Raw genomic sequence first — 48,859 nt, 5'->3', positions numbered from 1 at the left:
GCAGTACCTCCTCGACGCCATCCCCGACGAGCTCATCGAGGCCGCCCGGGTGGACGGCTGCTCGATGATCCGCACGTTCTGGACCGTCGCCGTGCCCGCCGCGCGGCCGGCCATGGCCATCCTGGGGCTGTTCACCTTCATGCAGGTCTGGACCGACTTCATGTGGCCGCTGGTCTCGCTGTCCAGCCCCAGCAAGCAGACCCTGCAGACCGCCCTGCAGGAGCTCCAGATCGCCGGCCAGGGTCAGACGGTCGACTTCTCTCTCATGCAGGCCGGGACCACACTGGCCACGATCCCCCTGCTCATCCTGTTCGTCCTCACCGGTCGCCAGCTCGTGGCCGGCATCATGCAAGGAGCCGTCAAGGGATGACCTCCCCTTCCGCAACCGTCCCAGCACTCGGCGTCGACCCCACTGCGTCGCTCGAGTTCCCCGCCGACTTCCTCTGGGGCGCCGCCACCGCGGCCTACCAGATCGAGGGCGCTGCCGGCGAGGACGGCCGTACCGCCTCGATCTGGGACACCTTCTCCCGGGTGCCGGGCGCCGTCCTCGACGGCGACACCGGTGACGTCGCGTGCGACCACTACCACCGGATGCCCGCCGACGTCGCGCTGATGAAGAGCCTCAACCTGCGTGCCTACCGGTTCTCCGCCGCCTGGCCGCGGGTCCGTCCGGACGCCGGCCCGGTCAACGCCGCCGGCGTCGACTTCTACTCGCGACTGGTCGACGAGCTCCTCGGTGCCGACGTCACCCCCTGGGTCACGCTCTACCACTGGGACCTGCCGCAGACCCTCGAGGACGCGGGCGGCTGGACCAACCGCGACACCGCCTACCGGTTCGCGGAGTACGCCCTCTCGCTCCACGACGCCCTCGGTGACCGGGTGCCCTACTGGACCACCCTCAACGAGCCGTGGTGCTCGGCCTTCCTCGGCTACACCGGCGGCCAGCACGCGCCGGGCCGGCAGGAGGGCGTCGCGGGCATCGTCGCCGCCCACCACCTCATGCTCGGCCACGGGCTCGTCGTCGACGAGCTGCGCAAGCGTGGCCAGGACGGGCTCGGGATCACGCTCAACCTCACCGTGGCCGACCCCTTCGACCCGGCCGAGCCCCGCGACGTCGACGCGGCCCGCCGCATCGACTCCTTCTGGAACGGCGTCTTCCTCGACCCGATCTTCAAGGGCCGCTACCGCGACGAGCTCTACGCCGACACCGAGGGCACGCTCTTCGCCGGCCGCCCCTGGCACGACGCGGTCAAGGACGGCGACCTCGACCTGATCGGCGCCCCGGTCGACGTGCTCGGCGTGAACTACTACCACGGCGACGGCGCATCCGGCGTCCCGCGCGAGGACCTGCTGGGCAGCCGGATCGTGCACGCCTCGCGGTCGACGTCGACGCCGTTCCCGGGCTGCGAGGACGTCAGCTTCCCGCGGCGCGGCTACCCGGTGACCGGGATGGACTGGGAGGTGCAGCCCGACGGCCTCACCCGCCTCCTCGTCCGCCTCAAGGAGGAGTACGCCGTCCCGCCGGTCTACATCACGGAGAACGGTGCGGCCTACGACGACGTCGTGGGCCCCGACGGGACCGTCGACGACCAGGACCGGCTGACCTTCGTCGACCTGCACCTGCGCGCCGTCCACGCCGCGATGGAGCAGGGCGTCGACGTCCGCGGCTACTTCGCGTGGTCGCTGCTCGACAACTACGAGTGGGCCTACGGCTACCGCCAGCGGTTCGGGATCGTCCACGTCGACTACGACACCCAGGTCCGCACCCCCAAGGCCAGCGCCCGCTGGTATGCCGACGTCGCCGCGACCGGCCGCCTCCAGCCGCGCGACGTCTGAGGTCGTGTCGGGCCGCGCCCCGTTGTCAGCGCGGTCCGGCACGAGGTCCCCGGCACTCCGCTACTCGAGCGGCGGAGTGCTGGGGATCAGCTCTTCCGGGCCGGCTGCAGGGTCTTGCGGTGCGCGCCGCGCACCTCGGCGAGGGAGCTCATGAACGAGTCCGCCCATGCCGCGACGTCGTGCTGGCGGATGGTCTTGCGCATCGCTCGCATCCGACGACCCAGCTCGCGATCCTCGGCCCGGTAGGCGTCGAGCAGGGCCTGCTTCATGCCGTTGAGGTCGTAGGGGTTGACCAGCCAGGCCTGCCGCAGCTCGTCGGCCGCGCCCGCGAACTCGGAGAGGACGAGCGCGCCGTCGTCGTTGGCGCGGCAGGCGACGTACTCCTTGGCGACGAGGTTCATGCCGTCGCGGTAGGGCGTCACGACCATCACGTCGGCCGTCCGGTAGAGCGCCGCCATCTCCTCGCGCGGGTAGGAGGAGTGCAGGTAGTGGATCGCGGGTTGGCCGAGCTTGCCGTGGTCGCCGTTGATCCGACCGACCAGGCGCTCGATCTCGTCGCGCAGCACCTTGTAGGTCTCGACCTGCTCGCGGCTGGGCACGGCCACCTGCACGAACACCGCGTCGTCGACGTCGAAGTGGCCGTCGGCGATCACCTCGGCGAAGGCACGCAACCGGGCGTAGATGCCCTTGGTGTAGTCGAGCCTGTCCACGCCGAGGAACACCTTGCGCGGGTTGCCGAGCGCCTCGCGGATCTCCTCGGACCGCTTCACGACCGACTCGGTGCGGGACAGCTCGTCGAGCCCGCGGGCGTCGATCGAGATCGGGAAGGCCGTCGCCCGGACGGTGCGACCGTCGGGCAGGTAGACGAGGTCGCGGTGGGTCTTGTGGCCGACCCGCTGGCGGACCAGACGGATGAAGTTCTGTGCGGCCCCGGCCAGCTGGAAGCCGACCAGGTCGGCACCCAGCAGTCCTTCGAGGATCTGGCGGCGCCACGGCAGCTGCTGGAAGAGCTCGCCCGGCGGGAACGGGATGTGCAGGTAGAAGCCGATGGTGAGGTCGGGCCGCAGCTCGCGCAGCATCGCCGGGACGAGCTGCAGCTGGTAGTCGTGCACCCAGACCGTGCCGCCCTCGGCCGCGACCTCGGCGGCCTTCTCGGCGAAGCGCCGGTTGACCCGCTGGTAGGTGTCCCACCACTCGCGGTGGAACTCCGGCCGGGCCGCGAGGTCGTGGTAGAGCGGCCACAGGGTGGCGTTGGAGAAGCCCTCGTAGTGCTCCTCGATCTCCTGCTCCGACATCGACAGCGGGACCAGGTGGAGCCCGTTGTCGGTGAACGGCTCCATCGCCTCGTCGGTGCCGCCGGGCCAGCCGATCCAGACGCCGTCGTTGTCGTTGAGGACCGGCTCGATCGCCGTGACGAGACCGCCCGGCGACGTCCGCCAGCCCTGGGAGCCGTCCGGGTTCGTGACCCGATCGACCGGGAGGCGATTGGCGACCACCACGAGATCGGCGTGGAGATCGGCCTTCATGCTCTTGACCATAGCGGGGCCCCGATACCCTCCGGCCGCCCGGTTCACGCCCGGTTCACGCCCGGTCAGCCGAAGGTCACACCCACCTGGCGGCGTACGTCGTCCATCTGGCGCAGCAGGGTAAGCGTCTGCTCGTGCGGGACGAGCGGCGACTCGCGCAGGCCGGCGCGCAGGCACCGGCCGACCTCGGCGATCTCGTTGCCGTAGCCGCGGCCGATGAGGGGGCCGTCGGGCTCGATCTCGACCGGCTCGACGCCCGCGTTCTCCGCCGTCCAGTCGGCGATCGGCTGCTGCGGCGTGAAGACGGCCCGGGTCGGGTGGTGGAAGTCGTCGAGGTCGATGCGGCCGCGGTCGGTGGCGATGGCGGCGGCGCGCGAGGACCAGGACGTGATCGACGCGGTCATCGTGGCGAGGACACCGCCGGGATAGCGGCCGACGACGGCGACGTCGCGGTCGAAGGTGCCGCCCGGTGCACTCTGGGTGTCGCCGACGGCGTGCAGCGCCTCGGCCGGGCCGAAGAGGAGGTGGGCGACGGTGAGGGGGTAGACGCCCATGTCGAGCAGGGCCGAGGCGCCCAACGCGGGGTCGACCATCCGGTCACCCGGCTCGGCGTCGACCAGGAAGCCGAGCTCGGCGTGGAAGTGCCGCGGGGTGCCGAACTCGCCCGCGGCGAGCCGGCGGCGGAGGGCCCCGATCGTCGGGTGGCAGGCCGACCACATCGCCTCCATGAGGAAGCGGTCGTGCTCGCTGGCCAGCCGGACCATCTCCTCGGCCTCGTCGGTCGACAGGGTCAGCGGCTTCTCGCACAGCACGTGCTTGCCGGCCGCGAAGGCCAGGCGGGCGTTCTGGAGGTGGAACGCGTGCGGCGTCGCGATGTAGACGACGTCGACCTCGGGGTCGGCGACCAGGTCCTCGTAGGACCCGTGCGCCCGGCCGCCGAACTCGGCGGCGAACGCCTCGGCCGACTCAGCACGGCGTGAGCCGACGGCGACCAGCTCGGCGCCCGGCGTGACGGCGAGGTCCCGGGCGAAGACGTGCGCGATCTTGCCGGTGGCGAGGATGCCCCAGCGGACGGTGGTCTCGGTGGTCTCGGTGGTCACGTGGTCAACCTAGCCACGCGCTTCGATGACCGCCGCGCAGGCTCCTCGGTCGGTCGGGGACAGGGCACGCCGCGCGAGAGAACTACATCCCTGTGATTCCTCGTCTAGAGTGTGGCTGACGGACGAGCAAGCAACGCTCAGGCGGAGACGGGGGAACCGATGGCTGCGGAGAACGCCGCCTCGCGGAGCGAGGTCCAGCACGCTGCGCTCAGCGAGCGCGACCGCGAGATCCTGGACTTCGAGCGCCAGTGGTGGAAGTACGCGGGGGCCAAGGAGACGGCCGTCCGCGAGAAGTTCGACATGTCCGCGACCCGCTACTACCAGGTCCTCAACGCCCTCATCGACCGTCCCGAGGCGCTGGAGGCGGACCCGCTGCTGGTCCGCCGGCTGCGCCGGCTCCGTGCCGAGCGGCAGCGCCAGCGCTCCGCCCGTCGGCTCGGGTTCGAGGTCTGAGCCGTGGTGCGCAGGGACCAGCGCGGCGTCGTCCTGCCCTCGCCGGTGATGATGCTCAGCATCGTCGCGGTGGTCATGGCCGGCGTGGCGTTCTTCGCCACCCGCGGTGACGAGCCGGCCGAGCGCGAGATCGCCAACGTCGCGCAGCCGTCCGCGGCCGCGACGCCTGCTGCCACCGCACCGGCGCCTGCGCCGACCAGGACGCCCAAGCCGATCGTGCGCAAGAAGGTGATGGTCGAGGTCTTCAACAACACCGCGACCAAGGGCCTCGCTGCGGAGGTCGGCGACCAGGTCGCGCACGTCGGTTGGCAGGTGGTCGGCGCCGACAACTGGTACGGCAGCGTGCCGTCCACCACCGTCTACTACCCGGCGAAGCTCAAGCGCGAAGGCAAGCAGCTCGCCCTCGACCTCGGGATCAAGCGGACCGCCAAGGCGATCGATCCGATGAAGCTCGACCGGCTCACGATCATCCTCACCGGCCCGCTGCACTGAGCACCCACGTCGAGGTGCTGGGGACCGGCGAGAGTTATCGACGGGCGGCCGAGGTCTCGTAGGCTCGGCGGCTGTCGGCCCGAACCCCGGCCGTCGGACGCCGACTGGAGGAAGCACCCGTGAACCGCCGCCGCGACATCCAGGGGCTGCGCGCGATCGCGGTCGGCCTGGTCGTCGCCGCGCACGCGGGCGTCCCGGGGCTGCAGGGCGGGTTCGTCGGCGTCGACGTCTTCTTCGTCATCTCCGGCTTCCTCATCACCGGTCTGCTCCTCAGCGAGGGCCGGCGCACCGACGACGTCTCGCTGCGCCACTTCTACGCGCGCCGGGCGCGGCGGATCCTGCCCGCCGCCACGCTGGTGCTGGTCGCCACGCTGGCCGTCGTCAGCGTCACCGGGTCCCTGGCGCGCACGCAGCAGAGCCGGACCGACGCGCTCTGGTCGGCGGCCTTCCTCTCCAACGTGCACTTCGCCCGCTCGGGCGCCGACTACTTCAGCACCGACCTGCCCTCCGCCTTCCAGCACTACTGGTCGCTCGCCGTGGAGGAGCAGTTCTACCTGCTCTGGCCCCTCCTCGTTGCCCTGCTCGTACGCCGACGGGCCGGCCGCGGCCTGGTCCTGGGCGTGACGGCCACGCTGGTGCTCGCCTCGATCGCCTGGTCGCTGCACGTGACCGCCGCCGATCCGACGAGTGCCTACTTCTCCACGCCCGCGCGGGGTTACGAGCTCGGCGGCGGCGCGCTCCTCGCCGTCCTCGCCCCACGGATCCCTCGCACGGCACAGTGGCTGCTCGGCCTCTCGGGCGCGACCCTGCTCGGGTGGGCGGCCGTGACGATGGACGCCGGGACGCCCTTCCCCGGGTGGGCCGCGGCGATCCCCGTGGTCGCCACGATGGCGCTGCTCGCCGGCCGGCACGGCCCGGTCGCGTCGGTGCTGTCGTGGGCGCCGCTGCGCTGGCTCGGGGACATCTCGTTCTCCGTCTACCTGTGGCACTGGCCGTTCCTCGTGCTCGGCCCCGAGCTGCTGCCCGACGACTGGGGCCGGGCCGACCGGGTCAGCCTGCTGCTCGTGCTCACCCTCGTCGCGTCGACCGCCAGCTACCTCCTCGTCGAGCGTCCGTTCCAGCGCGGGTTCCCGGTCGTCCACGGACTGCGCGGCCTGACCCTCTGGCCGGCCACGGTGGCCCTGGTCGTCGGCTCCGCCCTCGCCGCGACCTCACACTCCGAGGCCCTGGTCGCGCACGACCGGCACGCCTCCGAGCGCTGGTTCGCCGCGCACCCGGAGGCGAAGGTCGAGCCGGCGCCCGCCGACATCCCCCGGGCGGTGGCCGAGGCCGTAGCACTCGCCCGCAGCGGCGCCCCGCTGCCGACGGTCGACCTCAAGGACCACGCCCGGGACGTCTGGCGCACCGACTTCCCCTGCTACGCGGACTTCGACGACACGACCACCAGGCTGTGCACGTTCGGCGACGAGACCGCCGACCGGCTCGTGGTCGTCCTCGGCGACTCGCACGCGGGGATGTGGCTGCCCGCGCTCGACCGGATCGGCGAGGAGGAGCACTTCCGCGTCCTCCCGCTGGTGAAGTCGTCGTGCATGCCGTTCGACGTCCCGCAGAGCCTCGGCTACCGCGACTACAAGGAGTGCACCGCCTTCCATGCCTGGGCGCACACCCAGATCGCGGACCTGCAGCCGGACGCGATCGTCGTCGCCTACCGCGGGCTCGACCAGACCCGCGCACGGGCCGGCCTGACCCGGGGACGCACCTGGCAGCAGGGCGTCGCGACGACGATCGGCCAGCTGACCGCCGTCACGCCGCAGGTCGTCGTCATCGGCGACATCCCGCAGCGCGCGCTGCCCGCGCCCGAGTGCCTCAGCACCCCCGGCGCCGACCAGGCGACATGCCTCTCGCCGGTCTCGGGCCAGGGGGTGGTCGCCAACCGCTTCACCATCGCCGGCATCGCCGGGACGACCGCGCACTACATCGACCCACGCGCGCTGGTCTGCGCCGACGGCGTCTGCCCGCTCATCGTCGGCGAGGACGTCGTGTTCTACGACGACGACCACATCACCGCGTCCTGGTCGCGCGCCGTCGCGCCCGGGCTCCAGACGCTGATCGGGCCGCTGCTCGCGCCGGCCCCGGTCACCCCGGCGTCCACCCTGCCGCCCACCCCGGCGTCCACCCGCGCGCCCTGACCGCGGGCTGGGCCGACATGGTTGGCTGGTGCCATGGACTTCGCCTCGCCCGACGCGGAGCAGAGGTACGACGCCCTGGTGGCCGTGGCCTCGGGTCTGATCGTGGCCTGTGACTTCGACGGCACCCTCTCGCCGATCGTCGACGACCCGACCCAGGCCCACATCCACCCCGACGCCGGCGAGGTCCTCTCCGCGCTCGCGCCCAAGGTGCTCGCGATCGCGATCGTCACCGGCCGCCCGGCCCGGCAGGTCGTCGAGCTCGGCGGGCTCGAGGCGCTCGGTGACGCCATCGCCGCGTCCGGCCGGGAGCTCCACGTGTTCGGCCAGTACGGCAACGAGCGGTGGAGCTCGTCCGACCGCACCGTCGCCGGCCCTCCGCCGCCGGAGGGCCTGGCCACCTTCGTGGCCGAGCTCCCCCGGACGCTGCGGGCGGCCGACGCGGCCGACGCCTGGGTGGAGGAGAAGGGCCTCGCGGTCGCCGTGCACACCCGGCGGCTGCCGGAGCCCGAGGCCGCCTTCGCGCGGCTGCTGCCCCTCCTGCGCGAGCAGGCCGAGGCGCACGACCTCATCGTGGAGCCCGGCCGCAACGTCGTGGAAGTGCGCGCCGCCGGCATGGACAAGGGCCTCGTCGTGGACCGGCTGATCACCGAGCTCGGCCCGAAGGCGTTCCTCTTCGCCGGTGACGACCTCGGCGACGTCGACGCGTTCGAGACCGTCGGCGCCCACGCGAAGGACGGGCTGGCCACGCTCCTCGTCTGCTCGGCCTCGGAGGAGCAGCCCGCGCTGACGGCACTCGCCGACGTCGTCGTCCCCGGCCCGGACGGGGTCCTGGAGCTGCTGCGCCGGCTGGCGTCCGACATCGCCTGAGCCGAACACCGGCTGTCCGGATGCCGGGATTTCTGCCCAGCATGCGGACAACGATGCTCGGCCGTCCCGCCCGCGGCCTAGAGTGACGACTGCTCATCGAGAGGGACAGAGGGAACGGCCCTGTGAAGTCCCGGCAACCGACCGCGAGCCTCCTCCCACCCCCGTGGGTAGGTCGCGGAAACGAGTGAGTGAGGCCCCGTCGAGCGCTTGCGCGAAGACGGGCGCCGAGCGAGCGAGTTCGTGCCGAAGGCACGTGCAGGTGCTAATTCCGGCCCGGCGCGAGAGACGCGCCCGGGGAAGATGAGGAGGAGGACTCATGAGCGCTGTTGTGACCGAGCAGGAGACCGTCCGCGAGGGAGCATTCGGCAACGCCGTCGCACTCTCGTGTCGTGAGTGCGGCGGGAGGGTCGAGCTCGGGCCGTCGTACGCGTGTCCGGACTGCTTCGGGCCGCTCGAGGTGGCCTACGACTTCCCCGCGATCACCCGCGAGGACATCGCGGCCGGCCCCGCCAACATCTGGCGCTACAAGGCGCTGCTCCCCGTCCCGGCCGACATCGAGGAGAGCCCCAACACCGAGCCGGGCTTCACCCGGCTGCTCGAGGCCAAGAACCTCGCCGCCGAGCTCGGCCTCGCCCGGCTGTGGGTCAAGGACGACAGCACGAACCCGACGAACTCCTTCAAGGACCGTGTCGTCGCCTGTGCGCTGAGCGCGGCGCGCGAGCTCCACGCGAAGGTCTTCGCCTGCCCCTCGACGGGCAACCTCGCCAACGCGGTGGCCGCGGCCGGCGCCCGCGCGGGCATCCGCACCGTCGTCCTCATCCCGAGCAACCTCGAGCAGCCCAAGCAGGTGAACTCGGCGATCTTCACCGACAGCCTGGTCGCCGTCGAGGGCAACTACGACGACGTCAACAAGCTGGCCCAGGAGATCGCCGCCGAGGAGGAGGGCTGGGCGTTCGTCAACGTCAACGTCCGCCCGTTCTACGCCGAGGGCTCCAAGACGCTCGGCTACGAGATCGCCGAGCAGCTCGGCTGGCGGCTGCCCGACCAGATCGTCATCCCCGTCGCGTCCGGCTCGCAGCTGACCAAGGTCCACAAGGCGTTCCAGGAGCTCGTCAAGCTCGGCCTCGTCGAGGAGAAGCCCTACCGGATCTTCGGCGCCCAGGCCGAGGGCTGCGGCCCGGTCGCGACCGCCTACAAGGCCGGCGTCGACGCGATCCGGCCGGTGAAGCCGGACACCATCGCCAAGTCGCTCGCGATCGGCAACCCCGCCGACGGCATCTACGTCCTCGACATCACCCGGTCGACCGGCGGCGCCGTCGAGCAGGTCACCGACGACGAGATCCGTGCGGGCATCGTCCTGCTGGCCCGGACCGAGGGCGTCTTCACCGAGACGGCCGGTGGCACCACCACCGCCGTGCTCAAGAAGCTCGTCGAGACCGGCCAGCTGGACACCTCGCTCGAGACCGTCATCATCAACACCGGGCACGGCCTCAAGACCCTCGACGCGGTCTCGGGACAGGTCGGTCCGCGTGCGACCATCGCGGCGTCGTACGACGCCTTCGAGGCCGCCGGGCTCGCCTGAGTCGACGGGCTTCCCCGGAGCGGGTGCGGCGTCGCCGCGCACGCGCGCGCGACCTCTATTGTGTGCGGCATGTCGCAGTCCCGCCGTCCGACGCTCGAGGATGTCGCCGCCCGGGCCGGAGTGGGCCGCGGCACGGCGTCTCGGGTGATCAACGGCGCGACCCGTGTCTCCACCCGCGCCCGGGAGGCCGTCGAGGCGGCGATCGAGGAGCTCGGCTACGTCCCCAACCAGGCGGCGCGGTCACTGGTCACCCGGCGGACCGACGCGGTCGCGCTCGTCATCGCCGAGTCGGAGGAGCGGGTCTTCGGCGAGCCGTTCTTCGCCGGCGTCGTGCGGGGCATCGGCGGGGCGCTGGGGGAGGCCGAGAAGCAACTCGTCCTCCTCATCGCGCCGGCCGAGCGGGCCGGCCACATCGACGAGTACCTCACCCTGCAGCACGTCGACGGCGTGCTGCTCCTCTCGCTGCACGACGACGACAAGCTGCCGACCCGGATCCGCGCGCGCGGCATCCCGGTCGTCCTCGGCGGCGGTCCGATGCCCGGCGAGGGCGTCGGGTTCGTCGACAACGACAACGCCGAGGGCGCCCGACTCGCCGTCGCGCACCTGCTCGAGCGCGGCCGGAGGAAGGTGGCGACCATCGCCGGCCCGGCCGACATGACCGCCGGCCACCACCGGCTCGCCGGCTACCTCACCGCGCTCGAGGAGGCCGGCGTCGAGCCGCTGGCCATCGAGCACGGCGACTTCAGCCGGGCCAGCGGGGAGACCGCGATGCGGGCCCTGCTCGAGCGGCACCCGGACCTCGACGGCGTCTTCGCCGCCAACGACCCGATGGCGGCCGGGGCCCTGAGCGTGCTGCGCGAGGCGGGCCGGTCCGTGCCCGACGACGTGGCCGTCGTCGGGTTCGACGACTCGACGCTCGCCGTCTCGCTGGGCCTGACGAGCGTGCACCAGTCGGCCGACGCGATGGGACGGGCGATGGTCGACGTCCTGCTGGAGGCCCTGGCCGCGCCCGACGAGGAGCCGGCGACGCGCATGCTCCCCACCCACCTGGTCGTGCGGGCCAGCTCCTAGGGTTGCCGATCGTGCTCACCCTCACCTTCCGCGACGCGACCGTCGACGACGTGGCCGACGTCGTCGCCCTCGTCGAGTCGGCCTACCGCGGCGACTCCAGCCGGGCGGGCTGGACCACCGAGGCCGACATCCTCGAGGGCCAGCGCACCGACCCGGACGGCGTACGCGAGGTCGTCGAACGCCCCGGAGGCCGGATGCTGCTCGCCGATCAGGACGGGGTGCTCGTCGCCTGCTGCCAGCTCGAGCACCGCGGTGACGCGGGTTACTTCGGGATGTTCGCGGTCCGGCCGGGTCGGCAGGGCGGCGGGCTCGGCAAGGTGGTCATGGCCGAGGCCGAGCGGATCGCCCGCGAGGAGTGGGGCGCGACGACGATGGAGATGACGGTCATCTCCGTCCGCGAGGATCTGATCGCCTACTACGAGCGGCGCGGCTACCGGCGCACCGGCGAGATGTCGCCGTTCCCCTACGGCGACGAGCGGTTCGGACTGCCGCAGCGCGACGACCTGGCCTTCGAGAAGCTGGTCAAGGACCTGCGTTGAGCTCCGTCAGGCGTCGCTCGAGGTGGGCCCGCTCGGCGGCGTTGCCGCACAGCGCGATCGCCGCGGCGAAGGACTCGCGCGCCTCGTCGACGCGTCCGGCCCGGGCCAGCAGCTCGGCACGGGTGGCCGGCAGCCGGTGCCCCGCCGAGGCCACCGACGCCAGCGCGGCGAGCCCGGCCTCCGGACCGAGCGCCTCGGCGACCGCCACCGCACGGTTGAGCCGGACGACCGGGGTGTCGAGCACGGACAGCAGCTCGTCGTACCGCTCGACGATGCGGTGCCATGCGGTGTCGGCCGCCGAGGGCGCGATGGCGTGCTCGGCCGCGATGAGCGCCTGCAGGAGGTGGGGTGCGGGGGGTGCCAGGGTGAGCGGTTCGAGCAGGCCCAGCGCCTCCGCGATCTCGTCGCGGCGCCAGCGGGTGCGGTCCTGGTCGGGGAGGAGCACCAGCCCGCCGGCCGCGACCCGCGCGTCGCGGCGGGAGTGCTGCAGCAGCATGAGCGCGAGCAACGCGTCGACCTCGATGACGGGCTGCGGCAGGAGCGAGCGCAGCACCCGCACCAGCCGGATCGCCTCGCCAGCGAGCCCCGTCCGTACGACGTCCGGGCCGCTGCCGGGGGCGTAGCCGGCCGTGAACGCCAGGTAGGCGACGTCGGCGACGGCGGAGACCCGCGCGGCGAGCGCTGACGGGTCGGCCGGGACCTCGAAGCGAGCTCCGGTGAGCCGCTTGCGCGCCCGGGTCAGCCGGGCGGCCATGGTCGACGTCGTCTGGAGGAAGAGTCGCGCGATGTCCTCGGTGGAGACGCCGAGCACCAGCCGGAGGGTGAGCGCGGCGGAGGCCTCGGCCGAGAGCGACGGGTGCGCGCAGAGCAGCACCAGCCGCAGCCGCTCGTCGGTCACGAGCTCGCCGGATCCGGCCATCACGCGGGTCGCCTCCTCGGTCAGGGACGCCTCGACCTCGAGCAGCGGCATCCGCCGGGCCAGGACGGACTCGGAGCGGAGCCGGTCGACGATCCGGCGACGGGCCGCGGTCAGCAACCAGGCGGCTCCGTTGGCCGGCGCACCGTCGCGCGGCCAGGTGCGGGCCGCCGCCTCGAAGGCGTCGGCGAGGCCGTCCTCGGCGAGGTCGAGGCGGCGGTACTGCGCGACGAGCAGGGCCAGCAGCCGGCCCCACTCGTCGCGCAGCAGGTCCTCGAGCGCGGTCAGCGGATCGGCACCCCGCGGGTAGGCCGCACCTCGACCGTGAGCATGTCGGGGAGGAGGCGGGCCAGCTCCGTCGCCGTCTCGATGCTGTCCACGTCGATGACGTAGTAGCCGGCGAGCTGCTCGACGGTCTCGGCGAACGGGCCCTCGGTGACGGCGCGCTCGGGCCCGGTCACGGTCCGGGCCGTGACGGGCGGGTGCAGCGCGTCTCCGGCGACGATCTGGCCGCGCTCCGCGACCGCCTTGGCGAACGAGGGGAACGCCGCCATCACGTCCTCGGTCTGCTCCGGGGTCATCGCCGCCCAGCGGTCGAAGTAGTCCGGGGCGCTGAGCAGCAGCAGGAACTCCATGTCACTCTCCCCCGTGGTCGACGGCGGCACGGACCTCGATGGGCACGTCGCTGTTCGCGAGCAGGCCGCAGACCTCGAGCAGGTCGTCGAGGTCGTCGCTCTCGACGACGTAGAACCCGGTCAGCTGCTCGACGGTCTCGGCGAACGGCCCGTCGGAGACGAGCACCTTGCCGGCCGCGTCACGGCGGACCTGCTTGGCGGACCGGGTGTGCGTCAGCTCCTCGCCGCCGGTGATCTTGTGCCCGCGCTCGGCGAGCATCGCGGCGAAGCGGCCGTGGGTCTCGTACGTCTCCGCACGCTGCGCAGGCGTGGCGCGCTCCCAGGTGCTCTCGTCACCGGGGAGCAGGACGACATAGGTGGTCATCGCGGTTTCCTCTCGTGCTTGGTGAGTCTGTCACCGAGATGACGGGCGAGGGGAGGAGGAATCGACAGCCGGCTCCGCAGATCCTCGGTCGTCCATCGCGCGCCAGGCCGGCGACAGCGCCGGGGCGAGGGTGGCGACGAGGTAGCAGGTCCCGAAGACCAGCAGGCCGGCGACCAGGCCGACGCCGCCGACGGTGAGCCCAGCGAGCAGCCCGCCCAGCGGCATGAGGGACCACGAGGCCGCCAGCGAGATGGCGCTCGCCCGGCCCATCATGTCCTCCGGAATCCGCTCGAACTGGACGGCGCCCAGCACGGGGTTGATGAACCCTGCGCCGAACCCGGCGACGACGTGGACCGCCGCCACCGCCCAGAGCGGGAGCCCGAACGCCAGGGCGGCCCAGCGTGGCGCGCCGGCGACGAGGTAGCCGATCACGTAGGTCCGGAAGCGGGGCAGCCGGTCGCCTCGCCAGACCGCGATCAGTGAGCCGACCAGGGCGGCGCCGCCCATGCAGGCGCCGAGCAGCCCGATCGCGCCCGGTCCGTTGCCCGAGTCGTGCGCCCACACGGGCAGCATCACCGCGGTGTAGCCCTGGTCCAGCAGGTTGGTCACCGCCACCATCACGAGGATGCCGAGCAGGATCGGGTCGGCGCGCAGCACGTCCCAGCCGCCGCGGACCTCCCGGAGGTACGCCGACGGGCCACCGGTCCGCGAGGAGGGCGACTCGGTGCTCGTCCCTCTGTCGACGACCCGTCCGGTCGACGCCGCGAGGACGAGAGCGCACAGCACGAACGACGCGGAGTTCAGCAGCAGGGCGTCGGCGGGGCCGAGGGCCGCGACCACGCCGCCGGCCACCGCGGCACCCACCAGCGCCCCGAGCCGGTCGATGGTGCCGACGAGGCCGGTGACCCGCTCGGTGGGCAGCCCGACATGACGCACCAGGGACGGCACCATCGCGTGGTGGGCGACGTCCGAGGGGCCGCGCAGCAGCCCCGTCAGTGCGACCAGGCCGACGAGCAGCCCGAAGCCGAGCCGGCCCGTGGCGTACATCAGCGGGACGAGGCCGACGGCGACGCCGGAGGCGACATCGAAGGTGACCGCGACGCGGCGCGGGCCGGCTCGGTCGATCCAGGGTCCGCCGAGGACCTGCGCGACGACCAGCGGCGCCATCTCCGCGAACGCGACGACACCGGTCCGTGACGCCGACCCCGTGGTGGTCAGCACCAGCCACGGAACGGCGATCTGGGAGACGCGGGTGCCGGTGAGGGAGACGGCGTCAGCGGTGAGGAACCCGACCAGCGCCCCGGTGCCCGGCCTCATGGCGTCGGTGGCTCCGGCAGTACGGGCTCGACGTGCCCGGGAACGGGGAACGCCTGGATCTGGAAGGCGAACGGTGCCGAGTCGTCGCCGGGCTCGTCGTCGTACGACGCCAGCAGGTCCTTGATCCTCGCCACGATCTCCCCCGCCCGGCCGGCGGGAACGGTGTAGACCCAGTCGCTGGCGGTGCTGGCGTTGCGCCAGGCAGCGGGAAGCAGCGGCCGCTCGTCCATCGCGGCCCGGATGTTCTCGGTGTAGACCGCCGCGGCCACCTGCCAGTAGGCGTCGGTGACGTCCTTCTCCTCCTGGGTGCGGGCGTCCTCGGCGCGGGTGTGCGTCTCCTGGTGCGCCGCCTGCCACCAGCGCTCCCGCGCGTTGCCGCGGTCGACCTCGACCACGAAGCCGTGCTCGGCGAGCTGGCGCAGGTGGTAGGAGGTGGCGCCGCTGTTGAGCCCGAAGCGCGTCGCCAGCGTCGTCGCGGTCGCGGGGCCCTCGATGCGGAGGTGGCTGAGGATGCGCAGCCGGGTCGGGTGGGACAGCGCGCGCAGGCCCGCGAGTCCGGGGACCACCACTGACGGGTTGTTGTCGGTCATAGGTCGAGGCTACGACCGCAAAGAAACGTTTGCAAACGCTTCTTTGCGATGAGTTGGCCGGGCGGGGCGATGGGGTCCGGCACCGCTAGGTTCTGACTCGTGCCACGGATCCTGCTCGCGACCTTCCAGCTCATGCCCGACGGCGAGCCCGGTGGCTCGACCCTCCTGGCGGCGCTCGCCGACCGGGGCGTCGATGCCGCGTGGGCGCGCTGGGACGACCCGGCCGTCGACTGGTCGGCGGCCGACCTGGTCGCCGTGCGGTCGACCTGGGATTACTACCGGCGAGCGTCCGAGTTCCTCGCCTGGACGCGCACCGTGGGCGACAGGCTGCTCAACGGCCCCGACGTGATCGCCTGGAACGCCGACAAGGCCTACCTGCGGGACCTCTCGGTCGCGGGCGTCCCGACGGTCCCGACGGAGCTGCTCGACGACGCGTCCCTCGTAGCCGGTCTCGGCCGCGCGCTCGAGCACTGGGGCACCGTCGTGGTCAAGCCGCGCACCGGCGCGGGCGGTGTCGGGGTCTGCGTCGTCGCCTCGCCGGCCGACGAGCGGCTCGAAGGCCTGGTCGCCGCACCCTGGATCGTCCAGCCCCTGGTCGAGTCGGTCCGGACGACCGGGGAAACGAGCGTCTTCGTCTTCGGCGGATCGGCCGTCTCGCAGGTGCTGAAGGTGCCTGGCGGAGGCGACGACGGCGACATCCGGGTCAACGAGCTCTACGGCGGCAGCTCGCGGGCCGTCGTACTCACTCCGGAGCACACCGCGCTCGCCGAGTCGGCCGTCGCGGCCGCGGCCGCGCGGCACGGGCGCCGGATCGACTACGCGCGCGTCGACGTGCTCGAGCACGACGGCGGGCTGGTCGTCTCCGAGCTCGAGCTGATCGAGCCGGGCCTCTACCTCGACGTCGACCCGGGCAACGCCGAGCGCTTCGCGGACCTCGTCGTCGATCGGCTGTCGTAGCCCTCGTCTCCTTGCACTCGCCAGGGTCGAGTGCTAAACATGGCATTGGCACTCTCGCCATGAGAGTGCCACCTCCGGACCGGTGACGTTGGGTCGCTCCGAGGGTGGCGTGAAGGGATCGCCACCGCAGGAGCGATCGTGCCGTCGCGGGCAACCCATCGGGCCGGGACAACGAACTTCCCAAGTGAAGGATCGCCAGGCAATGCCGAAGCTGATTGCTTTCAACGAGGAGGCCCGTCGGGGTCTCGAGCGGGGTATGAACACCCTCGCCGACGCCGTCAAGGTCACTCTCGGCCCGAAGGGCCGCAACGTCGTGCTGGAGAAGAAGTGGGGCGCCCCCACGATCACCAACGACGGTGTCTCCATCGCCAAGGAGATCGAGCTCGAGGACCCCTACGAGAAGATCGGCGCGGAGCTCGTCAAGGAGGTCGCCAAGAAGACCGACGACGTCGCCGGTGATGGCACCACCACCGCCACCGTGCTCGCCCAGGCGCTCGTCCGCGAGGGTCTGCGCAACGTCGCCGCGGGTGCCAACCCGATGGGTCTCAAGCGCGGCATCGAGGCCGCCGTCTCCGCCGTGTCGGAGCAGCTGCTCGCCCTCGCCAAGGACATCGAGACCAAGGAGGAGATCGCCTCCACCGCCTCGATCTCCGCCGCTGACACCACCGTCGGCGACATCATCGCCGAGGCGATGGACAAGGTCGGCAAGGAGGGCGTGATCACGGTCGAGGAGTCGAACACGTTCGGCCTCGACCTCGAGCTCACCGAGGGCATGCGGTTCGACAAGGGCTACATCTCGGCCTACTTCGTCACCGACCCCGAGCGCATGGAGACGGTCTTCGAGGACGCCTACGTCCTCATCGCCAACCAGAAGATCTCCAACGTCAAGGACCTGCTGCCGCTGCTGGAGAAGGTCATCCAGTCCGGCAAGCCGCTGGTCATCATCGCCGAGGACGTCGACGGCGAGGCCCTGTCCACGCTGGTCGTCAACAAGATCCGCGGCACCTTCAAGTCGGTCGCCGTCAAGGCCCCCGGCTTCGGTGACCGTCGCAAGGCCATGCTGCAGGACATCGCGATCCTGACCGGCGGCCAGGTCATCTCCGAGGAGGTCGGCCTCAAGCTGGAGAACACCGGCCTCGAGCTGCTCGGCCAGGCCCGCAAGGTCGTCATCACCAAGGACGAGACCACCATCGTCGACGGTGCCGGCGAGGCCTCCCAGATCGAGGGCCGGGTCAACCAGATCCGGGCCGAGATCGAGAAGTCGGACTCCGACTACGACCGCGAGAAGCTCCAGGAGCGCCTCGCAAAGCTGGCCGGCGGCGTGGCCGTCATCAAGGTCGGCGCGGCCACCGAGGTCGAGCTCAAGGAGCGCAAGCACCGCATCGAGGACGCCGTCCGCAACGCGAAGGCGGCCGTCGAGGAGGGCATCGTCCCCGGCGGTGGCGTGGCGCTCGTCCAGGCCGGCGCGAAGGCGTTCGACAAGCTCGAGCTCGAGGGTGACGAGGCCACCGGCGCCAACATCGTCAAGGTCGCCATCTCGGCCCCGCTCAAGCAGATCGCGATCAACGCCGGCCTCGAGGGCGGCGTCGTGGCGGAGAAGGTCGCCGGCCTCGAGCCGGGCTGGGGCCTCAACGCCGCCACGGGCGAGTACGTCGACCTGCTGGCCGAGGGCATCATCGACCCGGCCAAGGTCACCCGCTCGGCGCTGCAGAACGCCGCGTCGATCGCCGCGCTGTTCCTCACCACCGAGGCCGTCGTGGCCGACAAGCCGGAGAAGGCCGCCCCCGCGGGCGACCCGACCGGTGGCATGGGCGGCATGGACTTCTGAGCCGCCTTTGTCCGGCGTCTCGAGACCGAGTCGCTCGCAAGCCGCATCAACCCGAAGCGCACCAGAACAGGGCCCCCGCCGAACGGCGGGGGCCCTGCTCGCGTTCTCGGTCAGCTCTCCTGCGCGACCTTGACCATCAGGCCGGAGACGCCGGCGTCGAGCGACCCGCTCGTCGTGATGTGCAGGACGGCGCCCTCGGGCAGTGTCGACGGGGCGATGCGCACGGTGAACGCATCGTGCGTCATCGACGTGGTGATGTCGGCGCGCTGCGGAGGGGTACCGCCGTCCGGCCCGCCGGGGCCACCGGGCTTCTCCGCCTCCACCTGGCTCGAGCTGCCGGACTCGGTCGACTGCGCGGGTCCGGGCGAGCCGTCCTGCGGGGTGACGGCACCGTCCGGCGGAGGCGGCGGCGTCTTCCCGGAGTAGTCGACGTCGGCGTCGATGCCCTCGGCACGCAGGGCCCGCTCGAGCCCCGCAGCGTCATCGAGCCGGTGGATGGTGACGACCACGTCGCCGTTGCCGGCCTCGTCCACGGCGTACGCCGCCGACGGACCGCCGAGGGTGAGCGCCACCGTGACCGCGGCTGCTGCGCCGACCGGCAACGCGCCCCACGCCCAGCGGCGCCGGCCATGCGCCGGGGCGGGAGCGCGGGACGCGACATGGGCACGGAGCTCGGTGAGCAGGGACTGCTCGAAGGTGTCGAGTGTCATGAGGGGACCTCCTGGATCGGGAGCAGATGTGACTGGACCCGGGCGCGGCTGCGGTGCAGCCGGACCCGCGCGGTGCCCGGCTTCACCCCCACCACGGCGGCGGCCTCGGTCACCGACAGCCCGTCGACGGCGACCAGCTCCATCAGGGCGCGGTCGCGGCGGGGCAGGGACGCCAGGGCGTCGTAGAGCCGGCGGGTCTCGCGCTCGGCGTCGATGCGCTCCTCCAGCCGGGTGAGCGAGTCGGCGTCGAGGTGGCGGCGGCCAGAGAGGCGCCGGGTCGTCTCCCGGTCACGCGCCTGGCGCCGGAACTCCGCCGCGACGACGTTGCGGGCGATCCCGGTGAGCCAGCCGGCGGGGGAGCCCCGCTCGGGCCGGAAGCCGCGGGCGCTGTCGATCGCCGCCAGGAAGACCTCGGCGATCAGGTCCGCCGCCAGGTGCGGGTCGGCGACCCGGCGCGCGACGAAGCCGCGCACCATGCCGAGGTGCGCCCGGTAGAACTCCTCGAACGCGTCCGGGTCCTCCGCGATCCGGCCGACCTCCGGGAGGGATGGTGTGGTCATGCCTCCTCTTGGGAACGAGCATGGTGGACGTTACAGACACCGCGGGTCGAGAGGAGGCTGGAGACGTGGAGACCAGCAGGTCCGAGCGCTTCGACGCGCTCGCCCGCGAGTGCCTGGAGCCGCTGCGGCGCTACCTCGCGCGGCGCACCGACCCCGAGACCGCCGCCGACGTCCTGGGCGACACGCTGCTCGTGGCCTGGCGGCGCTTCGACGACGTACCGGCCGACGCGCTGCCATGGCTCTACGGTGTGGCGCGCAACTGCCTGGCCAACGCCGAGCGGGGCGTACGCCGGCGGGCGCGGCTGGCCGCCCGCCTCACGGTCGAGCCGGCGGCCGCCGAGGCGCCCGAGATGCTCGAGCTGCACGAGGCGCTCGAAGGGCTCGGCGACACCGAGCGCGAGCTGGTCAGGCTCTGGGCGTGGGAGCAGCTGACGCCCGCCGAGATCGCGACCGTCACCGGGCTCACTCCCAACGCCGTCAGCATCCGGCTCACCCGCGCACGCCAGCGGCTCCGGGAACAGCTCGCCCGAAAGACCGGCGACCCTGCCGGACATGAACTGGCGTGACCTGCTTCCTCGATCGATGGATGATGCGATGAGCCCCTCTGACGACGACCTCCGCGCCCGGCTCCGGGCGGCCGACCCGGCGGCGGGGCTGTCGCCGGCCGACCCCGTCGAGGTCGACCGGCTGCTGCAGCGCGTCGTCGACGCCGACCTGCGCGAGACCGGGACCCGGCGGCGCAGCCCGCTGACCTGGCTCGTCGCGGCCGCAGCCGTGGTCGTCCTCGCAGCCGGCGCCGCGCTGTGGCTGACGCAGACCGGCGACGGCGACAACGACGGCGGACTGCTGGCGGACCCGGCGCAGAGCAGCTCGCCCGCCGAGACCGGGACGAGCGAGCTCACCGTCGGCGCCGCGGGCGCCGGCCGCTGCATCATGCCCACCCCCGAGCTGCTCGCCGGTCAGCCGATCGCGTTCTCCGGGACGGTCGAGGGCGTGACCGACGGCGTCGTGACGATCCGGACCAAGACGGTCTTCAAGGGCGAGGTCGCCGACGAGGTCGCCGTGAAGGGCGCCGTCGCCCCGGACACGGGTGGCGCGCCCGAGGGCGACCCCGAGTTCGTCCCGGGTCAGGACTACCTCGTGGCCGCGGCCGACGGCAAGGTCCTCGGCTGCGGGATGAGCGGGCCGGTGTCGGGCCAGCTCCAGCAGCTCTACCAGCAGGCCTTCCCGCAGTGACCGCCCACGGCCTGCTCCTCGCCGCCGGCGCGGGCAGCCGGATGGGGACGCCGAAGGCCCTGGTCTCCGATGACGACGGCCCGTGGCTGCCCCGCGGCGTACGCACCCTGCTCGACGGCGGCTGCGACAGCGTCACCGTGGTGCTCGGCGCTGCCGTCGACCCCGCCCTCGCGCTCCTCCGCACACCTGACCTTCCTTCCGCCGACACGCCGGTCGGCGGTCCGCAAGGTCAGGTGCGCAGGGTCGACGTGGTGGTCGCCGAGGACTGGGCCGCGGGGATGAGCGCCTCGCTGCGCGCCGGACTCGGCTCGCTCGACGCGGTCCCAGGCATCGACCTGGCCGTCGTCCACCTCGTCGACCTGCCTGACGTCGGCCCGCAGGTCGTCCGCCGGCTGCTGGCCGCGGCCGGAACCGGCGGCCGGCGCGCGCTCGCCCGGGCGGCGTACGACGGCGTGCCCGGCCATCCCGTGCTGCTCGGGCGCGACCACTGGGCGCGGATCGTCGGGACCGCGACGGGCGACCAGGGGGCGCGGGACTACCTCCGGTCGCACGACACGGTCGGCGTCGAGTCCGGTGACCTGGCGACCGGCCGCGACGTCGACACCCGCGCGTGACGGCTCGCGCGTGATCGTGAGCCGGACCGGGCACCGGTCGCCATGACCGAGAGCGAGCCGACGCAGAACGAGCAGCAGGCCGAAGACGAGGCCGACGACCAGGACGCGGGCCCCGCGTCGCAGCCCTCCGGCGCCGCCGCCGGGGACACCGGCGCCGAGAGCGAGGACCCGGACGCCGGACCGGCCTCCGTTCCGGACTGACGCTCCCTCGCCGGGACCAACACCCGCGTGGGTAGCCTGGGTCACATGGAGACCCTCTCCGCACAGGAGCTGACCGCCCGACTCGGCACGACCGGCTACCTGTGCGACGAGGCGCTGGCCACGGTCACTTACCTGGCCCTCCGCATGGAGCGCCCGCTCCTGCTCGAGGGCGAGCCGGGGACCGGCAAGACGGCGCTGGCCGAGGCGATCGCCGAGGCGCTCGAGCTGCCGCTGATCCGGCTGCAGTGCTACGAGGGGATCGACGCGACCCAGGCGCTCTACGACTGGGACTTCCCTCGGCAGATCCTGCACCTGCGCGCGCTCGAGGCGGCCGGGGCCGGGCCGCAGGACCGGCAGAGCGTCGAGGAGGCGGAGAAGAGCCTCTACGACCAGCGCTTCCTGCTCGCCCGACCCGTCCTCGCGGCGCTTCAGCAGAGCCCGGCGGTCCTCCTCGTCGACGAGGTCGACCGGGCCGACGACGAGTTCGAGGCGTTCCTGCTGGAGGTCCTCTCGACCTACCAGGTCTCGATCCCGGAGCTCGGCACCGTGGCGGCGGCCACGCCGCCGGTCGTCGTCCTCACCTCCAACCGGACCCGCGAGCTGCACGACGCCCTGAAGCGTCGCTGCCTCTACCACTGGATCGACCACCCCGGCCTGGCCCGCGAGGTCGAGATCGTCCGCAGCCGCGCGCCCGAGGTGGCCGAGGCACTGGCGCGGCAGGTGGTCACGATCGTGCAGGCCGTGCGTACCGACGCCGGCCTGCTCAAGCCGCCCGGCGTCGCCGAGACGCTCGACTGGGCGCGCGCGCTCTCCTACCTCGGCAGCGACCAGGTCGACCTCGCGACCGCCAGCGCCACGCTCGGCGCGCTGGTGAAGTACCGCGAGGACGCCGACCGGGTGCGGGCCGCGCTCGACCGGCTGCTGTCATGAGCGACCTGCGGACCGACGGCGACCGGATCCTGCTCGGCTTCACCCACGCCCTGCGCGGAGCGGGGGTCAACGTCACCTCGGACCGCTCCCAGACCTACCTGCAGGCCGTCTCGCTCGTCGGGCTCGACGACCGCCGGTCGACCTTCACCGCCGGCCGCGCCACGCTGTGCGCGGGCCCGGACGACCTGGCCCGCTACGACCAGGTCTTCGAGGCCTACTTCGGCTCCCGCGACGGCCTCCCGATGCCACGGCCGGCCCCGGTCAGCGTGCCGTCGTACGGCGACCTCCCGCTCTCCGACGCGGCCGGTGCGGCGGAGGAGACCGACGACGTGACCCGAGCGATGGCCAGCGACGTCGAGGTGCTCCGACACCGCGACGTCGCCCGGCTCAGCGCCGGTGAGAAGCAGCGGCTCACGGCGCTGCTCGCCACCCTCGCGCCGCGCGCGCCACTGCGCCGCACCGCCCGCAACCGGGCCTGGCACCGCGGCCGGGTCGACGCCCAGCGGACGCTGCGGACCAGCCTGCGCCGGATGGGCGAGCCCGCCGAGATCGCCTGGCGCCGACGCGCCACCCGGCCGCGCCGCGTCGTGCTCCTCGTCGACGTCTCCGGGTCGATGAGCGGGTACGCCGACACGCTGCTGCGCCTGGCCCACCGCATCAGCCACGCGCTGCCCGGCACCGTCGAGACCTTCACCGTCGGCACCCGGCTGACCCACCTCACCCGGGCGCTACAGCTGCGCGACGGGGAGCGTGCCCTGGTCGCGGCCGGCGACACCGTCCCGGACTGGTCGGGCGGGACGCGCCTCGGCGAGACGCTCAAGGTTTTCCTCGAGCGCTGGGGCCGGCGCGGGATGGCGCGCGGCGCGGTGGTCGTCGTCTTCAGCGACGGGTGGGAACGAGGGGACGTGTCGCTGCTCGCCGAGCAGTCCCGGCAGCTCGGCAGGGTCGCGCACCGGCTCATCTGGGTGAACCCGCACCGCGGCAAGGACGGCTACGAGCCGCTGCAGGCCGGGGTGCAGGCGGTGCTGCCCTACGTGGACGACTTCGTCGCGGGTCATTCCCTCGCGACCTACGCGACCCTGATGGAGGTGATCGCCGATGCGTGACGTCCTCGACGAGCTGATGCGGTGGTGGGAGTCCGGTGAGAGCGTCGGCGTCGGCACCGTGGTGGCCACCTTCCGGAGCGCGCCGCGACCGCCGGGCGCCTCGATGGTCGTCGGCCCCGACGACACCGCCGTCGGCTCGGTGTCCGGCGGCTGCGTGGAGGGCGCCGTCTACGACCTCGCGCAAGAGGTCGTCGGCTCCGGGGAGCCCGTGCTGCAGCGCTACGGCGTCTCCGACGACGACGCCTTCGCGGTCGGGCTGACCTGCGGCGGCATCCTCGACGTCTACGTCGAGAAGGTCGACCGCGACACCTTCCCCGAGCTGGGCGAGATCGCGGCCGACGTACGCGCCCGACGGCCGATCGCCCTCGCCACCGTCATCGAGCACCCCGATCCCGCAGTGCTCGGCCGGCGCCTCGTCATCCGGCCCGACCAGCCGGCCGACGCGTCACTCGGCTCGGCACGCATGGACGACGCCGTCCACGACGACGCGCTCGGGCTGCTGGCCCAGGGCCACAACGCCACCCTGACCTACGGGCCGGACGGCGAGCGGCGCGGTGAGGGGATGCGGGTCTTCGTGTGGGCGTTCGCGCCCAAGCCGCGGATGCTCGTCTTCGGCGCGATCGACTTCGCGGCGGCCGTCGCCCGGGTCGGCGCGTTCCTCGGCTACCACGTGACGGTCTGCGACGCCCGGCCCGTCTTCGCCACGCACAGCCGCTTCCCGGAGGCCGACGAGGTGATCGTCGACTGGCCGCACCGTTACCTCGCGGCGGAGGTGGAGGCCGGCCGGATCGACGCCCGGACCGTCGTCACCGTGCTCACCCACGACCCGAAGTTCGACGTCCCCCTGCTCGAGGTGGCGCTGCGGCTCCGGGAGGTCGCCTACATCGGAGCGATGGGGTCGCGCCGCACGCACGAGGACCGCGAGCAGCGGCTCAAGGAGGCCGGACTCGGCCCCGAGGAGATCGCCCGCCTGTCCAGCCCGATCGGCCTCGACCTCGGTGCGCGTACGCCGGAGGAGACCGCGATCTCGATCGCGGCCGAGATCATCGCCGGCCGGTGGGGTGGGTCGGGCAACCGCCTGGCCGAGACGGGCGGTCGGATCCACGGCGAGCACGCCCTGCCGTGAACCGCGGCATCGTCGGCGACGTGCTCTTGCCATGAGGCTGCTGCGGGCCACGGTCGCAGGGTTGCTCGCCCTGCCCCTGCTGGCCTGCACGAGTGGCTCGGACGAGCCGTCCGCCGGTCGAGCCCCGAGCGCCAGCCCGTCCACCGGCGAGGGGAACCGGACCGAATCGCCCGACGCGTCCGCGCCCAACGGCTCGACCGACTCGACCGGCCAGTCCGACGAGGCGCTTCCGGCCGTCACGAGTCCGGTCTCGCTCCCGGCCCTGATGCGGAAGCGGTTCACCGGCGGCCGCGTCACGACCCTCCGGGAGACGGGCAGCACCGACGCCTACCGCCGGTGGGAGATCAGCTATCCCAGCGGCGACGCGACGATCACCGGCGTGTTGCTCCGACCGCGAGGGAAGGGACCGTTCCCCGGCCTCGTGTTCGCACACGGTCACATCGACCCCTCGATCTACGTCACCGGGCAGGGGCTGCGTCGTGAGCAGGACAGGATGGCACGCGACGGCTACGTCGTGCTCCACACCGACTACCGCGGTCACGCCGGCTCGTCGGGCAGCGGCGAGGACGAGACCCGGCTGGGCTACACCCGCGACACGATCAACGCCGCCCTCGCCATGAAGCGGCTGCCCTACGTCGACCCCGACCGCACCGCCCTGCTCGGCCGGTCGATGGGCGGCGGTGTGATCCTCGACGTCCTCGTCGCCCAGCCCGGGCTTGTCGATGCCGCCGTGCTGTTCTCCAGCGTGAGCTCGGAGTTCCTCGACAACCTGAACCGCTGGACGGTCCCGGAGCGGCCTGACGTCGCGCAGCGGATGTTCGACCGGTACGGCTCGCCCGACGAGGCGCCGGAGTTCTACGCCGGCCTCTCGCCGCGCACGTACTTCGACCGCGTCACCGAGCCGGTCCTGCTGCACCACGGCACCAGCGACGACTCCTGCCCGCTGCCGTGGGCCCGCGCCACCCAGCGGGCGCTCACCGCGGCCGGGGCCGACAGCAGGCTGCGGGTCTACGACGGCGAGGAGCACGAGTTCGGCCCGCAGTGGGACCTCGCCATGCGGCGTACCGTCCGCTTCCTCGCCCGCAACCTCGGGCCGGCCTGACCGCCGGTTCGTGTGGCCCGATGCGCACCAGGTGCGCACGGCCCACACGATGTGCCGGTCGTCAGAGGCCGACGTGCTGGTGCTCGACCTCGATCAGCCCGATGACGCGCTCCTGGTCGCGTCCGTAGGGCCCGCCGGTGTACTTCTGCGAGATCTCGTCGACGATCGCCCAGCCCTCGTCGCCGTCGATCCACCGAACCACCCGGCCGCGGATGAGAGCAGGCGGGAACGGTGCGTCGGCCGGCGTGAGCGAGATCGCCACCCGGGGATCGCGCCGCAGGTTGCGCGCCTTGCGCGAGGCGGGGCCGGTCAGGAAGGCGACCTGGTCGCCGCGGGTGGCGATCCACAGCGGGACCGAGTGCGGCGACCCGTCCGGGAGGAGCGTGGCCAGATGGGCGACGGGCGTGCCGTCGAGCAGTGCGCGTACGTCGGGCTGCAGCATCGTTCCGCTCCTCACTTCTCGACCCGGTAGTGCAGGTGGGTGACCCCCGCACCGGACACGACCACCATCGGGGCGGTCGGGTGCGGGCTGCCGCCGCCGAAGCCCTCGCAGTCGTCGTAGGTCGTGCGCCCGGTGATGTAGCCGTCGGCCGAGGTGGCCAGTGCGCTGAAGAACGTGCTCATGATGACTCCTGAGTTCCTTGAAGAGACCCGGTGCTCCCGGACGTTAGCACCGATAGTTCCCTGAGGGAACCCCGAGTGCTAGGGTTCGTGCCATGCAGCGGACGCAGTTCGGGGAGATCGCGTGCTCGATCGCGCGCACGTTGGACGTGGTCGGCGAGCCGTGGACGCCGCTGATCCTGCGGGACGTCTGGGTAGGGATCAGCCGCTTCGACCAGATCCAGGCCGACCTCGGCATCTCCCGCAAGGTGCTCACCGAGCGGCTCCACCACCTCGTCGAGCAGGGCGTCCTTGAGCGCCGGCCCTATGACAGCAGGCCGCGCCACGAGTACCACCTCACCCCGAAGGGCGCCGAGCTCGTCGACGTGCTCATGGTGATGGTGCGCTGGGGCGACGCCTGGCTCGCCGGCGAGGCCGGTCCGCCGGTGCTCTACCGCCACCACGCCTGCGGCGAGGTCGCGCGGGTCGACCTGCGGTGCGAGAGCTGCGGTGAGCCGATGCACGCCGACGACGTCGACGTGCTTCCGGGCCCCGGCGCCGCCGCCTGACTTGCCGACTCGGCTCGAGGGCCGGGACGAGGCGGTCTGGTGACGGCGCTCACGCCACGGGGTAGTTTCGACGTCGAGAGTTCCCCCAGACCGAGGTGACGATGGCTCGAGCAGAGCTGCAGGCGCGGCGCCTGGAGGCCGTGCGTGCGTGGACCACCTTCGTGGAGAACGGCGACGGCGCCGAGGCCAGGGTCCGGCCCGAGATCCTGCGCAGCTGGACCCGCTCGGGCAGCGCGATCCGGCCCGACGTGACCGAGGCGCCGCTGGCCGACGAGGCCGACACCCGCGACTACTTCCGCCACTCGCCGCTCCAGGTCGCCGTCGAGCGGGTCGAGGACGACCTGCGCCGCACCGCCGAGGACGGCGACCTCGTCATCGCCGTCACGGATCCGGACACCCGGATCCTGTGGACGTACGGCGGCCGGGTGATGCGCCGCAAGGCCGAGACGGTCAACTTCGTGCCCGGCGGGCGTTGGGACGACCAGTCCGTCGGCACCAACGCGCTCGACCTGGCCAACCGCGACGACGTGCCGTCGATGGTCTTCTCCGCCGAGCACTACGCGCAGGTCGTGCACAACTGGGTCTGCTGGGCGGCGCCCGTGCACGACCCGGTGACCGGTGTCCGGCTCGGCGTCGTCGACCTCTCCACGACCTGGGACCGCACCCACCCGATCGGCCTCGCCACCGCGCGCGTCATGGCCCGCCTCATCGAGACCGCCCTGCCGACCGGCGCCGTGTCGGGTCCGCCGGACGAGCAGACCGCGCCGGGGCTGGTGATGACGCTGCTCGGCACCGCCGACACCTGGTTGGACGGCCAGCGGCTGCTGCTCAACCGCCGTCAGACCGAGATCCTCGCCCTGCTGGCGCTGCACCCCGACGGACTCTCGCTCGAGCAGCTGCATGCGGCGCTCTACGGCGACCAGGCGGTCACCTTCTCGACCCTCAAGGCCGAGGTGTCCCACCTCCGCCACGCGCTCGGCGGACAGCTCGCCTCCCGGCCCTACCGCCTGCTCATGCCGGTCGCCACCGACGTCGAGCAGGTGCTCTCCCTGCTGCGCCGCGGCCGGGTCGGCGCGGCGGTCGACGCCTACGGCGGCGACCTGCTGCCCGGCACCAACAGCCCGGCGCTCGCCGACCTGGCCGAGTACGTCGCCGTCGCGGTCCGTGAGGCGCTCCTGGTCAACCCGCAGCCGGATGCGGTGCTCCGCTACATCGAGCTGGCGCCGTACGACGCCGAGGTCGTGGAGTCATGCCTGGCCCGCCTCCTGCCGACCCACCCGGCGGTGCCGCTGCTCAGAGCCCGGCTCGCCGTCGCCCGCGGCTGACCACTCGTATCCGCGCCAACCTTCCGGCAACCCTCGACTCCTAGTGTGAGCGCGACCACATCGGCGTGATCACCTGGAGGTCTCATGACCCGGATCAACCTCACCGTGGACGGCATGAAGGTGAGTGACGACGTCGAGCCGCGGATGCTGCTGGTGCAGTACCTCCGCGAGAAGCTCGGCAAGACCGGCACCGTCATCGGGTGCGACACCAGCAACTGCGGCGCGTGCACCGTCCACCTGGACGGACAGAGCGTGAAGTCATGCAACGTCCTCGCCGTGCAGGCCGACGGCAGCGCGGTCACGACCATCGAGGGCCTGGCCGGCAAGGACGGCACCCTGCACCCCGTGCAGGAGGCCTTCCGCGAGTGCCACGGACTGCAGTGCGGCTTCTGCACCCCCGGCATGATCATGCAGAGCGTCGACCTGCTCAACAACAACCCGCACCCCTCCGAGCAGGAGATCCGCGAGGGGCTCGAGGGCAACCTGTGCCGGTGCACCGGCTACCACAACATCGTCCGCGCCGTGCAGTACGCCTCGGGCCACCTGGCCGCCGCGGCCACGCCGACCGGCGCCGCTGAGGAGGTGACTCCGGCATGACCGCCGTCGAGGCCCAGCCCGAGGTCAAGGAGATCGGCCGCGACCGGCGCCGCAAGGAGGACGCCCGGCTCATCACCGGCCGCACCCGCTGGACCGACAACATCTCCCTCAACGGGATGCTCCACCTCGCGATGGTGCGCAGCCCCTTCGCCCACGCCCGGATCACCACCGTCGACACCCGCGCGGCCGAGGAGTCGCCTGGCGTCGTCGGCGTCTTCACCGGCGAGGACCTCGCCGACACCCAGGGTGCCTGCATCAACGCCTGGGCGATCACGACCGACCAGGTCACCCCGGCGCACACGCCCCTGCCGATCGACCGGGTCGCCTTCGCGGGCGAGACCGTCGCGGTCGTGGTCGCCCGCAGCGCCGCCGAGGCGCGCGACGCCGCCGAGCTGGTCGAGGTCGACTACGACGAGCTGCCGGCCGCGCTCGACCTGAAGGAGGCGGCGGAGGCCACTCCAGAGAATGGCGGAGCGCTGGCGCATCCCGACCTCGGGACCAACAAGAGCGCCCTGTGGCGCTTCGACTCCGCCGAGGCCGGCACCGGCGGCAACGTCGACGAGGCGATCGCTGTGGCGCGGACCGACGGCATCGTTCTCGAGCGCGAGTACCGCCAGCAGCGCCTCATCCCCGCCTTCATGGAGCCGCGGTCGGTCGTCGTGGACCCGACCGGTGAGCAGATCACCGTCTGGTCGGCCACCCAGATCCCGCACATCCTGCGCTTCGCGCTCGCCGCGACGACCGGGGTGCCCGAGTCCAAGATCCGCGTCATCGCACCCGACGTCGGCGGCGGGTTCGGCGGCAAGCTGCAGCAGACGCCCGAGGAGATGGTCGCCTTCGCGGTCGCTCGGCGGCTCGGCAAGCCGGTGAAGTACACCGAGACCCGCTCGGAGTCGCTCCTCTCCGCCCACCACGGCCGCGACCAGTGGCAGAAGCTCACCCTCGCCGCGACCAAGGACGGCCACGTGACCGGCCTCAAGGTCGAGCTCCTCGCCGACCTCGGCGCCTACGTCGCTCTGGTCGGCGGCGGCGTCCCGGTCCTCGGCGCGTTCATGTTCAACGCGATCTACAAGTTCCCGGCCTACCAGTTCAGCTGCCAGACGGTGCTCACCAACAAGACCTGGACCGACGCCTACCGCGGCGCGGGCCGGCCGGAGGCGACGTACGCCGTCGAGCGGCTGATGGACGAGCTCGCCGCCGAGCTCGGCAAGGACCCGCTCGAGGTCCGCGAGCTGAACTGGATCAAGCACGAGGAGTTCCCGTTCACGACCGTCGCCGGGCTCGAGTACGACTCCGGAAACTACGAGGCGGCCACCGCCCGTGCCAAGGAGCTCTTCGGGTACGACGACCTGCGGGCCGAGCAGAGGCGGCGCCGCGATGCCGGCGACACCGTGCAGCTCGGCATCGGCGTGAGCACGTTCACCGAGATGTGCGGCCTCGCCCCGAGCCGGGTGCTCGGCCAGCTCAACTACGGCGCCGGCGGCTGGGAGGCCGCGAGCGTGCGGATGCTGCCCACCGGCAAGGTCGAGGTCATCACCGGCGCGAGCGCTCACGGCCAGGGCCACGAGACGGCGTTCAGCCAGATCGTCGCCGACCGGCTGGGGGTGCCCTTCGAGGACGTCGAGATCCTGCACGGCGACACCCAGGTCGTCCCGCGCGGCATGGACACCTACGGCTCCCGCTCCCTCGTGGTGGGCGGCGAGGCGCTCGTGCGGGCGGCCGACAAGGTGCTCGAGAAGGCCAAGCCGATCGCCGCCCACCTCCTCGAGGCGAGCGTCGACGACATCGAGTTCAGCAACGGGCGGTTCGGCGTCCGGGGCACGGACCAGGGCATTGCGCTGACCGAGATCGCCACGGCGAGCTTCGCGGCTCACAACCTGCCCGACGGGGTCGAGCCGGGGATCGACGCGGATGCGACGTACGACCCGGTGAACTTCAACTTCCCGCACGGCACCCACCTGTGCGCGATGGAGGTCGACACCGAGACCGGCGAGACGCGGATGCGGAAGTACACCTGCGTGGACGACATCGGCGTGATCATCAACCCGCTCATCGTCAGCGGACAGGTGCACGGCGGCCTGGTCCAGGGCATCGCGCAGGCGCTGTGGGAGGAGGCGGTCTACGACGAGGCCGGCACGCTGGTGAGCGGCAGCTTCGCCGACTACCTGCTGCCGACGGCAGCCGACACGATCAGCTTCGACATCGACCACACCACCTCGCCCGCGACGAGCAACACCCTGGGCACCAAGGGGGTCGGGGAGGCCGGCACCATCGCCTCGACGCCGGCGGTCGTCAACGCCGTCGTCGACGCGGTCCGGCACCTCGGCGTCGACGACATCCGGATGCCCTGCACGCCCGAGCGGGTCTGGAACGCGATCAACCGAGCGGGCTCCGGTGGCGGCACCGTCGGCGCCGCCGCACCGCACTTCGACGAGTCGACGGGCATGTCCGGCAACGTCGACCGCACGACCGGAGGGAACGAGGCATGATCCCCGCACAGTTCGACTACGTCGCCCCGACCACCGTCGAGGAGGCCCTCGCGGCGCTGCGGCAGTACGGCGACGACGCCAAGCTCCTCGCCGGCGGACAGTCGCTCCTGCCGGTCCTGCGGATGCGCCTCAACGCACCCGAGTGGATCATCGACCTCGGTCGGATCGACTCGCTGCGCGGCGTACGCGAGGACGGTGACGCCATCGTGATCGGTGCGATGACGCCGCACAGCGTCGTCGGCTCCGACCCGCTCGTCGCGCAGCACGCGGCGCTGGTCACCAAGGCCGTGGCCGAGCTCGCCGACGCCCAGATCCGCCACCGCGGCACCTTCGGCGGCGCGCTCGCGCACGCCGACCCGGCTGGCGACCTCGGCGGTCCGGTCCGGGCGCTCGACGCCGAGTTCGTCATCGCCGGGGCGAACGGCACGCGCACGGTGTCGGCCGACGACTTCTTCGTCGACCTCTTCGAGACCGCCATCTCCGAGGACGAGATCCTCACCGAGGTGCGCATCCCCAAGCACACCGGCTGGGGTGCGCACCACGAGAAGATGGTCCGCGTGGCGCACCAGTGGCCGATCTGCGCCGTGGCCGCGACCGCGCGCGTCGAGGGCGGCACGATCGCCGACATCGGGATCGGCCTGGCCAACATGGGCAACACGCCGCTGCGCGCCGGCGGTGTCGAGGAGGCGCTGCGCGGGCAGCCAGCGACCGAGGACTCGGTCCGGGCCGCCTGCGCCCGGGCCGCCGAGGGCACCAGCCCGCCCTCGGACCTCAACGGCAGCGCGGACTACCGCAACCACGTCGTCCAGGTGATGTGCCGCCGAGCGGTCATGGGCGCGCTCGAAGGAGCGGGCGCCTGATGGAGCTGACCCACAGCTTCACCGTCCCCGGGCCCGCCAAGGAGACCTGGTCCCGCTTCCAGGACATCGCCGACCTGGCCGAGTGCTTCCCCGGAGCGCAGGTCACGTCGGTCGAGGGCGACACCTTCCAAGGCACGGTGAAGGTCAAGCTCGGCCCGATCGCGCTCGTCTACGCCGGCTCGGGCACGTTCGTCTCCAAGGACGATGCCGCCCACACCTTCGTCGTCGAGGCGAAGGGGCGCGACAAGCGTGGCAACGGTACGGCGGGCGCGACGGTCACGCTGTCGATGAGTGGGTCCACCGGCGACGGCGGCCCGAGCACCGACGTGTCGGTCCGGACCGACCTGTCGATCACCGGCAAGCCCGCGCAGTTCGGCCGCGGGGTCATGCAGGACGTCTCCGACAAGCTGCTCGGCCAGTTCGTCGCCTGCCTGCAGGAGCGGTCGTCGGCGCCGGCGGAGGAGCCGGTCGCGGACCAGGACGCGGGTCCCTCCTCGGCGCCGCCTCCGGAGCCGTCCGAGCGCTCGGAGCCGGTGGCGCCGCCGACCCCGGCCCCGAGCCCCGCCGCGACCACCGGACGCCCCAGCCCGACCGGGGCGGGCGCCGACGACGCGCTCGACCTCGGGGCGACCGTCCTGCCGGTGCTCGCCCGGGCCTACTGGCGCCAGGCGGCTGCCGCCCTCGTCGCCGTCCTCCTCGCCTGGAGAGTCCTTCGCCGGCATCGCTGAGACCGGTTCGGAGGTGGCTCGGACCGCTCAGGCGAGGGCGTACCTGAACGCCAGCGCCTCGCCCCGGCGGAACCGGCCGCGGGTGAGCCACCACACGACCTTCATCACCGAGCTCCCACGTGACCAGGCCTCCTCGAGCTTGTCGGCGGGCAAACCCTCGGCGATCCACGGCAGCATGTAGCTGACCGGGTCCGGGTTGTCCTTCTTCCAGCCCTCCTTCTCGAGCCCGGCCCACTCCTCGGGCGTCATGTGGCGCTGCAGGATGGCCATCGCCTCGGACTCCTCGTGCGCGAGGTGGCGGCCGAGCGCATCCCGGGTCGCCGCGACCCGCAGGATCAGCGCGGCACGGCGGTCGGCGGCATCGGCCGGCAGCGGCTCGGCGCCGAGCGAGGCGAAGCCCTCGGCGACGGCGGCGAGCAGCGGGTCGATGTGGCTGTGCTCCTCCTCCATCGCCTCGAGGTGGGCCCGCTCCTGCTCGTCGGCCCGCTCGAGCAGGAACGGCCAGAGGACGGCGTCCTCGCCCGCGTGGTGATGGTGCAGGATCGAGAAGAAGCGGTCCCAGCGGGCGGCCAGCGCCTGCCAGGTGACCCGGTCCTCGAGGGGCGTCCGCTCGACGGCCGCGGTGAAGCGGTCGAGGTCGCGGCGGAAGGCGTGGTGCATCAGGTACATCATGAACATGTCGACGGGTCCCTCCGGCGCGGCGGCCTGGCCCGGCAGCATCAGCTGCGTCGACGGTGCGGTGGTGGTGGCGGTGGTCATGTCGGTCTCTTCTCTGGGTCGGGTGGTCGTCGATCTGCGAACGGGTACTCAGACGCCGCTGAGGCGGTCGCCGGCGGGGAGGTCGTCGACGGAGTCGACGACGAGGGAGTCGGTCGGGCCGACCGGGCCGCGGCGCGGGAACCACCAGTTCCAGCGGCCGAGGAGCGTCATGGTCGCGGGGACGAGCACCATCCGGACCACCGTGGCGTCGAGGGCGACGGCCACGGCCATGCCGACGCCGATCATCTTCACGGTGACGGACTCCTCCGTCGCGAAGCCGAGGAAGACGGCGACCATGATCGCGGCGGCCATCGAGATGACCCGCCCGGTCGAGCCGAGCCCCCGGACCACGCTGCCCCGCGCGTCGCCGGTGTCGAGCCAGTCCTGGCGCACCGCGGAGAGCAGGAACACCTCGTAGTCCATGGAGAGCCCGAAGAGCACCGCGAACATCAGGATCGGCACCCAGCTCGACACGGGGACGGTGTGGTCGAGGCCGACCAGGCCCAGGCCCCAGCCGTGCTGGAAGACGAGCGTCATGACGCCGTACGCCGCCGCGATGCTGAGCAGGTTCATCGCCGCCGCCTTCAGCGGCACGACGACCGAGCGGAACATGACGGTCAGCAGCACCACGGAGACGGTGACGACGAAGCCGATCACGACCCAGAGCCGGTCCGACAGCATGCCGTCGATGTCGGCCAGGACGGGGGTGTAGCCGGTCAGCTCCACGCCGTCGGGCAGTACGTCGGCACGCAGCCGCTCCAGCAGTCGGGTCGTCGCCGCGTCGCTCGGTGCCGTCGTCGGCTCGACGTCCCAGACCGTCAGCGCGCCGTCGGGCGACGTGGCCGCCCGGGTCGACCCGGCCACGCCGGGCTCGGCGGCCAGCCGGTCGTGCACGGTGGCGATCTCGGCGTCGTCGAGCACGGCCCGGTCGGCGACCACGGTGATCGGCCCGTTCGCGCCGGGGCCGAAGCCGTCCGCGACGAGGTCGTGGGCCGCCCGCAGCGTGGAGGTGGTCGGCGCGCTGCCACCGTCCTGGGGCCAGGTGCGCATCCCGAGGGCGGGAGCGGCCAGGGCGAGCAGGACGACGAGGGCGAGCATCGCCCACGCCACCGGCCGGCGGCCGACCCGCTCGGCCCAGCGCGCGCTGCCACCGACCCGGTGCGCCCGCTCGGCGAGCGAACCACCGCGCCGGTCCCTGCGCGGCAGCAGCCGGCGTCCGGTGAGCGCGCACAGCGCAGGGACGAGCGTGAGAGCGGCGGCCATCACGGCGGTCACGGAGATCGCCGTCGCGAAGCCGAAGGCGCTGAAGGTGGGCAGGCCGGCCAGCCGCAGCCCCATCAGCGAGACGAGGACGGTGAGGCCGGCACCGACCACCGAGCGACCGGCGGTCGCGGTCGCCGCTGCCGCGGCCTCGACAGGCGTGTCACCGACCCGGAGCCGCTCGACGTGCCGGGTCACCAGCAGCAGCGCGTAGTCGATCCCGACGCCCAGCCCGACCATCGTGGCGACGGTGGGCGCGGTCGGGGACACGTCGGTGAACCGCGCCAGCACGGTGACCAGGCCGGACCCGGCCGCGAGACCGGCGACAGCGGTGGCGATCGGCAGCCCGGCGGCGACGACCGACCCGAAGGCGATCACGAGCAGGGCGAGCGCCACCAGGACGCCGACGAGCTCGCCGCGGCCGGCCAGCGGCTCGGCGGTGCCGGGCAGCTCGCCGCCGTACTCGACCTGGTAGCCCGCTTGCTCGGCGACGTCGGTCGCGCCCTCGAGCGGGCCGAGGTCGGCCGTGATCGAGGGGTCGGTGGTGGGGACGTCGTACCTCACGTAGAGCAGCGCGGTGGCGCCGTCCTCGGAGAGGCGCGGGGTGACGGTGGAGACGTGGGGGAGCGCGGCGACGGCGTCGGCGGTCCGCGAGACCGTGGCCCGGTCCAGCGGCCGGTCGTCGTGGAGCACGACCTGGGCGGAGGACCCGCCGCTGTCGGGGACGTGCTCGCGGAGCAGGTCGATGCCGGTCTGGGCGCGGGCACCCGGCACGTCCCAGTCGTCGCGCAGGCTGCCGCCCCAGGTGCCGGCCGCCGCGGTGATCGCGACGATGACCAGCAGCCAGGTGGCGATGGTCCGCCAGGGGTGCCTCGCGGTGGCGGTGCCGAGCCGGTGGAGGTCGAACATGATGGGGGTCTCCTCGGATGAGTGGATGACCCCACGGTGGGCGAGCCTGCTTGGGCCCGGCTTGGGTGCGACTTGGAGGACGCCTCAAGAGCCGATGCCGTTGACCTCCGGGGTGAGCTGCGGCTCGAGGCGGGAGACCGCGAGCACGCCGATGAGGAGCGAGCCGACGACCAGCGACGCGACGTAGAGCCAGCTCAGGTCGGCGTCGATGAGGAAGCCCGCGATCGGCGGCGCGATGAACTGCGGGAAGGCGAAGCCGGCGGAGTTGAGCGCGTTGGCGCGACCGCGGCTGCGGTCGGTGGCCAGGTCGTTGACCATCGCCGGGACGGTCGGCTGCAGCAAGGTCTCGCCGAGCGCGAAGACCGCCGCGCAGGCGGCGACGAGCAGTGCCGCGCCCAGGGTGCCGGGCACGAGGCCGGCCGCGCCGAGGCACAGCCACGACGCCGCCCAGATGATGCCCATCATCGCGAGCACCCGGGTGCGCCGGTAGCCCTCGATCCAGCGCAGCACGAACAGCTGGAGCAGGACGATGACGGCCGTGTTGGCGGCGAAGGCGAAGCCGAGCGCGCGGGTCGAGACGCCGCCGACCACCGTCGCGAACGCGGTCATGCCCGCGTTGAGCTGGGCGTAGCCGACGAACGCCCCCACCATGCTGACGACCAGCAGGGTCCGGACGGCCGGGTTGCGCAGCAGGGTGAGATAGCTCGGCCGCTCGCCGTCGTCGTGGTCGCTGTGGACCGGGCGCCCGGCGACGTGGCGCAGGGGGACGGCGAGCAGGAAGGCGCTCGGCAAGAAGCTGGCGGCGTCGGCGAGGTAGATCGCCTGGAAGGTGCTCAGCCGGTCGACGTCGACGAGCAGCCCGCTGATGATGCCGCCCACGCCGATGCCGAGGTTGAGCAGCGTGAAGTTGACGCCGAAGTAGCGCTGGCGCAGCTCGGCCGGGACGATCGCGGCGATCAGGCTCTGCGAGGCCGGCCAGATGACGCCGAACGCGAGCCCCTGCAGGACCAGCGCGAGGGCCGCCGCGAGGACGGTGGAGGCGAAGGCGAGCAGCACGCTGCCGACGATCAGCAGCACCTGCACGAGCTGCATGACGTGGCGCGCGCCGATCCGGTCGATGAGGGCGCCGCCCGGCCCGACCGCAGCGAAGCCGACCAGCGAGCCGAGGCCGATCAGCGTTCCCGTCGTACCCAGGGAGAAGTCGCGGACCTCGTGCAGGTAGACGACGGCGAAGGGGAGCGTCAGGCCGCGGCCGACGAAGTCGACGACGACGAGGGAGAGCAGCAGCTTGCCCTCGCGCGGCAGGTCGTGCCAGAAGGAGGGCGTGCGCGAGCGCGCGGTCATCGTCGACACCGGATCATCGAACCATCTGACCCACCCGCCACACGACCGGTTTTCGCCTGCTCAGAAGACGTTGAGCGGGCGGAACTGCACCGAGATCCGTGGCCCGGCGTGGGCGACCTTGGGCACCGCGTGCTCCCAGGTGCGCTGGCACGAGCCGCCCATCACCACGAGGTCGCCGTGGCCGAGCTCGACGGCGATGGAGTCGCCGCCGCCGCGCGGTCGCAGGCAGAGCCGCCGCGGGTCGCCGAGCGAGACGATCGCGACCATGGTGTCCTCGGAGCGTCCGCGGCCGATCGTGTCGCCGTGCCAGGCGACCGAGTCCCGGCCGTCGCGGTAGTAGCAGCAGCCGGCCGTCCGGAACGGCTCGCCGAGCTCGGGCAGGTAGTGCTCGCTGAGCGCGTCGCGCGCGTCGTCGAGCACGGGATGGGGGAGGGAGTCGCCGGCCAGGTAGGTGTGCACGAGCCGGGGTACGTCGACCACGCGGTCGTACATCTCGCGCCGCTCCGCCCGCCACGGCACGGTGCCGACGAGGCGGGTGAAGACGTCGTCGGCGTCCGGCAGCCAGTCGCGATGGACGTCGACCCACGCGCCGCGGGTCAGGGGGGTGCGCTCCAGCCGGTCGAAGCCGATGCCCGACGGAGCCTCGAAGAGAGTGCCCTGGAACTCCATGCGCCCACCATACGCCTGGTTCGAACACCTGATCGAACGACAGGGCGAGTCGTGCCGAACGGCGTACGCGGGCTGCTTGTTCTCCCTACCCTGACCCACGTGGAGAACGTGCTGACGCCTGGGGGGCGTGCGCTCAAGCACGAGGCCGTCCGCGAGTACGTCCGTGATCTGGTCGCCGGCCGGCACCCGGGCGCCCCCGCGCCCTCGGAGCGCGAGCTCGTGAGCAGGTTCGGTGTCGCGCGGATGACCGTGCGCCAGGCGCTCGACGCGCTGGTCGCCGAAGGGCTGCTCGAGCGGGTGCCCGGACGCGGCACCTTCGTCGCCCCTCCGCGGCGCACGGCCACCCCGGTGCTCTCCTTCCGTGAGGAGATGACCGCGCGGGGGATGGTGCCGGAGTCGCAGACGCTGGCGCTCCGCCTGGAGCAGGCGGGTGCCGGCGTGGCCCGCGCCCTCTCCATCAGCGAGGGCGATGCGGTGGTCCACTGGCGGCGGCTGCGGCACGCCGACGGCGCTGCCATGAGCGTCGAGGACGTCTACCTCAACGAGGTGCTGCTGCCCGGCTTCCTGCAGGGGCCGGTGCCGTCGAGCCTGTACGACGAGCTGGCCGGCCGTGGCCTGCGGCCGACCTGGGTCGAGGACGCCATCGGCGCAGGCCTCGCGTCGGACGACGAGGCGCGCCTGCTGGGCCTGCCCGTCGGCACCGCCGTGCTGCGCAAGCAGCGCCGCGGCCTGTGGCAGGAGAAGGTCATCGAGGTGTCGCGCAGCGTCTGTCGCGCCGACCGCTACATGGTGCGGGTCAACCTGGGCGGCAGTGACTAGAGGCGACCCAGCGGGGCGACGACGTCGCCGGTCTCCTCGCAGATCCAGATCGGGTCCGGGCCACCGAGGTCGGGGGAGATGTAGAGCGGGTGCTCCGGCGCCTCGGGGCCGCAGTCGCGGCACAGCGGCCAGCGACTCCCGGCCTCGAACAGCGCATCCTGCACGTCCTGGGCGACCAGCCCGGCGACGTACCTGCTCCCCTCGGGCCACTGGTCGGCCCACCAGCCACGCTCGGACACGGCGTCCTCGAGCGCGCTCACGGCCTCGGGGGACGCTTGTCCACGCGCCTGCAGGTCGGCGAGGACGAGGGCGCGGGCCTCGAGCAGGAGTGTGGCATCCATCCCGACCATGGTGCCCCAGGAGTCAAACACGGCCGGGATACTGGGGCTCGTGATCCTCATCGACCCGCCGCTCGTCCCGGCCCGCGGCCGGCTCTGGTCGCACCTGGCGAGCGACGTGTCCTACGAGGAGCTGCACGCCTTCGCGACGGCCGTCGGCATCCCGGCGCGTGGCTTCGACCGCGACCACTACGACGTGCCCGCCGAGAGGTACGACGACGTGGTCGTGGCCGGCGCCACGGCGGTCAGCAGCCGCGAGCTGGTCGCCCGGCTGCGGGCGGCCGGCCTGCGCCGGCGCAAGCCGCAGCGGCCCTGACGGGCGAGGACCGGCGGCGAGCGCGGTCAGATCCCGAGCGGCGCGTCGGCGGCCTGCTGCGCGTCGCCCTGGGTCGAGGCGTCGGGGGCGGCCTCGGCGACCGCCCGGCCCCGGCGGGTCAGCGCCACGCCGGGCAGGGCGATGATCAGCCCGGCGATGCCGGCCAGGGCGAACCCCCAGGCCCAGCCACCGCGGTCCAGGCCGAGGCCGATGATCGGCGCGCCGACGGCGCTGCCGAGGGTCAGCGCCGAGCCGTGCCACCCCATCGCCTCGCCACGCACGCTGGCCGGGACGACCCGGGAGAGGTCGTCGACGGTCGCCGTGATCGTCGGCGCGCAGAAGAGCCCGGAGATCGTCAGCAGCACAGCGAACCACAGCCGGCTGCCGTCCGGCGCGAGAGCGACCAGGGCGGTCGTGCCGGCGAGCCCGACGAGCAGCAGCGCCGCCGAGGGGTGACGCTGCAGGGCGCCGTAGACGATGCCGCCGATCGCGGAGCCGGCGCCCCACAGGGCGAGCATCCAGCCGATCGAGGTGGGCGCGTCCCAGGACCGCAGCGCGGCCACGGTGGAGAGGTCCTCACCGGTCAGGATCAGCGTGCTGGTGGTCGCGATGAGCAGGATCATGAGGACCGACGGCGTGAGCCACGACCGGCGCGACACCTTGCCGGCGGAGAGGTCGGAGTGCTCGCTGTGCAGCGGCGGGTCGGCGATCCACAGGGCGACGGCGCCGAGCACGACCGCGAGCTGGCAGATGAGGAGCGCGACCTGGGTCGGGAGGTAGGTGGCGGCCAGGACGCCGAGCACCGGCCCGACGAGGAAGGTGAGCTCGGTGGCGACCGAGTCGACCGACAGCACCGTCGTGCGGTGGTGGTCCGGCACGTGCCCGATGAGCACCTGCCGGATGATCGAGAAGCTCGGCACGGCGAAGAGGCTGCCGACGCCGGCGAGGAGGATCAGCGGCCAGTAGCCGACCCATGGTGCGATGCTCCAGACCACTGCGCCGATCACGATCGACGGCAGCACGGTGGCCCGCAGGCCGGCGCGGTCCAGCCGTCGGCCGCGCCACGGGCTGCTCACCGACAGGGCGATCGCGACCACGGTGGAGACGAGACCAGCGGCGGCGTAGGACCGGTCGAGGTGGCCGACGACGTGCAGCGTGATGACCACGTTGGCGGCCCAGAGCGGGATCCGGATCAGCATGCCCAGCAGCAGGATCCGGCGGACGACCGGATTCCTCAACACCTCGGCGTACGTCGCGAATCCCACGTCCGGATTGTCGCTGGCCGGGAGCCGGGTGGGCCAATCGTTATGCAGTGATCTGCGGCAGGCCCTACGACAGGCCTACTGCAGGCCCTCGGCGAGCTCCAGCAGCTCCGCCTCGAGGTTGGCCCGGGCGATCGCCTCCCACCGCTCGCGCGCGTACGCCGTGTGGAAGATCGTCTCCTTGTCGAGCAGGTGTCGCAGCACCTGGGAGCGGCCCCGACGGAAGTCCTCCTCGCCCAGGTGGGCGTACTCCTCGCGGATCGCCGAGCGGTAGTCGGCGTAGCGCTCCGGACCGGCGGCGAGGATCGCCAGGTCGGCGTCCGAGAGGGCACAGCCGTTGCGGTCGGCGTCGTCGGGCCGGTGCGTCTCGGTCAGCCGCACCAGCCGGGCGACCTCGGCGAGGGTCGCGTCGTCGACCAGCCCGACGAGAGCGTGCTCGGCACGGACCGCCGACCGCTCCTCGGCGTCGCGCTCCCCGTCATACACGCTGTCGTGGAACCACGCGGCCAGCACCACCGGGCGCTCGTCGAAGCGCACACCGGAGCCGCGCAGCTCGTCGAGGCGCTCGAGCACCTCGGCGAGGTGGCGCGTGTCGTGATAGCGCCGATCGGGGTCGGCGTACGCCGCCTGCAGCTCGTCGCGCAGGTCGGTCGCGTCGGCCAGGGGCCAATGTTGAGGCAGCTCCACGCCGCCTATTCCAACACGAGCCGGCCTCAGGCGTCCCAGCTCCGCAGCCACTGGGTGTGCGGCGAGGCCTGCAGCTTGGAGATCGCCGCCTCCGAGACATGCCCGGAGACGTCCGTGACGACGTACCCCTGCTCGCCGCGGGTGGCGAGGTACTGCCCGGTGACGTTGACGCCCTCGCTGGCGAGGATGTTGTTGACCTCCGCCAGGACGCCCGGGACGTTGATGTGCAGGAAGCCGATGCGGGCCTCCTCGACGAGAGCCGGCGGTTGCACGTCGGGGAGGTTGACCGACAGCGCGGTGGAGCCCTCGAGCTGGAAGTTCTTGAGCTTCCCGGAGACGAAGTAGCCGATCTCCTCCTGGGCCTCCTGCGTCGAGCCGCCGACGTGCGGGGTCAAGATGACGTTGTCGAGGCCGCGCAGCGGCGACTCGAACTCGTCGCCCTGGACCTTCGGCTCGATCGGGAAGACGTCGAGCGCGGCCCCGGCGATGTGGCCGGACAGGATGTGCTCGCGCAGCGCCTCGGTGTCGACGACCATGCCACGTGCCGCGTTGATGAAGATCGAGCGCGGCTTCATCTTCTTGAACTGCTCGTCGCCGAAGATCCCCGCGTTGCCCGGACGGCCGTCGACGTGCAGCGAGACCACGTCGGCCTCGGCGAGCAGTGCGTCGAGGGTGTGCATGCGGCGGGCGTTGCCGTGCCGGAGCCGGTCGGCGACGTCGTAGAAGATGACGTTGAGGCCCATCGCCTCGGCGAGGTTGGACAGCTGGGTGCCGATGTTGCCGTAGCCGACGATGCCGAGCGTGCGGCCGCGGACCTCGTGGGAGCCCTTGGCGCTCTTGTCCCAGATGCCGGCGTGCATCTTCTGGGTCTTCTCCGGCAGCCGCCGGGCGAGGCTGATGATCTCGGCGATGACCAGCTCCACAACGCTGCGGGTGTTGGAGTAGGGGGCGTTGAAGACGGCGATCCCACGCTGGGCGGCGGCCGCCAGGTCGACCTGGTTGGTGCCGATGCAGAAGCAGCCGATCGCGGTCAGGTCGGGCGCATGGTCGAGGACGCGCGCGGTGATGTGCGTGTTGGACCTGATGCCGAGCATCGTGACGCCCGGGAGTGCGGCGACGAGCTCGTCCTCGGACATGCTCGAGCTGCGCAGCTCCACGTCGAAACCGGCCGCCTCCAGGGTCTGGACGGCGACGGGGTGGATGTTCTCCAGAAGCAGCACCTTCACCCCTTCAGGGTAGGTCCGCGGGGGTTCCGCGCCGGAATTCCGCCGCCATCTGGGACGACACGCCGGCCCATCACGGCACGACCGGTGTTACGCCCGGCCGAAGGCGTTCGTCAGTTCGGTGAGGGGCTGGTTGGATCGTCCCTGCGGACGAGAGGAGCCAAGATGACGACGCCGGTCGCCGACAGCCACGACCTGATCCGGGTGCAGGGCGCTCGGGAGAACAACCTCAAGGACATCAGCATCGAGCTGCCCAAGCGACGGCTGACCGTCTTCACGGGGGTCTCCGGGTCGGGGAAGAGCTCCCTCGTCTTCGGCACGATCGCGGCCGAGTCGCGACGGCTGATCGACGAGACCTACTCGACCTTCGTGCAGGGCTTCATGCCGAACCTGCCGCGGCCCGAGGTCGACGTGCTCGAGGGGCTGACGACCGCGATCGTGGTCGACCAGGAGCGGCTCGGCGCCAACCCGCGCTCGACGCTCGGCACGGTCACCGACGCCAACGCCATGCTGCGCTCGCTCTTCAGCCGGCTCGGCGAGCCGTCGATCGGGGGGCCGACGGCCTTCTCGTTCAACATCCCGACGACCAGGGCGAGCGGGGTGATGACCGGCCCCAACGGCGAGAAGAAGATCGTGAAGGACGCCGTCTACCTCGGTGGCATGTGCGCCGACTGTGAGGGCCGCGGCACCGTCTCCGACCTCGACCTCTCGGTGATCGTCGACGAGTCGAGGTCGCTGCGCGAGGGCGCGATCCTGGTGCCGGGCTACACCGCCGACGGCTGGATGGTCGCGACCTTCATCGAGTCGGGCTTCTTCGACCCGGACAAGCCGATCCGGGACTACTCCGAGAAGGAGCGGCACGACCTGCTCCACAAGCAGACGACCAAGATCAGGGCCAAGGGCATCAACGTGTCGTACGACGGCCTGGTGCCCAAGCTGCGCAAGTCGATCCTCTCCAAGGACGTCGACTCGCTGCAGCCCCACATCAGGGCGTTCGTCGAGCGCGCGGCGGTCTTCAAGACCTGTCCGGCCTGCGACGGCACCCGGCTCAACGACGCAGCCCGCTCCTCGAGGATCCAGGGCCTCTCGATCGCCGACGTGTGCGCGATGCAGGTCACCGACGCCGCCGAGTGGCTGCGGGGCGTCTCCGACGCGTCGGTCGCTCCGTTGGTCGCCGGCCTGCTGCACCTCTTCGACTCCTTCGTGGAGATCGGGCTGGGCTACCTCTCCCTCGACCGCCCGTCCGGGACGCTGTCGGGGGGAGAGGCGCAGCGGACGAAGATGGTGCGCCACCTGGGGTCGGCGCTGACCGACGTCACCTACGTCTTCGACGAGCCGACCGTCGGGCTGCACCCGCACGACATCCAGCGGATGAACAAGCTCCTCGTCGAGCTGCGCGACAAGGGCAACACCGTGCTCGTCGTCGAGCACAAGCCCGAGACGATCGCCATCGCCGACCACGTGGTCGACCTCGGCCCCGGGGCGGGAACGGGCGGCGGGACGATCTGCTTCGAGGGCACCGTCGAGGGCCTGCGCGCCTCCGGCACCCTCACCGGTCGCCACCTCGACCACCGCGCGACGCTGAAGCCCTCGGCCCGGCCGGCGAGCGGCCGGCTCGAGATCCGCGGCGCGTCGGCCCACAACCTGCAGGACGTCGACGTCGACATCCCGCTCGGCGTGCTGTGCGTGGTCACCGGCGTCGCGGGCTCCGGGAAGTCGTCGCTGATCCACGGGTCGGTCGCCGGCCGCGACGGGGTGGTCACGGTCGACCAGGGCGCGATCAAGGGGTCGCGGCGCAGCAACCCGGCGACGTACACGGGACTGCTGGAGCCGATCCGCAAGGCCTTCGCGAAGGCCAACGGCGTCAAGCCCGCGCTCTTCTCCGCCAACTCCGAGGGCGCCTGCCCGACCTGCAAGGGGGCGGGCGTGATCGTGACGGAGCTGGGCTTCATGGACACCGTGTCGACGCCGTGCGAGGACTGTGGCGGCAAGCGCTTCCAGGCCGCCGTGCTCGAGCTGCGGCTCGGCGGGCTCAACATCGCCGAGGTGCTCGACCTGCCCGTGACCGAGGCCCGGGCGCTCTTCTCCGAGGGCGAGGCGAGGACCCCGGCCGCGGCCGCCGTGCTCGCGCGGCTCGAGGACGTCGGCCTGGGCTACCTCAGGCTCGGCCAGCCGCTCAACACCCTCTCCGGCGGCGAGCGGCAGCGCATCAAGCTGGCCACCCACATGGCCGCCGACGGCGGCGTCTACGTGCTCGACGAGCCGACCTCGGGCCTCCACCTGGCCGACGTCGACAACCTGCTCGCGCTGCTCGACCGGCTGGTCGACGCCGGCAAGTCGGTGATCGTCATCGAGCACCACCAGGCCGTGATGGCGCACGCCGACTGGATCATCGACCTCGGCCCCGGGGCCGGCCACGACGGCGGCCGGGTCGTGTTCGAGGGCACCCCGGCCGAGCTGGTGGAGGCGCGGTCGACGCTGACGGGGCAGCACCTGGCTGACTACGTCGGCTTGTGAGTGTCAGAGTGACCCATCGGTCACTCTGACACTCACCAGGCTCACTCGCCCGTGACGTCGTCGGCGTCGACGATCCGGTAGGCGTACCCCTGCTCGGCCAGGAACCGCTGCCGGTTGGCCGCGAAGTCGGCGTCGACGGTGTCGCGGGACACGACCGTGTAGAAGTGCGCGGTCTTGCGGGTGCCGTCGGGCAGCGGGTCGCCGGGGCGCAGCAGGCGGCCCAGCCGCTGGGCCTCCTCCTGGCGCGAGCCGAAGGACCCGGAGATCTGGATGGCGACCTCCGCCGACGGCAGGTCGATGGAGAAGTTCGCGACCTTGCTGACGACGAGCAGCGACAGCTCGCCGGACCGGAAGGCGTCGTAGAGCCGCTGCCGCTCCTTGACCGGCGTCTCCCCGGAGATCACCGGGGCGTCCAGCGCGTCGGCGATCTCGTGGAGCTGCTCGAGGTACTGCCCGATCACCAGCGTCGGCGCGCCCTTGTGCCGCGCGATCAGGGACCGGACGACGTCGATCTTGTGGTGGGTGCAGGCGGCCAGCCGGTAGCGCTCGTCCGGCTCGGTGGTCGCGTAGACCAGCCGCTCCGCGGACGGCAGCGTCACCCGGACCTCCACGCAGTCGGCCGGCGCGATCCAGCCCTGCGACTCGATGTCCTTCCACGGGGCGTCGTACCGCTTGGGGCCGATCAACGAGAAGACGTCGCCCTCGCGGCCGTCCTCGCGGACCAGCGTCGCGGTCAGGCCGATCCGGCGTCGGGCCTGCAGGTCGGCGGTCATCCGGAAGATCGGCGCGGGCAGCAGGTGGACCTCGTCGTAGACGATGAGGCCCCAGTCGCGGGCGTCGAGCAGCTCGAGGTGCGGGTAGACGCCCTTCCGCTTGGTCGTCAGGACCTGGTAGGTCGCGATCGTGACCGGACGGACCTCCTTGACGGTGCCGGAGTACTCGCCGATCTCGTCCTCGGTCAGCGACGTGCGCTTGACCAGCTCGTCCTTCCACTGCCGGGCGCTGACGGTGTTGGTGACCAGGATGAGGGTGGTCGCCCCGGCGTGCGCCATCGCAGCGGCGCCGACCAGCGTCTTGCCGGCGCCACACGGGAGTACGACGACCCCGGACCCGCCGTGCCAGAAGGACTCGGCCGCCTCCCGCTGGTAGGCGCGCAGCTGCCACTCGGACTCGTCGAGCTCGATCGGGTGGGCCTCGCCATCGACGTACCCCGCGTAGTCCTCGGCCGGCCAGCCCAGCTTGAGCAGCGCCTGCTTGAGGTTGCCGCGCTCGCTGGGGTGGACCGCGACGGTGTCGTCGTCGAGCCGGGTGCCGAGCATCCCGGCGATCTTCTTGGCGCGGAGCACCTCCTCGAGCACCGGCCGGTCGTTGGAGACCAGCACCAGGCCGTGGGTGGGGTGCTTCTCGAGCCGCAGCCGGCCGTAGCGCGCCATCGTCTCGGCGATGTCGACGAGCAGCGCGTGCGGAACCGCGTAGCGGGAGAACTCCAGCAGCGCGTCGACCACCTGCTCGGCGTCGTGGCCGGCGGCCCGCGCGTTCCAGAGACCGAGCGGCGTGAGCCGGTAGGTGTGGATGTGCTCGGGGGACCGCTCGAGCTCCGCGAAGGGCGCGATCGCCTTGCGCGCATCGCTGGCGCGAGGGTGGTCGACCTCGAGGAGGAGCGTCTTGTCCGACTGGACGATGAGGGGGCCATCGGTCACGGCAGACAAGGGTACGGTCGCGCCCATGAGCACCCCCACGCACCAGCCCGAGGTGGACGGCGAGGACTTCGCCGAGATCCTGGCCACGACCCGCGAGTTCCTGCGCACCAAGGTGCTGCCGCGGGAGAACGAGATCATGACGGGCGACCGGATCCCCGACGACCTGCGCGCCGCGGTGGCCGACCTCGGCCTCTTCGGTTTCGCCCTGCCCCAGCGCTGGGGTGGGCTGGGCCTGGATGGGCTGCAGGAGGTCGAGATCGCGATGGAGCTCGGCTACACCTCGGTCGCGGTCCGGTCGATGATCGGGACCAACAACGGCATCGCGGGCCAGGTGCTGGTCGGCTACGGGACCGACGAGCAGCGCGAGGAGTGGCTGCCCCGGATCGCCTCCGGTGAGGTGGTCGCCTCCTTCGCGCTCACCGAGGAGGGGGCCGGGTCCAACCCCGCCGGGCTGCGCACGCGGGCCCGTCGGGACGGCGCCGGTGAGGACGCCGACTGGATGATCGACGGCGGCAAGCGGTTCATCACCAACGCCCCGATCGCCGACCTCTTCGTCACCTTCGCCCGCACCCGCGAGGCGACGCCCGACGACCCGGGGATCGCCGTCTTCCTCGTGCCGGCGTCGACACCCGGCGTCGAGGTCGGCCCGAAGGACAAGAAGATGGGCCAGGAGGGCGCCTGGACCGCGGACGTGACCTTCACCGACGTACGCCTGCCCGCCGCGGCGCTCGTCGGCGGCTCGGAGGCCGACGGCTACCGCGCCGCCATGGCGTCCCTGTCGCGTGGACGGCTGCACATCGCGGCGCTCGGCGTGGGCCTGGCACGCCGCGCGCTCGACGAGTCGGTGGCGTACGCCGCCGGCGCCACCCAGGGCGGGAACCCGATCGGCTCCTTCCAGCTCGTCCAGGCGCACCTCGCCGACATGCAGACGGGGGTCCTGGCCGGCCAGGCGCTGGTGCGGGACTGCGCCCGCCGCTACTGGCTCGACGGCGACCGCACCGCCCCGTCGGTGGCCAAGCTGTTCTGCAGCGAGATGGCGGGCCGCGTCGCCGACCTCGGCGTCCAGGTGCACGGCGGCACCGGCTACATCCGCGAGGTGCCCGTCGAGCGGATCTACCGCGACGTCCGGCTGCTGCGGCTCTACGAGGGCACCAGCGAGATCCAGCGGCTCATCATCGGCGGCGCACTGGTGAGGTCCGCTACTCCCCGGTGAACCGCGGCTCGCGCTTCTCCACGAACGCCGCGACCGCCTCGGCGTGGTCGAGCGTCTGGTGCATCATCGACTGCACGTCGGCGGACTTGTCGAGCACCTCGTCGAGCGAGAGCCCGGCGGCTTCGCGGATCAGCTGCTTCCCGGCTCGCACGGCGACCGGCGGGTTGGCCGCGATCCGGTCGGCGAGCTCGCGGGCGGTCGGGAGGAGGTCCTCGGGCTCGACGATCCGGGAGACCAACCCCCACTCCAGTGCCTGCTCGGCGCCGATCCGGTCGCCGGTCAGCGCCATCTCGGCGGCACGCGCCGCCCCGACGACGCGCGGCAGCAGGAAGGCGCCGCCGTCACCGGGGATGAGGCCGACCTTGACGAACGACTCGGCGAAGAACGCGGTGGTCGAGGCGATCCGCAGGTCGCACATCAGGGTGAGGTCGCAGCCGGCCCCGACCGCCGGCCCGTTGACGGCCGCGATCAGCGGGACGGGGCAGTGGAAGAGCGCGCGCGGGATGCGCTGGATGCCGCGGCGGTAGCCGTCGGCGATCTCCGCACCGCTGCCGCCGAACATCCCCGACCGCTGCGCCATCGCCTTCACGTCGCCGCCGGAGGAGAACGCCGGGCCCGCTCCGGTGAGGATCACCGCCCGCACCGACACGTCGGACGCCACCCGGGTCGCCGCGTCCTCGAGCGCCTCCACCATCGGGAGGTCGGAGATCGGGTTGCGTCGCTCGGGGAGGTTGAGGGTCCAGGTCTCGACGTGCCCGTCGCGGGCGATCAGCAGCGGTTCGGCCATGGCGGCGACCCTAGTTGCTGGGTCACCGCTGGGTCGGAACC

General features: G+C 72.5%; 51 protein-coding genes and 1 riboswitch (1 of these 52 only partly in view). Of the genes, 29 read left to right on the top strand and 22 right to left on the bottom strand.

Annotation, left to right across the window (positions count from 1 at the left end):
- Both BM236_RS16295 and BM236_RS16290 read left to right on the top strand, forming a co-directional pair.
- A partial coding sequence (locus tag BM236_RS16295) for a carbohydrate ABC transporter permease (protein ID WP_139230132.1) occupies positions 1-370 on the top strand: 370 nt, incomplete at its 5' end.
- On the top strand, positions 367-1,836 hold the full coding sequence (locus BM236_RS16290) for a GH1 family beta-glucosidase (protein WP_091125957.1): 1,470 nt from the start codon (positions 367-369) through the stop codon (positions 1,834-1,836). The genes BM236_RS16295 and BM236_RS16290, both read left to right, overlap by 4 nt.
- A gap of 86 nt (positions 1,837-1,922) precedes the next feature.
- Here BM236_RS16290 and BM236_RS16285 read toward each other — a convergent pair whose 3' ends face one another.
- Both BM236_RS16285 and BM236_RS16280 read right to left on the bottom strand, forming a co-directional pair.
- Positions 1,923-3,362, bottom strand: a complete 1,440-nt coding sequence (locus BM236_RS16285; protein ID WP_091125982.1) for an alpha,alpha-trehalose-phosphate synthase (UDP-forming) — start codon at positions 3,360-3,362, stop codon at positions 1,923-1,925.
- Between the two features lie 65 nt (positions 3,363-3,427).
- On the bottom strand, positions 3,428-4,462 hold the full coding sequence (locus tag BM236_RS16280; RefSeq protein WP_091125955.1) for a Gfo/Idh/MocA family protein: 1,035 nt from the start codon (positions 4,460-4,462) through the stop codon (positions 3,428-3,430).
- Positions 4,463-4,573: 111 nt separating this feature from the next.
- On the opposite strand from BM236_RS16280, the gene napA reads away from it, so the two are divergent.
- The 7 genes from napA to BM236_RS16245 all read left to right on the top strand — a co-directional run bounded on the left by napA (position 4,574) and on the right by BM236_RS16245 (position 11,655).
- A complete protein-coding gene (napA, locus tag BM236_RS16275) occupies positions 4,574-4,915 on the top strand; it encodes a nucleoid-associated protein NapA (RefSeq protein ID WP_483869888.1) in 342 nt (113 codons plus the stop codon).
- A gap of 3 nt (positions 4,916-4,918) precedes the next feature.
- Positions 4,919-5,407 (top strand): LytR C-terminal domain-containing protein, encoded by a 489-nt coding sequence (locus tag BM236_RS16270; RefSeq protein WP_091125951.1) that lies wholly within the window; start codon positions 4,919-4,921, stop codon positions 5,405-5,407.
- Between the two features lie 119 nt (positions 5,408-5,526).
- On the top strand, positions 5,527-7,596 hold the full coding sequence (locus tag BM236_RS16265; RefSeq protein WP_175507713.1) for an acyltransferase family protein: 2,070 nt from the start codon (positions 5,527-5,529) through the stop codon (positions 7,594-7,596).
- Between the two features lie 33 nt (positions 7,597-7,629).
- Positions 7,630-8,463: a trehalose-phosphatase gene (gene otsB / locus BM236_RS16260; protein ID WP_091125945.1), complete on the top strand. Its 834-nt coding sequence runs from the start codon at positions 7,630-7,632 to the stop codon at positions 8,461-8,463.
- Positions 8,464-8,553: 90 nt separating this feature from the next.
- Positions 8,554-8,770: riboswitch (SAM riboswitch) on the top strand.
- 9 nt (positions 8,771-8,779) lie between these two features.
- Positions 8,780-10,045: a threonine synthase gene (gene thrC, locus BM236_RS16255; protein ID WP_091125943.1), complete on the top strand. Its 1,266-nt coding sequence runs from the start codon at positions 8,780-8,782 to the stop codon at positions 10,043-10,045.
- 69 nt (positions 10,046-10,114) lie between these two features.
- A complete protein-coding gene (locus BM236_RS16250; protein WP_091125940.1) occupies positions 10,115-11,116 on the top strand; it encodes a LacI family DNA-binding transcriptional regulator in 1,002 nt (333 codons plus the stop codon).
- An 11-nt stretch (positions 11,117-11,127) separates the two neighbouring features.
- Positions 11,128-11,655 carry a GNAT family N-acetyltransferase gene (locus tag BM236_RS16245; RefSeq protein WP_217645378.1) on the top strand — a complete coding sequence of 176 codons (528 nt, stop codon included), beginning with the start codon at positions 11,128-11,130 and terminating at the stop codon, positions 11,653-11,655.
- Here the strand turns inward: BM236_RS16245 and BM236_RS16240 are convergent.
- The 5 genes from BM236_RS16240 to BM236_RS16220 form a co-directional block, all read right to left on the bottom strand.
- Positions 11,639-12,691: an RNA polymerase sigma factor gene (locus BM236_RS16240; protein ID WP_245750379.1), complete on the bottom strand. Its 1,053-nt coding sequence runs from the start codon at positions 12,689-12,691 to the stop codon at positions 11,639-11,641. The genes BM236_RS16245 and BM236_RS16240 overlap by 17 nt on opposite strands.
- Positions 12,692-12,855: 164 nt before the next feature.
- Positions 12,856-13,206 (bottom strand): YciI family protein, encoded by a 351-nt coding sequence (locus BM236_RS16235; RefSeq protein WP_091125934.1) that lies wholly within the window; start codon positions 13,204-13,206, stop codon positions 12,856-12,858.
- A 1-nt stretch (position 13,207) separates the two neighbouring features.
- On the bottom strand, positions 13,208-13,570 hold the full coding sequence (locus tag BM236_RS16230; protein WP_091125931.1) for a YciI family protein: 363 nt from the start codon (positions 13,568-13,570) through the stop codon (positions 13,208-13,210).
- A gap of 30 nt (positions 13,571-13,600) precedes the next feature.
- Positions 13,601-14,887, bottom strand: a complete 1,287-nt coding sequence (locus tag BM236_RS16225) for an MFS transporter (protein WP_091125930.1) — start codon at positions 14,885-14,887, stop codon at positions 13,601-13,603.
- Positions 14,884-15,477 (bottom strand): ArsR/SmtB family transcription factor, encoded by a 594-nt coding sequence (locus BM236_RS16220; protein WP_091125927.1) that lies wholly within the window; start codon positions 15,475-15,477, stop codon positions 14,884-14,886. The genes BM236_RS16225 and BM236_RS16220 overlap by 4 nt, the downstream gene beginning before the upstream one ends.
- 99 nt (positions 15,478-15,576) lie before the next feature.
- Between BM236_RS16220 and BM236_RS16215 the strand changes: the two genes are divergently transcribed.
- Positions 15,577-16,434 carry an ATP-grasp domain-containing protein gene (locus tag BM236_RS16215; protein WP_091125924.1) on the top strand — a complete coding sequence of 286 codons (858 nt, stop codon included), beginning with the start codon at positions 15,577-15,579 and terminating at the stop codon, positions 16,432-16,434.
- Between the two features lie 202 nt (positions 16,435-16,636).
- Positions 16,637-18,262 (top strand): chaperonin GroEL, encoded by a 1,626-nt coding sequence (groL, locus tag BM236_RS16210; RefSeq protein ID WP_091125922.1) that lies wholly within the window; start codon positions 16,637-16,639, stop codon positions 18,260-18,262.
- Between the two features lie 110 nt (positions 18,263-18,372).
- On the opposite strand, the gene BM236_RS16205 is transcribed toward groL, so the two are convergent.
- Positions 18,373-18,972: a hypothetical protein gene (locus BM236_RS16205; RefSeq protein WP_091125919.1), complete on the bottom strand. Its 600-nt coding sequence runs from the start codon at positions 18,970-18,972 to the stop codon at positions 18,373-18,375.
- The gene (locus tag BM236_RS16200; protein WP_091125916.1) at positions 18,969-19,532 is read right to left on the bottom strand and encodes an RNA polymerase sigma factor; all 564 of its coding nucleotides are present in this window, start codon (positions 19,530-19,532) and stop codon (positions 18,969-18,971) included. Before BM236_RS16200 ends, BM236_RS16205 begins: the two co-directional genes overlap by 4 nt.
- 65 nt (positions 19,533-19,597) lie before the next feature.
- Here BM236_RS16200 and BM236_RS16195 point away from each other — a divergent pair, with 65 nt between their 5' ends.
- From BM236_RS16195 to BM236_RS16165, 8 genes are read left to right on the top strand one after another with little or no spacing between them, the layout of a single operon-like run.
- Positions 19,598-20,098 (top strand): RNA polymerase sigma factor, encoded by a 501-nt coding sequence (locus BM236_RS16195; protein ID WP_245750378.1) that lies wholly within the window; start codon positions 19,598-19,600, stop codon positions 20,096-20,098.
- 28 nt (positions 20,099-20,126) lie between these two features.
- Positions 20,127-20,768 (top strand): hypothetical protein, encoded by a 642-nt coding sequence (locus BM236_RS16190; RefSeq protein ID WP_091125912.1) that lies wholly within the window; start codon positions 20,127-20,129, stop codon positions 20,766-20,768.
- Positions 20,765-21,382 carry a nucleotidyltransferase family protein gene (locus tag BM236_RS16185; protein ID WP_091125910.1) on the top strand — a complete coding sequence of 206 codons (618 nt, stop codon included), beginning with the start codon at positions 20,765-20,767 and terminating at the stop codon, positions 21,380-21,382. The genes BM236_RS16190 and BM236_RS16185 overlap by 4 nt, the downstream gene beginning before the upstream one ends.
- A gap of 42 nt (positions 21,383-21,424) precedes the next feature.
- Positions 21,425-21,583, top strand: a complete 159-nt coding sequence (locus BM236_RS19075) for a hypothetical protein (RefSeq protein WP_175507712.1) — start codon at positions 21,425-21,427, stop codon at positions 21,581-21,583.
- Between the two features lie 45 nt (positions 21,584-21,628).
- A complete protein-coding gene (locus BM236_RS16180; RefSeq protein ID WP_091125908.1) occupies positions 21,629-22,513 on the top strand; it encodes an AAA family ATPase in 885 nt (294 codons plus the stop codon).
- Positions 22,510-23,619 (top strand): vWA domain-containing protein, encoded by a 1,110-nt coding sequence (locus BM236_RS16175; protein WP_091125906.1) that lies wholly within the window; start codon positions 22,510-22,512, stop codon positions 23,617-23,619. Before BM236_RS16180 ends, BM236_RS16175 begins: the two co-directional genes overlap by 4 nt.
- Positions 23,612-24,745, top strand: coding sequence for an XdhC family protein (locus BM236_RS16170; protein ID WP_091125904.1), 1,134 nt, complete (start codon positions 23,612-23,614; stop codon positions 24,743-24,745). The genes BM236_RS16175 and BM236_RS16170 overlap by 8 nt, the downstream gene beginning before the upstream one ends.
- 31 nt (positions 24,746-24,776) lie before the next feature.
- Positions 24,777-25,847, top strand: a complete 1,071-nt coding sequence (locus BM236_RS16165; RefSeq protein ID WP_091125901.1) for an alpha/beta hydrolase family protein — start codon at positions 24,777-24,779, stop codon at positions 25,845-25,847.
- Between the two features lie 61 nt (positions 25,848-25,908).
- On the opposite strand, the gene BM236_RS16160 is transcribed toward BM236_RS16165, so the two are convergent.
- A complete protein-coding gene (locus tag BM236_RS16160) occupies positions 25,909-26,289 on the bottom strand; it encodes a PPOX class F420-dependent oxidoreductase (RefSeq protein WP_091125900.1) in 381 nt (126 codons plus the stop codon).
- Positions 26,290-26,300: 11 nt separating this feature from the next.
- Complete coding sequence (locus BM236_RS19070) at positions 26,301-26,471, bottom strand: dihydrofolate reductase family protein (protein ID WP_175507711.1); 171 nt, start codon at positions 26,469-26,471, stop codon at positions 26,301-26,303.
- Between the two features lie 92 nt (positions 26,472-26,563).
- Here BM236_RS19070 and BM236_RS16155 point away from each other — a divergent pair, with 92 nt between their 5' ends.
- The 6 genes from BM236_RS16155 to BM236_RS16130 all read left to right on the top strand — a co-directional run bounded on the left by BM236_RS16155 (position 26,564) and on the right by BM236_RS16130 (position 33,015).
- The gene (locus BM236_RS16155; RefSeq protein ID WP_091125897.1) at positions 26,564-27,016 is read left to right on the top strand and encodes a winged helix-turn-helix transcriptional regulator; all 453 of its coding nucleotides are present in this window, start codon (positions 26,564-26,566) and stop codon (positions 27,014-27,016) included.
- A 101-nt stretch (positions 27,017-27,117) separates the two neighbouring features.
- The gene (locus BM236_RS16150) at positions 27,118-28,341 is read left to right on the top strand and encodes a helix-turn-helix domain-containing protein (RefSeq protein ID WP_091125894.1); all 1,224 of its coding nucleotides are present in this window, start codon (positions 27,118-27,120) and stop codon (positions 28,339-28,341) included.
- 84 nt (positions 28,342-28,425) lie between these two features.
- Positions 28,426-28,938 carry a (2Fe-2S)-binding protein gene (locus BM236_RS16145; RefSeq protein WP_091125893.1) on the top strand — a complete coding sequence of 171 codons (513 nt, stop codon included), beginning with the start codon at positions 28,426-28,428 and terminating at the stop codon, positions 28,936-28,938.
- Positions 28,935-31,427 (top strand): xanthine dehydrogenase family protein molybdopterin-binding subunit, encoded by a 2,493-nt coding sequence (locus BM236_RS16140; protein ID WP_091125891.1) that lies wholly within the window; start codon positions 28,935-28,937, stop codon positions 31,425-31,427. The genes BM236_RS16145 and BM236_RS16140 overlap by 4 nt, the downstream gene beginning before the upstream one ends.
- Entirely contained in the window at positions 31,424-32,287 is an 864-nt protein-coding gene (locus BM236_RS16135; protein WP_091125889.1) for an FAD binding domain-containing protein, read from the top strand. The genes BM236_RS16140 and BM236_RS16135 overlap by 4 nt, the downstream gene beginning before the upstream one ends.
- Positions 32,287-33,015 (top strand): SRPBCC family protein, encoded by a 729-nt coding sequence (locus tag BM236_RS16130; RefSeq protein WP_091125887.1) that lies wholly within the window; start codon positions 32,287-32,289, stop codon positions 33,013-33,015. Before BM236_RS16135 ends, BM236_RS16130 begins: the two co-directional genes overlap by 1 nt.
- Positions 33,016-33,042: 27 nt before the next feature.
- Here BM236_RS16130 and BM236_RS16125 read toward each other — a convergent pair whose 3' ends face one another.
- The 4 genes from BM236_RS16125 to BM236_RS16110 all read right to left on the bottom strand — a co-directional run bounded on the left by BM236_RS16125 (position 33,043) and on the right by BM236_RS16110 (position 37,956).
- Entirely contained in the window at positions 33,043-33,774 is a 732-nt protein-coding gene (locus BM236_RS16125) for a hemerythrin domain-containing protein (protein ID WP_091125886.1), read from the bottom strand.
- A gap of 48 nt (positions 33,775-33,822) precedes the next feature.
- Positions 33,823-35,943, bottom strand: a complete 2,121-nt coding sequence (locus BM236_RS16120) for an MMPL family transporter (RefSeq protein WP_245750377.1) — start codon at positions 35,941-35,943, stop codon at positions 33,823-33,825.
- A gap of 84 nt (positions 35,944-36,027) precedes the next feature.
- Positions 36,028-37,287 carry an MFS transporter gene (locus tag BM236_RS16115; protein ID WP_245750383.1) on the bottom strand — a complete coding sequence of 420 codons (1,260 nt, stop codon included), beginning with the start codon at positions 37,285-37,287 and terminating at the stop codon, positions 36,028-36,030.
- 60 nt (positions 37,288-37,347) lie between these two features.
- On the bottom strand, positions 37,348-37,956 hold the full coding sequence (locus BM236_RS16110) for an alpha-ketoglutarate-dependent dioxygenase AlkB (RefSeq protein ID WP_091125981.1): 609 nt from the start codon (positions 37,954-37,956) through the stop codon (positions 37,348-37,350).
- Positions 37,957-38,055: 99 nt separating this feature from the next.
- Between BM236_RS16110 and BM236_RS16105 the strand changes: the two genes are divergently transcribed.
- A complete protein-coding gene (locus BM236_RS16105; RefSeq protein ID WP_245750376.1) occupies positions 38,056-38,775 on the top strand; it encodes a GntR family transcriptional regulator in 720 nt (239 codons plus the stop codon).
- Here BM236_RS16105 and BM236_RS16100 read toward each other — a convergent pair.
- Positions 38,772-39,116 (bottom strand): hypothetical protein, encoded by a 345-nt coding sequence (locus tag BM236_RS16100; protein ID WP_091125978.1) that lies wholly within the window; start codon positions 39,114-39,116, stop codon positions 38,772-38,774. The genes BM236_RS16105 and BM236_RS16100 overlap by 4 nt on opposite strands.
- A gap of 49 nt (positions 39,117-39,165) precedes the next feature.
- On the opposite strand from BM236_RS16100, the gene BM236_RS16095 reads away from it, so the two are divergent.
- Complete coding sequence (locus BM236_RS16095; protein WP_217645377.1) at positions 39,166-39,429, top strand: DUF4031 domain-containing protein; 264 nt, start codon at positions 39,166-39,168, stop codon at positions 39,427-39,429.
- Positions 39,430-39,455: 26 nt separating this feature from the next.
- On the opposite strand, the gene BM236_RS16090 is transcribed toward BM236_RS16095, so the two are convergent.
- The 3 genes from BM236_RS16090 to serA all read right to left on the bottom strand — a co-directional run bounded on the left by BM236_RS16090 (position 39,456) and on the right by serA (position 42,604).
- Positions 39,456-40,694 carry an MFS transporter gene (locus BM236_RS16090; protein WP_091125875.1) on the bottom strand — a complete coding sequence of 413 codons (1,239 nt, stop codon included), beginning with the start codon at positions 40,692-40,694 and terminating at the stop codon, positions 39,456-39,458.
- 75 nt (positions 40,695-40,769) lie between these two features.
- On the bottom strand, positions 40,770-41,378 hold the full coding sequence (locus tag BM236_RS16085; RefSeq protein ID WP_091125872.1) for an HD domain-containing protein: 609 nt from the start codon (positions 41,376-41,378) through the stop codon (positions 40,770-40,772).
- A gap of 26 nt (positions 41,379-41,404) precedes the next feature.
- Positions 41,405-42,604 carry a phosphoglycerate dehydrogenase gene (serA, locus tag BM236_RS16080; RefSeq protein WP_091125869.1) on the bottom strand — a complete coding sequence of 400 codons (1,200 nt, stop codon included), beginning with the start codon at positions 42,602-42,604 and terminating at the stop codon, positions 41,405-41,407.
- 162 nt (positions 42,605-42,766) lie between these two features.
- Here serA and BM236_RS16075 point away from each other — a divergent pair, with 162 nt between their 5' ends.
- Positions 42,767-45,118 (top strand): ATP-binding cassette domain-containing protein, encoded by a 2,352-nt coding sequence (locus BM236_RS16075; RefSeq protein WP_091125867.1) that lies wholly within the window; start codon positions 42,767-42,769, stop codon positions 45,116-45,118.
- A 41-nt stretch (positions 45,119-45,159) separates the two neighbouring features.
- On the opposite strand, the gene BM236_RS16070 is transcribed toward BM236_RS16075, so the two are convergent.
- A complete protein-coding gene (locus BM236_RS16070) occupies positions 45,160-46,818 on the bottom strand; it encodes a DNA repair helicase XPB (protein WP_091125976.1) in 1,659 nt (552 codons plus the stop codon).
- A gap of 25 nt (positions 46,819-46,843) precedes the next feature.
- Here BM236_RS16070 and BM236_RS16065 point away from each other — a divergent pair, with 25 nt between their 5' ends.
- The gene (locus BM236_RS16065) at positions 46,844-48,031 is read left to right on the top strand and encodes an acyl-CoA dehydrogenase family protein (RefSeq protein ID WP_091125864.1); all 1,188 of its coding nucleotides are present in this window, start codon (positions 46,844-46,846) and stop codon (positions 48,029-48,031) included.
- Here the strand turns inward: BM236_RS16065 and BM236_RS16060 are convergent.
- Positions 48,018-48,818 (bottom strand): crotonase/enoyl-CoA hydratase family protein, encoded by an 801-nt coding sequence (locus BM236_RS16060; protein ID WP_091125862.1) that lies wholly within the window; start codon positions 48,816-48,818, stop codon positions 48,018-48,020. The two genes, BM236_RS16065 and BM236_RS16060, sit on opposite strands and share 14 nt — an antisense overlap.
- 22 nt (positions 48,819-48,840) lie before the next feature.
- A protein-coding gene (locus BM236_RS16055) for a helicase-associated domain-containing protein (RefSeq protein WP_091125860.1) crosses the window boundary here: on the bottom strand, positions 48,841-48,859 show its end. The gene runs 2,222 nt beyond the window's last position; the window shows 19 of its 2,241 coding nt (coding positions 2,223-2,241); its start codon lies off the right edge, out of view; the stop codon is at positions 48,841-48,843.

This window comes from Nocardioides terrae (assembly GCF_900112345.1).
Lineage (GTDB): Bacteria > Actinomycetota > Actinomycetes > Propionibacteriales > Nocardioidaceae > Nocardioides > Nocardioides terrae.
Note: the sequence above shows the minus strand (reverse complement) of the source record. Positions and strands in the feature narration are given on the sequence as shown.

What these genes read in the sequence shown, in the direction of transcription:
- BM236_RS16290 (WP_091125957.1), top strand. Translation starts at nt 367, where the DNA reads ATGACCTCCCCTTCCGCAACCGTCCCAGCACTCGGCGTCGACCCCACT.
- BM236_RS16285 (WP_091125982.1), bottom strand. Translation starts at nt 3,362, where the DNA reads ATGAAGGCCGATCTCCACGCCGATCTCGTGGTGGTCGCCAATCGCCTC.
- otsB (WP_091125945.1), top strand. Translation starts at nt 7,630, where the DNA reads ATGGACTTCGCCTCGCCCGACGCGGAGCAGAGGTACGACGCCCTGGTG.
- thrC (WP_091125943.1), top strand. Translation starts at nt 8,780, where the DNA reads ATGAGCGCTGTTGTGACCGAGCAGGAGACCGTCCGCGAGGGAGCATTC.
- BM236_RS16250 (WP_091125940.1), top strand. Translation starts at nt 10,115, where the DNA reads ATGTCGCAGTCCCGCCGTCCGACGCTCGAGGATGTCGCCGCCCGGGCC.
- BM236_RS16235 (WP_091125934.1), bottom strand. Translation starts at nt 13,206, where the DNA reads ATGGAGTTCCTGCTGCTGCTCAGCGCCCCGGACTACTTCGACCGCTGG.
- BM236_RS16230 (WP_091125931.1), bottom strand. Translation starts at nt 13,570, where the DNA reads ATGACCACCTATGTCGTCCTGCTCCCCGGTGACGAGAGCACCTGGGAG.
- BM236_RS16225 (WP_091125930.1), bottom strand. Translation starts at nt 14,887, where the DNA reads ATGAGGCCGGGCACCGGGGCGCTGGTCGGGTTCCTCACCGCTGACGCC.
- BM236_RS16220 (WP_091125927.1), bottom strand. Translation starts at nt 15,477, where the DNA reads ATGACCGACAACAACCCGTCAGTGGTGGTCCCCGGACTCGCGGGCCTG.
- groL (WP_091125922.1), top strand. Translation starts at nt 16,637, where the DNA reads ATGCCGAAGCTGATTGCTTTCAACGAGGAGGCCCGTCGGGGTCTCGAG.
- BM236_RS16205 (WP_091125919.1), bottom strand. Translation starts at nt 18,972, where the DNA reads ATGACACTCGACACCTTCGAGCAGTCCCTGCTCACCGAGCTCCGTGCC.
- BM236_RS16200 (WP_091125916.1), bottom strand. Translation starts at nt 19,532, where the DNA reads ATGACCACACCATCCCTCCCGGAGGTCGGCCGGATCGCGGAGGACCCG.
- BM236_RS16190 (WP_091125912.1), top strand. Translation starts at nt 20,127, where the DNA reads ATGAGCCCCTCTGACGACGACCTCCGCGCCCGGCTCCGGGCGGCCGAC.
- BM236_RS19075 (WP_175507712.1), top strand. Translation starts at nt 21,425, where the DNA reads ATGACCGAGAGCGAGCCGACGCAGAACGAGCAGCAGGCCGAAGACGAG.
- BM236_RS16180 (WP_091125908.1), top strand. Translation starts at nt 21,629, where the DNA reads ATGGAGACCCTCTCCGCACAGGAGCTGACCGCCCGACTCGGCACGACC.
- BM236_RS16175 (WP_091125906.1), top strand. Translation starts at nt 22,510, where the DNA reads ATGAGCGACCTGCGGACCGACGGCGACCGGATCCTGCTCGGCTTCACC.
- BM236_RS16170 (WP_091125904.1), top strand. Translation starts at nt 23,612, where the DNA reads ATGCGTGACGTCCTCGACGAGCTGATGCGGTGGTGGGAGTCCGGTGAG.
- BM236_RS16165 (WP_091125901.1), top strand. Translation starts at nt 24,777, where the DNA reads ATGAGGCTGCTGCGGGCCACGGTCGCAGGGTTGCTCGCCCTGCCCCTG.
- BM236_RS16160 (WP_091125900.1), bottom strand. Translation starts at nt 26,289, where the DNA reads ATGCTGCAGCCCGACGTACGCGCACTGCTCGACGGCACGCCCGTCGCC.
- BM236_RS19070 (WP_175507711.1), bottom strand. Translation starts at nt 26,471, where the DNA reads ATGAGCACGTTCTTCAGCGCACTGGCCACCTCGGCCGACGGCTACATC.
- BM236_RS16155 (WP_091125897.1), top strand. Translation starts at nt 26,564, where the DNA reads ATGCAGCGGACGCAGTTCGGGGAGATCGCGTGCTCGATCGCGCGCACG.
- BM236_RS16150 (WP_091125894.1), top strand. Translation starts at nt 27,118, where the DNA reads ATGGCTCGAGCAGAGCTGCAGGCGCGGCGCCTGGAGGCCGTGCGTGCG.
- BM236_RS16145 (WP_091125893.1), top strand. Translation starts at nt 28,426, where the DNA reads ATGACCCGGATCAACCTCACCGTGGACGGCATGAAGGTGAGTGACGAC.
- BM236_RS16140 (WP_091125891.1), top strand. Translation starts at nt 28,935, where the DNA reads ATGACCGCCGTCGAGGCCCAGCCCGAGGTCAAGGAGATCGGCCGCGAC.
- BM236_RS16135 (WP_091125889.1), top strand. Translation starts at nt 31,424, where the DNA reads ATGATCCCCGCACAGTTCGACTACGTCGCCCCGACCACCGTCGAGGAG.
- BM236_RS16130 (WP_091125887.1), top strand. Translation starts at nt 32,287, where the DNA reads ATGGAGCTGACCCACAGCTTCACCGTCCCCGGGCCCGCCAAGGAGACC.
- BM236_RS16125 (WP_091125886.1), bottom strand. Translation starts at nt 33,774, where the DNA reads ATGACCACCGCCACCACCACCGCACCGTCGACGCAGCTGATGCTGCCG.
- BM236_RS16120 (WP_245750377.1), bottom strand. Translation starts at nt 35,943, where the DNA reads ATGTTCGACCTCCACCGGCTCGGCACCGCCACCGCGAGGCACCCCTGG.
- BM236_RS16115 (WP_245750383.1), bottom strand. Translation starts at nt 37,287, where the DNA reads ATGACCGCGCGCTCGCGCACGCCCTCCTTCTGGCACGACCTGCCGCGC.
- BM236_RS16110 (WP_091125981.1), bottom strand. Translation starts at nt 37,956, where the DNA reads ATGGAGTTCCAGGGCACTCTCTTCGAGGCTCCGTCGGGCATCGGCTTC.
- BM236_RS16100 (WP_091125978.1), bottom strand. Translation starts at nt 39,116, where the DNA reads ATGGATGCCACACTCCTGCTCGAGGCCCGCGCCCTCGTCCTCGCCGAC.
- BM236_RS16075 (WP_091125867.1), top strand. Translation starts at nt 42,767, where the DNA reads ATGACGACGCCGGTCGCCGACAGCCACGACCTGATCCGGGTGCAGGGC.
- BM236_RS16065 (WP_091125864.1), top strand. Translation starts at nt 46,844, where the DNA reads ATGAGCACCCCCACGCACCAGCCCGAGGTGGACGGCGAGGACTTCGCC.
- BM236_RS16060 (WP_091125862.1), bottom strand. Translation starts at nt 48,818, where the DNA reads ATGGCCGAACCGCTGCTGATCGCCCGCGACGGGCACGTCGAGACCTGG.